This window comes from Geodermatophilus sp. SYSU D01036 (genome assembly GCF_054050435.1).
On the sequence record NZ_JBJGZJ010000035.1, the window covers coordinates 1 to 40738 of the forward strand.

The following is a 40738-nucleotide window of genomic DNA, read 5'->3' on the forward strand; positions in this document are numbered from 1 at the left end:
GGTTGGGGTGGGGCGCCGCCCGCCCGACGCCGCGGACGCCGCCCACGGCGCCGCCCGCCCCCCCCCCCCCCCCCCCCCCCCCCCCCCCCCCCCGCCCCCCCCCCCCCCCCCCCCCCCCCGCTGCTCCGTCGTCCCCTGCGGGGCACCTCAGCGCCGGGAGTAGTCCCGGAACCCGCGGCCGGTCTTGCGGCCCAGGTAGCCGGCGGTGACCAGGTGCTCGAGCAGCGGCGCGGGCGCGAACCCGGGCTCGCGGAACTCGACGTACAGCTCCCGCTCGATGGCCAGCGAGACGTCGAGACCGACGACGTCGAGCAGCTCGAACGGGCCCATCGGGTAGCCGCAGCCGACCTTCATGGCGGCGTCGATGTCGTCGGCGGTCGCGTAGTGCGCCTCGAGCATCTTCACCGCGTCGTTCAGGTACGGGAACAGCAGCGCGTTGACGATGAACCCGGCCCGGTCGGTGCAGGACACCGCGTGCTTGCCCAGCTGCGCGCACACCGCGTGCGCGGTGGCCGCGACGTCGGGGGCGGTGGCGATGGTGCTGACCACCTCGACCAGCCTCATCACCGGCGCGGGGTTGAAGAAGTGCAGGCCGACGACGTCGGCGGGCCGCTCGCTGGCCTTGGCGCACTCGATGACCGGCAGGCTCGACGTCGTCGTGGCCAGCACCGCGCCGGGCTTGCAGATCTCGCCGAGGTTGGCGAACAGCGCCTGCTTGGTGGCCAGGTGCTCGACGACGGCCTCGATGACCAGGTCGACGTCGGCGAGGTCGTCCAGCGACGCCGTGCCGGTGACCCGGGCGAGGACCTCGTCCCGGCCCGCCTCGTCGAGCCGCCCGCGGGCGACCTGCTTGTCCAGCGACTTCCGCAGCGCGGTGTGCACGGCCTCGACCTTGTCGAGGGTGCGGGCGACGAAGACGACCTCGTAGCCGCCCTTGGCGACGACCTCGATGATGCCGGTGGCCATCGTCCCGGAGCCGACGACGCCGACCTTCGACACCGGGCGGGCGCCCTCCGCGGCGTGCCCGGCGCCGGGGGTGAGCGCGTCCGGCACGACCTCGGCGGAGTCGCGCTGGGCGTAGGTGTAGAAGCCGCGGCCGGACTTCCGGCCCAGCAGGCCCGCGGTCATCATCTGCTTGATGATCGGGCTGGGCGCGTGCAGCCGGTTCCGCGACTGCTTGTACATCGTGTCGAGGATCTCGTAGGCGGTGTCGATGCCGATGAGGTCCATGAGCGCCAGCGGGCCCATCGGGAGGCCGCAGCCCAGCCGCATGGCGGCGTCGATGTCCTCGCGGCTGGCGTAGCGGTTCTCGTACATGGAGACCGCGTGGTTGAGGTAGCCGAACAGCAGCGCGTTGGCGATGAAGCCGGCCTTGTCGCCGATCGTCACGTCGACCTTGCCCAGCCGCTCGGCCAGGGCCTCGACGTCCTCGATCACCGAGGGCTCGGTGACGACGGTGCGCACGACCTCGACCAGCTTCATGACCGGCGCCGGGTTGAAGAAGTGCATCCCGATGACCTTGCTCGGCCGGCCGGTGGCCACCGACAGCTCGGTCACCGACAGGCTCGAGGTGTTGGTCGCGAGGATGGTGTCCGGCGGGCAGATCTTGTCCAGCTTGGCGAACAGCTCGGTCTTGAGCTCCATCCGCTCGGGGACGGCCTCGATGACCAGCTCGGCGGCGGAGAGGTCCTCCAGCGAGGTGGTGAACCGGATCCGCCCGAGGATCGCCTCGCGCTCGGCGTCGTCGAGCTTGCCGCGCGCGACCGCCTTGCCGGTGGACTGCTCGACGTGCCCGCGACCCCGGCTCAGCGCGTCCTCGCTGATCTCCACGGCGGTCACGGACAGGCCCGCACGGGCCAGCACCTCGGCGATGCCCGCACCCATGGTGCCCAGGCCCACCACGCCGACCTCGGTCAGTTCTCTGGCCACGCTGCCATCTCCTCCCGTGCGTTGACCGGGGCAGTCTCCCACCCGGACGGCCCGCGTCTGCTACCGGCCGGTAGGTCCCTCCCGGGCCCCGTCCAGGGTCCCGCCCCGAGCCCGCGAAGGGTGGGGAGGACGGGGTCCTCCCGCGCTGGGTGGCGGCCTCAGAACAGCCGCTGGGTGGGGTCGTCGGTGCCCTTGAGGACGGCGTAGTCGACGGTCACGCACTCGATGCCGCGGTCGCCGGCGAGCACCCGCGCCTGCGGCTTGATCTCCTGCGCGGCGAACACGCCCTTGACCGGGGCCAGCAGCGGGTCGCGGTTGAGCAGCTCGAGGTAGCGGGTCAGCTGCTCGACGCCGTCGATCTCCCCGCGCCGCTTGACCTCGACGGCGACGGTGCGGCCGTCGGCGTCGCGGCAGAGCAGGTCGACCGGGCCGATCGCCGTCGGGTACTCGCGGCGGACCAGCGACCAGCCCTGCCCGAAGGTCTCCACGTGCAGCGCGAGCAGCCGCTGCAGCTCGGCCTCGACGCCGTCCTTCTGCAGGCCGGGGTCCACGCCCAGCTCGTGCGCGGAGTCGTGCTCGACCGACTCGATGGTGATGACCAGCTGCTCACCGGCCTTGTTGGTGACCGTCCAGGTGCCGGACCCGTCGACCAGCTCGTCCCTCAGGGAGCACGGCGGGCTCATCCAGTTCAGCGGCTTGTAGGCGCGGTCGTCGGCGTGCACCGACACCGAGCCGTCGGCCTTGACCAGCAGCAGCCGCGGGGCCATGGGCAGGTGGGCGGTCAGCCGCCCGATGTAGTCGACCGAGCAGCGGGCGATGACCAGACGCACGGGGGCCGACGGTACCGGTCCGGTCACGACGGGAACCGCCGAGCCGGGTCGCGCGTCCGCAGGACCGTGACGACGACGTCGACGGTGCGCGCGGCCGCCCTGCTGGCCGGCGCGCTGGCACTGGCCGGGTGCGCGCAGGACGGGGCCGACGCCGCGGCGCCGTCGCCCGGCCCCCTCCCCGCGGGCCCCGTGCTGCAGGTCGAGCACACCGGCGGCTTCGTGCCCCCGGAGGACCTGGTCACCCGGCTGCCCCTGGTCACCGTCTACGGCGACGGCCGGGTGTTCACCGAGGGCCCGCAGATCGAGATCTGGCCCTCGCCCGCGCTGCCGAACGTGCAGGTGACCGAAGTCGACGAGGCCACCGTCCGCGACCTGCTCGACCACGCCGTCGACGCCGGCGTGGCGGAGGACGCCGACCTCGGCGAGCCGCCGGTGGCCGACGCGCCCACCACCCGCATCACCCTGACCACCGACGAGGGCACCGCGGTCCGCGAGGTCTACGCGCTGGCCGAGACCCCCGACGGGTCGCTGACCCCGGAGCAGGCGGAGGCCCGCGGCCGGCTGCAGGACCTCGTCGACGAGCTCACCGGCCTGGCCGGCACGGGCCCGGCGGAGTCCTACGTGCCGCAGACGGTCGCCGCGGCGGTCCAGCCGCACACCGGCGGCGACCCGGAGTTCCCCCAGCCCGACGTCGCCTGGCCGGGTCCCGAGCTGCCCGGCACGCCGCTGGGCGCCGGCCTGACCTGCGTGAGCGCCACCGGGCAGCAGGCCGCCGACGTGCTCGCGGCCGCCGCCCCGGCGAACGTGCTCACGCCGTGGGTCACCGCCGACGGCGCGCGCTGGTCGATCGCGTTCCGGCCGGTGCTCCCGCACGAGACCGGCTGCGCCGACCTGACCGACTGACCCGGCCTCAGTCGGTCCAGGCGGGCGGGCGCTTCTCCAGGAACGACCGCATGCCCTCCCGGGCGCCGTCGATCTGGCTGGCCGACGCCATCACCTCGACGGCGACGGCGTAGGCGTCCCGCTCCGTCCGGTCGAGCTGGGCGTACATCGTCTGCTTGCCCCAGGCCTTGCTCGCCCGCGAGCCGCGGGTGGCGCGCGCCATCAGCTCGTCGACGGCGGCGTCGAGCTCGCCGTCGGGCACGACCCGGTTGACCAGCCCCCAGTCCAGCGCGGTGCGCGCGTCGATGACGTCGCCGGTGAGCGCGAGCTCCATCGCCCGCTTGCGGCCGACGTTGCGGGCGATCGCCACCATCGGCGTGTGGCAGAACCAGCCACCCTTGCCGCCGGGGGCGGCGAAGCCGGCCGACTCGGCGGCCACCGCGAGGTCGCAGGAGGCGACCAGCTGGCAGCCCGCGGCGGTGGCCAGGGCGTGCACCCGCGCGACGACGACCTGCGGCACGTCCTGCAGCGTCTGCATCAGCTCGGTGCACAGCGCGAGCAGGCTGCGGACCTCGGTCACCGGCCGGTCGACGACGTCCCGGAAGTCGTGCCCGGCGCTGAACACCGGCCCCTCCCCGCCCAGGACGATGCCGGCCGCGTCCGTGCCGCCGGCGTCGGTGACGGCGGCCAGCAGCTGGGTGAGGTGGTCGCGGGACAGCGCGTTGCGCCGCTGCGGGCGGCACATGGTGATGCGGACGACGTCGCCGTCGCGCTCGACGCGGGGAGCTCCCTCGGCGGTCACGTGACCGACCTCACCACGGACGGCCGGTCCGGGGCAACGCGGCTGGGACGCTGGAGGGGTGGACGCCGAGGAGGTCACCGACACCGCGCCCCGCGCCGCCGGGTGGACGCTGCTCACCCAGGGTTGGCGGGACGTCGCGTTCCTGCACTGGGCGGTCGACCCGGACGTCGTCGCGCCGCTGCTGCCGCCGGGCACCCGGCCGGACACCACCCCGGACGGGCGCAGCTGGGTGGGGCTGGTGCCCTTCCGGATGCGCCGCATCGGCGTCCTCGGCTCGCCCGGCCTGCCCTGGGTCGGCTCGTTCCTCGAGACCAACGTGCGGCTGTACTCCGTGGACGGCGAGGGCCGCCGCGGCGTCGTCTTCGCGTCCCTCGACGCCGACCGGCTGCTCCCGGTCCTGGTCGCCCGCGCCGCGGGGCTGCCCTACCTGTGGTCGCGGATGCGCCTGACCCGCGACGGCGACCTGCTGACCTACACCTGCCGGCGGCGCTGGCCCGGGCCGCGCGGCGCCGGCGGCCGGGCCGAGGTGCGGGTGGGCCCGCGGCTGGAGCGGCCCGGTCCGCTGGAGCGCTTCCTGACCGGCCGCTGGGGGCTGCACCAGACGAGCCGGGACCGCACGCGCTACTGGCCCAACGAGCACCCGGCCTGGCCGCTGCACCGCGCCGAGCTCCTGACCTGGGACGGCGACCTGCTCGCCGCGGCCGGGCTGCCCGGCGTCGGCGGCCCGCCGGACAGCGTGCTGTTCTCCCCCGGCGTCGACGTCCGCTTCGGCCCCCGCGTCTGACGCACGGAGCCGTTCCGCAACCCCCTGGGCAAGACGGCGCCCAGCAGCGACACTGCCGGGGTGGGAGCACCGCAGCCCGTGGCGACGGCCGACCCGACGACCGACGACGCCGGCGAGGACTGGGTGCACCGCCTGCTCGACCTCGCGCGCGCCCGGCTCGGGATGGACGTCGCCTGGCTGTCGGTGTTCACCCAGGACCGCCAGGAGATCGCCTCGGCCACCGGCGAGCTCGGCGCCATGCACGTCTCCGAGGGCATGTCGATGCCGCTCGAGGAGTCCTTCTGCGTGCGGGTGCTGTCCGGCCAGCTGCCGCCGGTGGTCACCGGCGCCGACCGCAACCCGGTCACCCGCGAGCTCGCGGTCACCCGGCAGTTGGGGATCGGCTCCTACGTCGGCGCCCCGGTGCGCGGCGACGACCGGCGCCCGCTCGGGATGCTGTGCTGCATCAGCCGGGACGCCGGGGAGCAGCTGGACGGCTCGTCGGTGCGGACGGTGGAGATGCTCGCCGAGCTGATCGGCGAGCGGCTGACCGCCGAGGAGGCCGCCGAGGCCGAGCTGGCCGCCCGGCGCGCGCGGGTCTGCGACGTCCTGGAGCGGCGCGCGGTGGAGGTGCACGTCCAGCCGGTCGTCGACATGCACAGCGGCACCGTCGTCGCGCACGAGGCGCTGTCCCGCTTCCCCGGCTGCGAGGGCGGCCCGGCGACGCTGTTCGCCGACGCCGCCCTCGTCGGCCTGGGCGCGGACCTGGAGCTGCTGGCCGTGCACGCCGCGCTGGAGGCCGGGGACCGGCTGCCGCGGGGCCTGCGTCTGGCGGTCAACCTCTCTCCCGAGGCGCTGCTGTCCCCCGAGGTCGGCCAGACGCTCCTCGACGGCGTCCGGCGGACGGCGCTGACCGTGGAGATCACCGAGCACAGCCCCATCGCGGACTACGGGCCGGTCCTGGGTGCGCTGGCGCCGCTGCGGGCGGCCGGGATCCGGCTCAGCATCGACGATGCCGGCGCCGGCTACGCCAGCCTGCGGCACATCCTGCGGCTGCGGCCGGACACCATCAAGCTCGACATCGCGCTGGTCAGCGGGGTCGACGTCGACCCGGCCCGGCAGGCGATGACCGCGGCGATGGTGGCCTTCGCGGCCGACACCGGCGCCACGCTGGTGGCCGAGGGCATCGAGACCACCGGCGAGCGCGACGTCCTGCTCGCCCGCGGCGTCCGCTACGGCCAGGGCCACCTGTTCGGCCGGCCGGCGCCGATCCCCTGAGCGGCGCCGGCCGGGCCTCACACGGAGGCGGGCACCTTCTCGTCGAGGCCGTTCGCCTCGCGGATCACGTCGACGACCTGGCCCATGATGTCGGTGAGCCCGAAGTCCTTGGGCGTGAACACCCGGGCCACCCCCTGCTCGCGCAGCCGGCGGGCGTCGCTGTCGGGGATGATCCCGCCGACGACGACCGGGACGTCGTCCAGGCCCGCCTCCCGCAGGCCCCGCAGTACCGCCGGGACCACCTGCAGGTGCGAGCCGGACAGCACCGACAGCCCGACGACGTGCACGTCCTCCTCGATCGCGGCCGACACGATCTGCGCGGGCGTGAGCCGGATGCCCTGGTAGACCACCTCGAACCCGGCGTCGCGGGCGCGGACGGCGATCTGCTCGGCGCCGTTGGAGTGCCCGTCGAGGCCGGGCTTGCCGACCAGGAACCGCAGCCGGCCGCCCAGCTCCTCGCCGGTCGCGCGCACCCGCTCGCGGACCTGCGCCAGCGACTCGTCGGCCTCGCCGCCGCCGGTTGCCGCGGCCACGCCGGTGGGGGCGCGGTACTCGCCGAACACCTCGCGCAGCACGCCGGCCCACTCCCCCGTCGTCACGCCCGCGCGGGCGCACCGCAGGGTGGCCTCCATGAGGTTGACGTCGCCGGCGGCGGCCTCGCGCAGCGCGGCCAGCGCGGCCTCCACCGGCGCCGGGTCGCGCTCGGCCCGCCACCGCCGGACGGCCTCCTTCGCGGCCGCCTCCACGGCCGGGTCGACGACCATGATCGCGGCGTCGAGGTCCGCCGTCAGCGGGTTGGGCTCGGTGCTGTCGAACCGGTTCACGCCGACGACGACGTCGTCCCCGCTCTCCATCCGGCGCCGCCGCTCGGCCAGCGAGGCGACCAGCTGCCCCTTCATGTAGCCGGACTCGACGGCGGCCACCGCCCCGCCCATCTCCTGCACCCGGGCGATCTCGGCGCGGGCGCCCTCGACGAGCTCGGCGACCTTGCGCTCCACCACGACCGACCCGGTGAACAGGTCGTCGTACTCGAGCAGGTCGGTCTCGTAGGCGAGCACCTGCTGCAGCCGCAGCGACCACTGCTGGTCCCACGGCCGGGGCAGGCCGAGCGCCTCGTTCCACGCCGGCAGCTGCACCGCGCGGGCGCGGGCGTCCTTGGACAGCGTGACGGCGAGCATCTCGAGCACGATCCGCTGCACGTTGTTCTCCGGCTGCGCCTCGGTGAGGCCCAGGGAGTTGACCTGCACGCCGTACCGGAAGCGGCGGTGCTTGGGGTCCTGCACGCCGTAGCGCTCCCGGGTCAGCTCGTCCCAGAGCTGGGTGAAGGCGCGCATCTTGCACATCTCCTCGACGAAGCGGACGCCCGCGTTGACGAAGAAGGAGATGCGCGCGACCACCTCGCCGAAGCGCTCCTGCGGCACCTGGCCGGAGTCGCGCACCGAGTCCAGGACGGCGATCGCGGTGCTCATCGCGTAGGCGATCTCCTGCACCGGCGTCGCCCCGGCCTCCTGCAGGTGGTAGCTGCAGATGTTGATCGGGTTCCACTTCGGCATCGCCGTCACGGTGTAGGCGACCATGTCGGTGATCAGCCGCATCGAGGGCCCGGGCGGGAACACGTAGGTCCCGCGCGACAGGTACTCCTTGATGATGTCGTTCTGCGTCGTCCCGGCGAGCTTCGCGACGTCGTGCCCGTGCTCCTCGGCGACCGCCTGGTAGAGCGCGAGCAGCCACATGGCGGTGGCGTTGATCGTCATCGACGTGTTCATCTCGTCGAGCGGGATGCCGTCGAACAGCGCCCGCATGTCGCCGAGGTGCGTGACCGGGACGCCGACCTTGCCGACCTCACCGACGGCGAGCTCGTCGTCCGGGTCGTAGCCGGTCTGCGTCGGCAGGTCGAAGGCGACCGACAGGCCGGTCTGCCCCTTCGCCAGGTTCCGGCGGTAGAGCGCGTTGGACTCGGCCGGCGAGGAGTGGCCGGCGTAGGTGCGCATGACCCAGGGACGGTCGCGCTCCTTCGGCGATGAAGGGAACGGCATGCCAGCGGAGTGTAAGGGGGTTACCGGTGAGTAGCAGCACCGGTCCGGGAGCCCCGCGGTGGCACACTCGATCGCGTGCGACCGGGCCGGTCAGGACCCGGACGCCGCCCGCGAGGGGAGGCGCCGTGCTGCAGCCGGGCAGTCTGAGCTACATCGCCGGACCGGTCATCGCGATCGTCGTCATGGTGCTGCTCGCCCTCTTCATGCGGTGGGCCTTCGGCGGGAGCTCCACCGGGGGCATGCGCCGGGGCCGTCCCTCGCCCACCGACGACGGCCTGCTCACCCGGGTCGCCACGCTCTCCCGCCGCGAGTCGGCGCTGGCGCTGCGCGCGGTGCTCTCGGACGCGGGGATCCGCTCGACGGTCCGCTTCCCCGAGGCGCACCGCGCCGACGTGCTGGTCTTCCCCGAGGACGCCGACCGCGCCCGCGCGCTGGCGTCCTCCTTCCCCGCGGCCTAGAGGTCGCTGGGGCGCTCGACCCGCTCGATCCGCACGCCCAGGCCGCGCAGCTGCTCGACGAAGTCCGGGTAGCCGCGGTCGACGTGGTGCACGTCCTGCACCTCGGTGACGCCGTCGGACAGCAGGCCGGCCAGCACCAGCCCGGCGCCGGCGCGGATGTCGGTGGCCAGCACGGGCGCCGACGACAGCCGCTCCCGCCCGCGGACGACCGCGTGGTGACCGTCGATGCGCACGTCGGCACCGAGGCGCACCAGCTCGTTGACGAACATGAACCGGCCCTCGAACACGTTCTCGGTGATCAGCGCCGTGCCGGTGGACACCGCGGCCAGCGCGACCGCCATCGGCTGCAGGTCGGTGGGGAACCCGGGGAACGGCAGGGTGACGACGTCGACCCCGCGGGGCCGCTCGTCCATGGCGACCCGGACGCCGTTCTCGACGACCTCCACGGTGGCCCCGGCGCTCACGAGCTTGTCCAGCGGGACGGCGAGGTGGTCGGGGACGGCCCGCTCGACGACGACGTCACCGCGGGTCATCACCGCGCCGATCGCCCACGTCCCGGCGACGATCCGGTCCGGCACCGTCGAGTAGGTCACCGGCGACAGCGCGTCGACGCCCTCGACGGTGAGTGTGGAGGTGCCCGCGCCCTCGATGCGGGCGCCCATGGCGGTGAGCATCGAGCAGATGTCGACGATCTCCGGCTCGCGGGCCGCGTTGTCGATGACCGTCGTCCCCTCGGCCAGGACCGCGGCCATGAGCAGGTTCTCCGTGGCGCCCACCGACGGGAAGTCCAGCCAGATCGACGTGCCCACCAGCCGCGGCGCGGAGGCGACGAGGAAGCCGTGCTCGCTGTGGATCGAGGCGCCGAGCCGCTCCAGGCCGGAGATGTGCATGTCCAGACCGCGGGAGCCGATCGCGTCACCGCCGGGCAGCGCCACCCGGGCGCTGCCGCAGCGCGCGACCAGCGGGCCGAGCACGCTGATCGAGGCGCGCATCCTGCGGACCAGGTCGTAGTCGGTCTCGGTGGCGGGGTCCTCCGGCACGTCGACGACGACCCGGCCGCCGCCCCCGGGCTGCCCCGAGCGCTCGTAGCTGACGCCGCAGCCCAGACGCCGCAGCACCTCGCTCATGATCGCGACGTCGAGGATGTCGGGGACCTCGTCGATCGTCGTCCGCCCGGAGGCCAGGAGCGCGGCCGCCATGAGCTTGAGGGCACTGTTCTTCGCCCCCGTGACCCGTACCTGGCCCCTGAGGGCGGTGCCGCCGGTCACCTCGAAGCACTGCACCCGACCACCCTACGGCGGGTGCCCGGGCGGCTCCGGGCAGCGTCCCAGGCCGGCGGGCGCGCCCGCGGCAACGCCTAGGCTGGGCGACCATGACCGTCCGGCTGACCCGCATCTACACGAAGACCGGTGACGCCGGGCAGACGCACCTGGGCGACATGAGCCGGGTGGCCAAGACCGACCCGCGGCTGGTCGCCTACGCCGACGTCGACGAGGCCAACAGCGTGCTCGGCGTGGCCCTGGCGCTGGGTGCGCCGTCGCCGGAGCTGGCCGGGCTCGTGCGCAGCGTGCAGAACGACCTGTTCGACGTCGGCGCCGACCTGTCCACGCCCGTGGTGCCCGACCCCGCGCACCCGCCGCTGCGGGTGACCGCCGCCTACACCGAGCGGCTCGAGGCCGCCTGCGACGAGCACAACGAGGCGCTACCGAGGCTCACGAGCTTCGTGCTGCCCGGCGGCACGCCGCTGGCGGCGCTGCTGCACCAGGCGCGGGTGGTCGTCCGGCGGGCCGAGCGCAGCGTGTGGGCGCTGCTGGCGGCCGACGGCGAGCGCACCAACCCGGAGACCGCCCGCTACCTCAACCGGCTCTCGGACCTGCTGTTCATCCTCGCCCGCGAGGCCAACCCCGACGGCGACGTGCTGTGGGCGCCCGGCGCGCACAGCGGCGTCCACGCCCAGCGGGCCGCACGGGGCTGACGCCGGCCCTCAGTGCACGGGCGGGGCCGACTCCACCCAGGAGAGGAACCCCGTCACCGTGGAGGGGTCCATGGCCAGCTCCTTGCGGCCGCTGCCGGTGACGCAGGTCAGGACGACCGCGTCGTCGGGCAGGGCGACGTCGTCCCGGCCCGGCGGCCGCCGGCCCTCCACCTGCACCTCGGTGCGGCACAGCCGCTGCTGCGGGCGGACCGACAGCGACAGCGCGCGGTACCAGAGCAGCGCCTCTCCCCCGTACCAGGCGACGCCCACCGACCACCGGGAGCTGCCGGCGGGGCGCAGCCACATCGTCACCGCACCGAGGCCGGAGAGCAGCAGCCGGCGGCGGATGAGGAAGGCGACCACCAGGACGACGACCAGCACCCCGGCGAGGACGAGCAGGGCGGTGGTCACCGTCGGCTGGGGCGGGCGCGGTCCGGTCGGGTCAGTCGGCCTGTCCGGCGGCCCGCAGGCGGGACTGGGCGCGGCGGGCGGCGGCGAGGGCCTCGGGGTCGTCGCCGGCGGACTCGGCGCGGCGCAGCGCCTCGCGGGCCCGCTCGACGTCGATCTCCGAGGAGATCTCCGCGGTCTCGGCGAGGATGGACACGCCCTTCGGCGTCACCGACAGGAAGCCGCCGTGCGCGGCGACGACCATGTCGGGGCCCTCGGTGGTCCGGACGGTGACCACGCCACCGGGGGCGAGCTCGCCGAGCAGCGGGGCGTGGCCGGGCAGGACGCCGATCTCGCCCTCGGTGGTGCGGGCGATGACCATGCTCGCCTCACCGGACCAGATGGTCCGCTCGACGGCCACCAACTCGACCTGCAGGGTCGCCACGACACTCCTCCGGGTCCACCGACGGGCGGTGCTGGGACGCCGGCCGGGAAGCGGGCACGGCGACGGTCGCCGCCCACTCTAGCCGCGGGACCCTGGGCACCCGGCGCGGGCCGTCCGGTGGTCACCCGGCCGGGCGGCGGACCCGGTCGGGGTCTAGGCGGCGCGGCGGTAGAGCAGGGTCCAGCGACCGACGCGGACCCACGGGTGGCGCACCGTCGAGGCGGGCGCCCACTCCTCGGTGTCGTAGGCGATGTCGTGCACGTGCGGTACGGACGTCGACGGCCAGGTCCACCCTGGATCGGCGGTCCCGGCCGGCAGGCGGGTCACCGTGCCGTCGGTGCTGGTCGCGTCCAGCCACTCCATGGTCTTCTCCCACACGACGCGTCCGGTCCCTCCGGGCGCCACCCTCTCCGATCGGCAGCAAGGCTCCCGCTCTTGAGGTGCGCCCGGAAGGCACCTGCCCACGACGCCGGGTACGTCAACCACCTCGCGCGCCACGCCCTGGCCCGTCCCGACCGTCCGTGAGCGGTCCCTCACGTGAGGCGTACCCCCGGACGCACGACGGCCGGGTGTCCCCGCAGGGACACCCGGCCGTGACGTGGTGTGGCCCGGTCCGGAGGCTCACCCCGAGCGTGCGAGGGGTGAGGAGGACGGGGTCCTTCCTCAGCCGCGCTTGAGCTTCTCCGCGTTGCGCTCGAGGTCCTCGAGCCCACCGCACATGAAGAAGGCCTGCTCGGGCACGTGGTCGTAGTTGCCCTCGGTGAGCGCCTTGAAGGCCTCGAGGGTCTCCGACAGCGGCACGAACGAGCCGGGCTGACCGGTGAAGGCCTCCGCCACGAACATGTTCTGCGAGAGGAACCGCTCGATCCGCCGTGCGCGCTGCACGGTGACCTTGTCCTCCTCGGAGAGCTCGTCGATGCCGAGGATCGCGATGATGTCCTGCAGCTCCTGGTAGCGCTGGAGGATCTGCTTCACCGTCTGCGCGACCTGGTAGTGCTCCTGCCCGACGTACTGCGGGTCGAGGATCCGGCTGGTGGAGTCCAGCGGGTCGACGGCCGGGTAGATGCCCTTCTCCGAGATCGGCCGGGAGAGCACCGTCGTCGCGTCGAGGTGGGCGAAGGTGGTGTGCGGCGCCGGGTCGGTGATGTCGTCGGCGGGCACGTAGATCGCCTGCAGCGAGGTGATCGAGTGACCCCGCGTCGAGGTGATCCGCTCCTGCAGCTCGCCCATCTCGTCGGCGAGGGTCGGCTGGTAACCCACGGCGGAGGGCATGCGGCCCAGCAGCGTGGACACCTCGGACCCGGCCTGGGTGAACCGGAAGATGTTGTCGATGAAGAGCAGCACGTCCTGGTTCTGCTCGTCGCGGAAGTACTCCGCCATCGTCAGCGCCGACAGCGCCACCCGCAGCCGGGTGCCCGGCGGCTCGTCCATCTGGCCGAAGACCAGCGCGGTGGACTCGATGACGCCGGACTCGGTCATCTCGGTGATCAGGTCGTTGCCCTCGCGGGTGCGCTCGCCGACGCCGGCGAACACCGACACGCCACCGAACTCCTGGGCGACCCGGCGGATCATCTCCTGGATCAGCACGGTCTTGCCCACGCCGGCACCGCCGAACAGGCCGATCTTCCCGCCGGCCACGTACGGGGTGAGCAGGTCGATGACCTTGATGCCGGTCTCGAGCAGCTCGGTGCGGCCCTCGAGCTGGTCGAACCGCGGCGCGTGCCGGTGGATCGACCAGCGCGGCAGGTCCTGGCCGTAGCCGGGCTTGTCGAGGCACTCACCGAGGGCGTTGAACACGTGCCCGGTGACCTCGTTGCCCACCGGGACGCTGATCGAGCCTCCGGTGTCCCGGACCTCGGCGCCACGGACCAGACCGTCGGTCGGGGCCATGGAGATGGTGCGGACCACGTTGTCGCCCAGGTGCTGGGCGACCTCGAGGGTCAGCGTCTTGCCCAGGTCGGCGAGGGTCACGTCGACGTGCAGGGCGTTGAACAGGTCGGGCATCGCGTCGCGCGGGAACTCGACGTCGACGACCGGCCCGGTGACCCGGACGACGCGGCCGGTCGTCTGGGTGGTCGGACGGTCCTCGGTGACGGTCATGAGGGGGGCTCCTCGGTCAGGTGGATCGGAGATCCTGCGGCCCCCGCCTCGGGCGGGGACCGGGGTGGTCAGTCGTCGGCGTTGGCTGCGACCAGCGCGTCGGCGCCACCGACGATCTCGCTGATCTCCTGGGTGATCTCGGCCTGGCGCGCCTGGTTGGCCTGGCGGGAGAGGTTCTTCGCCAGCTCCTCGGCGTTGTCCGAGGCCGACTTCATCGCCCGCCGCCGCGACGCCGACTCGGAGGCCGCGGCCTCGAGCAGCGCCGCGTAGATGCGGGTGGTGACGTACTTCGGCAGCAGCGCGTCGAGCAGCGCGTCGGCCGAGGGCTCGAACTCGTACGAGGTGGGGACGCCGGAGTCGCCGGTGCGGCCGGCCTCGCGGTCCTCCCGCTCGAAGTCGAACTCCTCCACCTCCTCGACCTCCAGCGGGGCCAGCCGCTTGGCGACCGGGACCTGGGCGAGCAGCGACCGGAACTCGGTGTAGACGATGTGCAGCTCGTCCACGCCGGCCACGCCGTCCGGACCCGGGCCGCCGTCGGCGTCGTCGGCGCCGGCGGTGAACGCGTCGATGAGGACGCGCCCGACCTCCTGGGCGTCGGGATAGGCCGGCTGCTCGGAGAACCCGGTGAAGGTCTGCACCACCGGCCGGTTGCGGAAGGAGTAGTAGGTCTCCCCCTTGCGGCCGATGACGTAGACCTGCGGCTCCTTGCCCTCCTGCCGCAGCAGCGACAGCAGCTCCTCGGTCCGCCGCAGCACGTTCACGTTGTACGAGCCGGCGAACCCGCGGTCGGAGGTGACCACCAGGACCGCGGCCCGCCGGGTCGCCTGCCGCTCGGTGAGCAGCGGGTGCTCGAGCGAGGCCGACGACGCCAGCGCGGACAGCACCCGCGTGATCTCCCGGGCGTACGGCTTGGACGCCTCCACCCGGGCCTGGGCGCGCACGATGCGGGCGCCGGCGATCAGCTCCTGGGCCGAGAAGATCTTCTTCGTCGACTGGGTGGAGCGGATGCGCCGCCGCAGCGCGCGAAGGGAACCGGCCACCGGTCAGGCCTTCTTGACCTGGACGCGCTCCTGGCCACGCTCGGACGCGTCCATGGCCTCGGCCTCGGGCTCGTTGACCAGCGAGGTGCCGTCGGAGGTCGTGAACTGCTGGTAGAAGCTCTCGACGGCGCGCTCGAGGCTGCTCACCGCGTCGTCGCCGAGGGCCCGCGAGGTGCGGATCTCGTCGAAGACGCCGCTCTCGCTGCGGCCGATGTAGTCGAGGAACTCCGACTCGAACCGGCGGACGTCGGACACCGGCACGCGGTCGAGCTTGCCGGTGGTGCCCAGCCACAGCGAGACGACCTCGCGCTCGACCGGGTACGGCTGGTACTGGCCCTGCTTGAGCAGCTCCACCAGGCGCTGGCCGCGGTCGAGGGTGGCCCGGCTGGAGGCGTCCAGGTCCGAGGCGAACGAGGCGAAGGCCTCGAGCTCGCGGTACTGGGCGAGGTCCAGGCGCAGGCGACCGGCGACCGACTTCATCGCCTTGATCTGCGCCGAGCCGCCGACGCGGGACACCGAGATGCCGACGTTGATGGCCGGGCGGACACCGGAGTTGAACAGACCGGTCTCGAGGAAGATCTGCCCGTCGGTGATCGAGATGACGTTGGTCGGGATGTAGGCCGACACGTCGTTGCCCTTGGTCTCGATGAGCGGGAGACCCGTCATCGACCCGGCGCCCAGGTCGTCGGAGAGCTTGGCGCAGCGCTCCAGCAGCCGGGAGTGGAGGTAGAAGACGTCGCCCGGGTAGGCCTCGCGGCCCGGCGGGCGGCGCAGCAGCAGCGAGACGGCGCGGTAGGCCTCGGCCTGCTTGGACAGGTCGTCGAAGACGATCAGGACGTGCTTGCCCTCGTACATCCAGTGCTGGCCGATGGCCGAGCCGGTGTAGGGGGCGATGTACTTGAAGCCGGCGGCCTCCGACGCGGGAGCGGCGACGATGGTCGTGTACTCCATCGCGCCGGCCTCCTCGAGGGCCGTGCGGATCGCCGCGATCGTCGAGCCCTTCTGACCGACGGCGACGTAGATGCAGCGCACCTGCTGCTTCGGGTCGCCGGTGGCCCAGGCCTGCTTCTGGTTGATGATCGTGTCGAGCACGATCGCCGTCTTGCCGGTCTGGCGGTCGCCGATGACCAGCTGGCGCTGGCCGCGGCCGATCGGGGTCATGGCGTCGATGGCCTTGATCCCGGTCTGCAGCGGCTCGTGCACCGACTTGCGCTGCACGACGGTGGGGGCCTGCAGCTCCAGCGCGCGGCGGCCGGTGGTGGCGATCTCGCCGCCGCCGTCGATCGGGTTGCCGAGCGGGTCGACGACGCGGCCGAGGTAGCCGTCACCGACCGGCACCGACAGGACCTCGCCGGTGCGGCGGACCTGCTGGCCCTCCTCGATGCCGGCGAAGTCACCGAGGATGACGACGCCGACCTCGCGGACGTCGAGGTTCAGCGCGAGGCCGCGGACGCCGCTCTCGAACTCGAGCAGCTCGTTGGTCATGACCGAGGGCAGGCCCTCGACCCGGGCGATGCCGTCGCCGGCCTCGGTGACGATCCCGACCTCTTCCCGGGACACGTCCGGGGAGTACTCGGTGACGTAGTTCTGGATGGCACTGCGGATCTCGTCTGCGGAGATCGTCAGCTCGGCCATGGCGCGCGTCCTCTTCCCTGCTGGGTCGTGCTGTCTGTGGTCTGGGGTGGGGCGGGTCAGCCGGCGAGCCGGCGGCCGGCGGACTCGAGCCGGTTGGCGATGCTGCCGTCGATGACCTCGTCACCGACGCGCACGACCAGGCCGCCGAGCACCTCGGGGTCGACCGTCACCTGCAGGCCGATCGTCCGCCCGTAGATCCGGCCGAGCACGTCGCGCAGCCGCTGCTCCTGCGTCACGGTCAGCGGCACCGCCGTCGTCACGTGGGCGACCGAGCGGCCGCGCCGGGCGGAGGCCGCCACGGACAGCCGCTCGACCCGGGTCTCCGCGTTCCCCACGTGCCGGGCGGTCAGCGAGTTCCGCAGCAGCTGCTCGGTGACCGGGCTGACCCGGCCCGACAGGAGCCGGTCGAGCAGCGCCGCGCGCCCCTCGGCCGGTGCCGAGTCGTCGGAGAGGATGCGGGACAACTCGGGGTCGCCGCCGACGATCCGGCCGAAGCGGAACAGCTCGTCCTCGACGCCCTCGAGCTCGCCGCGCGCCTCGGCGGCGTCCAGCGAGGCCTCGGTGGCGAGGGTCTCGGTGGCCTCGACCAGGTCCAGCGGCCGCGACCACCGCTGGCGGGCGGCGGTCTCGACCAGGTCGACGGCGGCCTCGGAGACCCGCCCGCCGAGGATCCGGCGGGCCAGTCCGGCCCGGTCGGCCGGCTTGGCCGACGGGTCGGACAGGGCCCGCCGCAGCGCCACGGTGCCGTCGAGCAGCCGCGCGACGGCGAACAGCTCGTCGGCCAGGGCCAGCAGGCCCGGGCCGGCGGCACCGGCCGTCGTCGCGGCGAGGCGCTCGCGGCTGACCGCGAGCGCCGCCCGGCTGGAGGCGTCCATCAGCGGTCGCCGCCGGGGACGAACACGGTGCTGCCGGCACGGCCGTTGCCCGCCGCCCCGCCGGCCATGCCGTCGAGCTGGTCGAGGAACCGGTCGACGGTGCCGCGGCGCCGCGCCTCGTCCTCCAGGGACTCCCCGACCACGCGGCCGGCGAGGTCGACGGCCAGCGTGCCGATCTGGCCGCGCAGCTCGTTGACGACCGACTGGCGGTTGGCGGCCAGCTGCTCCTCGCCGCGGGCGACGATGCGCGCCGACTCCTCCTGCGCCTGGGCGCGCAGCTCCTCGAGGATCTGCTGACCCTCGGCCCGGGCCTGGTCCCGGATCTGCGCGGCCTCGGTGCGCGCCTCGGCCAGCTGGGCGCGGTACTGCTCCAGCGCGGCCTTGGCCTCGGCCTGCATGGCCTCCGCCCGCTCGATGCCGCCCTCGATGGCCTCGCGGCGGGCCCGGAAGACCTGCTCGAAGCGCGGGGCGATGAACCGGAAGAAGACCAGCATGACGATCGCGAACGCGATCAGCCCGATGATGATCTCGCCCAGCGGCGGGATCAGCGGGTTGTGGGCTTCCTCCGCTGCGAGGATGTTCATGGTCTCAGTGTCCCTGTCTCAGTCGGTGCCGGCCCGCGGGGCGCGGATCAGGTGCCGAAGACGAAGGGGACGACGAAGCCGATGAGCGCGAGCGCCTCGGAGAGCGCGAACCCGAGGAACGCGTAGGTACGGGTCAGGCCGGCCGACTCGGGCTGGCGCGCGGTGGCCTGGATGTAGGCCGCCCACACGATGCCGACGCCGATGCCCGGGCCGATGGCGGCGAGGCCGTAGCCCACGGAGCCGATGCTGCCGGACAGCTCAGCCAGAAGATCCATGACGGGGTGTTCCTCCTGTGTCGTCGCCCGGTGTCTCCGGGCGGCTTGCGGGGGTCTTGGGGGTGGTGCGGTCCGGGAGGTGCCTGCTCAGCCGGTCAGTGCTCGGCCTCGATCGAGCCGTTGAGGTAGGTCCCCATCAGCACGGTGAAGACGTAGGCCTGCAGGAAGATGACCAGCAGCTCGAAGAAGGTCATGACGATCGCCATCAGCGCCGAGACCGGGCCGAAGACGACCGAGAAGTTGTCCCGGCTGAACAGGTAGACCGCGCCGAGGGAGAACACCACCAGCAGCATGTGGCCGGCGAACATGTTCGCGAAGAGCCGGACCGCGAGGGTGAACGGCCGGACGATGAAGTTCTGCAGGATCTCGATCGGCGTGACCAGGATGTACATCGGCTTGGGCACGCCGGGCAGGAACAGGATGTCCTTGAAGTAGCGGCCGGCGCCCTGCTCGCGGATGCCGATGTAGATGTAGAGCACCCAGCAGATGGCGGCGAGCACCAGCGGGAACGCGAACTTCGACATCGGGGAGATCTGCGCGAACGGCAGGATCGACATGAAGTTGTTCGCGAGGATGAAGAAGAACAGCGACGCGAGGAACGGCGCGAAGGGGATCCCCCTGGGGCCGACGACGTCGCGGGCGATCCCGTCCCGGACGAGCGAGTAGCCGCTCTCGCCGACGAACTGCATCTTGCCCGGCACGATCTGCGGCTTGCGGACCGTGAGGACCATGAAGACGAGCATCGCCAGCGTGGCGAACCACAGGCCGAGCGTGATGCGCGTGATCTCGAAGTCGATGCCGAAGAGCGAGAACTCGGCGAGCGGCTCCGGGTAGAACTCGCCCAGGCCGGGGGCCTGGAAGCCGTCTCCGGACCCGCCGCCCTCGGCGGCGAGCACGTCCACGAGCGCGAGGGCGCTGGAGGTCACCGTTGTCCCTTCTGCGTCCTGGGCCGGCTCCGTCGTCCGCCCGGGGTGTTGCCCTGCTCGGGTGCACCAAGGTCTGGTGGCAGCCCGCCGAACCGTTTGACGACCAGGTAGATGGCCGCCGAGATGCCGAGGAGGATCCCGACCGGCAGGAACACCCGCGTGTCCAACCACCGGTCGAGCAACCACCCGGCTCCGCCCCACACGGCCATCCCGGAGATCATGGTCCCGATGACGGCCCAGCCGGTCTCGGCACCGCTGCCCCGAGGGGCTGGTCGCGCAGGTCGGGGCCGGGGCTCCCCACGGGTGGGGTCGTCCTCGGCCATCGCCCGGACACTATCAGCCGCGTGTCGGGGCGCCTCCCGGTGCCGGGGGGACCGTCGCCTGACCGGGTGGCGCGGGCGGCGTCACGTAGTAGAGCGGGCGGGTCCACACCCACCGGAGCTGCACCCCGCTCCACAGCAGGGCCCCCACGACCACCGCCCACGCCAGCGTGCGCCGGTCGAGCCAGCCGTCCTCGGGCAGCGCGGTGAGGATCCCGAACAGCACGACGGCCTTGACGAAGAAGGTGCCCAGCGCCGCCGGCAGCGTGAAGGTGTCGTTGATCCGCCCGGCCCAGGCGATGACCACGCCGGAGACGACGAAGAACGCCGTCACCACCAGGGCGCCGACCAGGACCCCGACGGCGTCGGGCCAGCCGAGCACCAGGCCGACGACCAGGGCCGCGGCGACGGCGACCGAGACGGTGACCAGCGTGCCGACCTTGAGGAACGACAGGTCCCACGGGACCTGCGCGACCGGGCGGGGCGCGCTCACCGGAGCCCCTGGCCGGCCCCGGCCGCGCGCGGCGCGGTCGGGGTGGTGGTCGCCGCGGCCGGGCCGGCGGCCGGCACCGGGGGCCCTGCCGGCGGCGCGGGCTCGGGGGACCGGCGCCCGGCGCGGTGCGCCCGCGCGGTCGGGTGGGCGGCGCGGCTGCGGCGGCGCTGCTCGGCGATCTCGGTGGCCCGGGCCTCCCGGGCGGCACGCCGGGCGTGCGGGGCGAGGACGACGACGACTCCCACGACGAGCAGCACCCCGATCACGACGAGCAGCTCGACCGTCCCGCCGGTGACCGAGAGGGCCACCGCGCCGAAGGACAGGAGAGCCGCCCAGAAGTACATGGTCAGCACCGCCCGGCGGTGCGAGTGCCCGATGGACAGCAGCCGGTGGTGCAGGTGCATCTTGTCGGGCGAGAACGGCGACTGCCCGCGCCGGGTCCGGCGGACCACCGCCAGGAGCAGGTCGACGAACGGGATGAAGAGCACCGCGATCGGCACCAGCAGCGGCAGGGCCAGCGGCAGCAGGCTGGCCGCGGAGTCGAAGGACTGGGCGTCGACCCGGCCGGTGGCGCTCACCGCGGCGGCCGAGAGCATCAGGCCCACGAGCATCGACCCGGAGTCGCCCATGAAGATGCGCGCCGGGCTGAAGTTGTGCGGCAGGAAGCCCAGGCAGGCCCCGGCGAGCACCGCCGTCACCAGGGCCGGGGCGCTGGCGACCTCGTCGTAGCCGACCCGGCTGAGGTTGTAGCTGTAGGCGAAGAAGGCCAGCGCCGCGATGGCCGAGACGCCCGCGGCCAGCCCGTCGAGGCCGTCGATGAAGTTGAGCGCGTTGACCGTGAGGACGGTCAGCAGGATGGTCAGCGGCACGCCGACGTCCGGGCCGAAGGAGATGGTCCCGATGTCGGCGACCGGCAGGAACAGGAACGCCAGCTGGACGCCGAGCAGCACCATGACGCCGGCGGCGGCGATCTGGCCGGTGAGCTTGGTGAGCGCGTCGAGCCCGAACTTGTCGTCGAGGACGCCGAGCAGGCAGATCAGCCCGCCGGCGACGAGGACGGCGGCGGTCTGCGAGTCGTCGAAGGTGCGCTGCAGCGCGGGCAGCCGGGTGGCCACCAGCACCGCCGCCGCGACGCCGAGGTACATGGCCACGCCCCCGCCGCGGGGGGTGGGGATGACGTGCACGTCGCGCTCGCGCGGGGCGGCCATCATCCGCAGCCGCACCGCCGCGATCCGCACCACCGGCGTGGCCAGGAAGGTGACCAGGCCCGCGGTCAGCAGGACGACGGCGTACTCGCGCACGGCTCAGCCCCCGTGCGGACCGCGCGCGGTCCCGGCCGGGCGCGCGGCGGGCGTGCTCATCGCGACGGTGCTCCCGGGGGCGAGACGGCGGGCGGACGGGACGGGCGGTACCCCCACGGTATCCCCCCGTCACCGGACGGAGCGGGATCCGCAGCCGCCGGTGACCGGGCCCTAGTCCGTGACCTCGGGCACGACCTCGCGCAGCCGCTCGACCGGCACCGCGCCCACCCGCAGGACGCGCGGCACCGGGCCGGTGCAGTCGACGATCGTGCTGGCCGCCGAGCCCGCGCGCGGGCCGCCGTCGAGGACGACCGCGGCGTGCTCGCCGAGCTGCGCGTCCGCCTCCTGCGCGCTCGTGGCGGCGGGCCGGCCGGAGCGGTTGGCGCTGGACACGGCGAGCGGGCCGGTGCGGCGCAGCAGGTCGCGGGCGACGTCGTCGTCGGGGAGGCGGACGGCGACCGTCCCCTCGGCGTCGCCGAGGTCCCAGGCCAGCGACGGGGCGTGCTCGACGACGAGGGTCAGCCCGCCCGGCCAGAAGGCCTCGGCCAGCCGCTGCGCCACCCGGGGCACGCTCATCGTCAGCCCGGCCATCGTCGACGCCTCCCCGATGAGCACGGGGACCGGCATGGCGCGGCCGCGGTTCTTCGCCGCCAGCAGACCGGAGACCGCGGCGGGTGAGAAGGCGTCGGCGCCGACGCCGTAGACGGTGTCGGTGGGCAGCAGGACGAGCTCGCCCCGGGCGATCGCGGCGGCGGCGGCGTCGAGACCCGCGGCGCGCTGCTCGGGGTCGGTGCAGTCGTAGAGGTCGGCCACGGGCGGTCAGTCTCCCCCAGCCCGGACCGCGGTCGTGAACCGCGGCCGCCCGGCGAGGTCGGGGTGGTCCGTGACGGACGTGAAGTCGCCGGTGCCGCGCACCAGCGCGGGCAGCGTGCTCCCCTGCTGGTCGGCGTGCTCGATGCCGAGCCCGCCGCCGGGGCGCAGCAGCCGGGCCGCCGTCGTCAGCAGCCCGCGGACGACGTCGAGGCCGTCCGGGCCGCCCCACAGCGCGAGCGGCGGGTCGTGGTCGGCGACCTCGCGCGGCACCCGCGCGCCGTCGGGGACGTAGGGCGGGTTGGACACGACGAGGTCGACGGTGCCGTCGAGGTCGCGCAGCAGGCCCGGGTCGGTCATGTCACCGGCGAGCACGGGAACCGGCCGGTCCCCCGCCGCGGCACGCAGGCCGGCGTTGTGGCGGGTCCACTCGATCGCCTGCGGGTCGCGCTCGACCGCGGTGACCCGCGCGCCGGGGTGCTCGTGCGCGATGGACAGCGCGATCGCGCCGGACCCGCTGCCCAGGTCGACGACGACCGGCTCGTCGACGCCCGCGAGCCGCGTCAGCGCCCACTCGACGAGCTGCTCGGTCTCGGGCCGGGGCACGAACACGCCGGGGCCGACGGCGAGCTCGAGGTGGCGGAACGGCGCCCGGCCGGTGAGGTGCTGCAGCGGGACCCGGGCGGCGCGCTGGTCGAGCAGCGCGGTGAAGCGGGCGGCGGCGTCGTCGTCGACGTCGTCGCGGGTGAGCAGCGCCGTCCGGGAGGCGCCGAGGACGTGGGCGAGCAGCAGCTCGGCGTCCACGCGGGGCGACTCGACGCCGGCCTCGGCCAGGCGGCGGGCGGCGCCGGCGAGCAGCGTGCGGGTGTTCAGGAGCCGGCCGCCATGAGCTCGGCGGTGTGCGCGCGGGTGAGCGCGTCGATGACCGGGTCGAGCTCGCCGTCGAGGACCTGGTCGAGGTTGTGCGCCTTGAAGCCGACCCGGTGGTCGGAGATGCGGCTCTCCGGGAAGTTGTAGGTGCGCACCCGCTCGCTGCGGTCGACCGTGCGGACCTGGCTGCGGCGCTGGTCGCTGGCGGTGGCCGCGGCCTCCTCGCGGGCGGCGGCCAGCAGCCGGGAGCGCAGCACGCGCAGCGCCGACTCGCGGTTCTGCAGCTGGCTCTTCTCGTTCTGGGAGCTGACCACGATGCCGGTGGGCAGGTGGGTGATCCGCACGGCGGAGTCGGTGGTGTTCACGCTCTGCCCGCCGGGGCCGGACGAGCGGAAGACGTCGATGCGCAGGTCGTTCGGGTCGACGGTGACGTCGACCTCCTCGGCCTCGGGCAGCACGAGCACGCCGACGGCGGAGGTGTGGATGCGGCCCTGCGACTCGGTGACCGGCACCCGCTGCACCCGGTGGACGCCGCCCTCGAACTTCAGCCGCGACCAGATGCCCTCGTCGGTGCGGGACTTCACCGCGATCGAGACGTCCTTGTAGCCGCCGAGCTCGGCGGGGACGGCGTCGAGGACCTCGGTGGCCCAGCCGCGGCGCTCGGCGTAGCGCAGGTACATGCGCAGCAGGTCCCCGGCGAACAGCGCGGACTCCGCGCCGCCCTCCCCCGCCTTGATCTCGAGGATGACGTCCTTGTCGTCGTCGGGGTCCTTGGGCAGCAGCAGCTCGCGCAGCCGGTCGGTGAGCTCGTCGATGCGCGTCTCGAGGCCGCGGGCCTCCTCGGCGAACGAGGCATCCTCGGCGGCCAGCTCGCGGGCGGCGTCGAGGTCGTCGCGGGCGGCGTCGAGCGCGCGGGCGGTCTCCACGACGGGTGCCAGCTGGGCGTAGCGGCGGCCCAGGCGCCGGGCGCGGCCGGCGTCGGCGTGCACCGCGGGGTCGGCGAGCTCGGTCTCCAGTGCGGCGTGCTCCTCGAGCAGCCCGCGCAGCCGGTCGGGCGCGGCGTCGGTCGGGCTGCTCATCGGGGTGCCTCTCGTACGGGGTGGAGCGGGGGCGGACACGACGACGGCGCCCGTCCCACGGAGGTGGGACGGGCGCCGTCGGGGGTGCTACTTGCCGGCGGTGGCGCCGCGCTTGCCGAACCGCTTCTCGAAGCGGGCCACGCGGCCACCGGTGTCGAGGATCCGCTGCTTGCCCGTGTAGAAGGGGTGGCAGGCGGAGCAGGTCTCGACGGTCAGCGTGCCGCCGGGGGCGGTGCTGCGGGTGGTGAAGGTGTTCCCACACCCACAGGTCACCGTGGTGGTGTGGTAGTCGGGGTGGATACCGGACTTCATGATGCGGGCCTCTTCCGGGGACGTCTCGGTGCTGTTGTCGTGAACGCCGGCGGCCGGCCGGTCATTCCGGCCGCGCAGCGGGGCTCGGCCGACCAGTATCCCCGATCGGCCGAGCGCGGCGGCGGGCGGTGCGTCAGTCGCGCTCGGGGCCGAGCGTCGTCTTCTGGATCTGCATGAGGAACTCGACGTTGTTGCGCGTCTTGCGCAGCTTGTCGAGCAGCAGCTCCAGCGCCTGCTGCGGCTCGAGCGCGGAGAGCACCCGGCGCAGCTTGATGACGATGGCCAGCTCGTCGGGCGAGAGGAGGATCTCCTCCTTGCGGGTGCCCGACGCGTTGACGTCGACGGCCGGGAAGACCCGCTTGTCCGCCAGGCGGCGGTCGAGCTTGATCTCCGCGTTACCCGTGCCCTTGAACTCCTCGAAGATGACCGTGTCCATCGTCGAGCCGGTCTCGACCAGCGCCGACGCGAGGATGGTCAGCGAGCCGCCGTTCTCGATGTTGCGGGCGGCCCCGAGGAAGCGCTTGGGCGGGTAGAGCGCCGTCGAGTCGACACCGCCGGACAGGATCCGCCCGCTGGCCGGGGCGGCCAGGTTGTAGGCGCGGCCCAGGCGGGTGATCGAGTCCAGCAGGACGACGACGTCGTGGCCCATCTCGACCAGGCGCTTGGCGCGCTCGATCGACAGCTCCGCGACGGTCGTGTGGTCCGACGGCGGCCGGTCGAAGGTCGAGGCGATGACCTCGCCCTTCACCGAGCGCTGCATGTCGGTGACCTCCTCGGGCCGCTCGTCGACGAGGACGACCATGAGGTGGCACTCGGGGTTGTTCGTGGTGATCGCGTTGGCGATCGCCTGCAGCACCATCGTCTTGCCGGCCTTGGGCGGCGACACGATGAGCGCGCGCTGCCCCTTGCCGATCGGCATGACCAGGTCGATGACCCGGGTGGTCAGCTGGTGCGGGTCGGTCTCCAGGCGCAGCCGCTCCTGCGGGTAGAGCGGGGTCAGCTTGGTGAACTCCGGCCGGTTGCGGGCCTGCTCGGGGTCCAGGCCGTTGACCGAGTCGAGGCGGACCAGCGCGTTGTACTTGTCCTTGCGCTCGCCCTCGCGCGGCTGGCGGACGGCGCCGGTGATCGCGTCACCGCGGCGCAGGCCGTGCCGGCGCACCTGGGACAACGACACGTACACGTCGTTGGGGCCGGTCAGGTAGCCCGAGGTCCGGACGAACGCGTAGTTGTCCAGGACGTCGAGGATGCCGGCGACCGGCAGCAGGACGTCGTCCTCGCTGACCGTCGGCTCGCTGGGCTGGTCGAAGCGGTCCCGGCCGTTGCGGCGGTTGCGGTCCCGGTAGCGGCGCCCGCGGCGGCCGCGGCCGCCCTCGAAGTCGTCGTCGTCCTCGTCGTTGCGGTTGTCGGCGCGGTCGTTCCGGTCGGCGCGGTCGTTCGGCCGGGCGTTGCGGTCGGCGCGCTCGCCGCGGTCGGGGCCGCGCCCGTCCCGCTGCCCGTCCCGCTGACCGTCGCGGTTGCCGTCGCGCTGCCCGTCGCGCTGCCCGTCGCGCTGCCCGTCGCGGTTGCCGCGCTCGGCGCGGTCGCCGTCGCGGGAGTCGCGGCCGTCCCGGTTGCGGTTGCGGTCCCGGTTGCGGGCCGGGCGGTCGCCCTCGGCACGGTCGCCGTCGCCGCGGTCGCCGTCGGTGCGGTCACCGGCGGTGCGGTCACCGGCGGGACGCTCGCCCTCGGTCCGCTCCGCGGGCGGGGCGGCCGGCGTGGCGGCGGCGGGGGCCTCGACGGCCGGGGCCTCGGCAGCGGGGGCCGCGGCGGCGGGCGCGTCCGAGGTGGGGGTGCCGGCCGGGCGGCTGGCGGCACGCCGGCGACGCGGGGCGCCCTCGGCGGGGGCGTCGGCGGCAGGGGCGGTCACCGGACCGCTGTTGGCGCCCCCGGTGACGGGGGCCTCGACCGGCGTGGCGGTGGCGGCGACGGCGTCGGCGCCCCGGGAGGCCGGGACGTCGGGGGCCGCGTCGGCCGGGGCGCCGGGCGCCGGGACGCTGCCCGGCGTCGCGCCGCCGACCTGGCGGGCGGAGATGGCGGCGACGAGGTCGCCCTTGCGCATGCGGCCCGTGCCGGGGATGCCCAGCTCCGCCGCGAGCCGCTGCAGCTCGGGGAGCAGCATGCCGGCCAGCCCGCTGCCGCGGCGGCGGGAGCGGGCCGCCGCGCCGGAGGCCGCAGGTGCCTCGCCCGCAGCGCCCTCGGGGGCGCCGGTGGTGGCGAGGTCGGTGGTTTCGCTCACGTACAGGTCCTTCCCTGCGGTGACCTGCGCCTACCAGCGCAGGAGGTGACCCGGCGCCGCCCCGTCCATCTGTTCCGGACAGGGGGGACGGCGGATCCAGTGGGTGCGGAGCGGGGATCAGCGTCGACAGGAAGGTCGTCTGCAACGTTCCGCGCGAGGCTCGCCCGAGGGGCGGCTACGCAGCAAGCCTAGGACTCACCCCACGGACGGGACAACACCGCTGACCAGCGGAGTGTTCCTCGTTACGAAGACGATACCCCAGGCGTCACTCGCACCACGCGCGCGCCGCCGTGGTCCACCTCCAGGGGGTACACCCGCCACCCGTCCGGGGTGATCCCGCTCACCTCGCGCACCGCCGTCGCGTCCCCGGGGTGCCGCCGCGCGAGCACGAGGACGCTGGGCCCGGCCCCGGACACGACGGCGGCGTGACCGGCCGCGCGCAGCCGGTCGACCAGCGCGATCGTGTCCGGCATCGCGGCCGCGCGCTGCCGCTGGTGCAGCCGGTCGTCGGTGGCCTCGAGCAGCATCGTGGGCTCCGCGGTCAGCGCGTGCACCAGGAGCGCGGCGCGGGCGGCGTTGAACGCGGCGTCGGCGTGCGGCACCAGGTCCGGCAGCAGCGTGCGCGCGGTGTGCGTCGACAGGGTCGCCTCCGGCACCAGCACCACCGGCACGACCTCCTCGCTCACCGGCAGCCGGTCGGCCCGCGCGCCCCCGGGCGTCGTCCACGACAGCGTCGCGCCGCCGAGCAGGCACGCGGCGACGTTGTCCGGGTGCCCCTCGAGCTCGTCGGCCAGCCGCAGCACCGCGTCGTCGTCCCGGACGTCGACGTCGGGGCACAGCTCGAACGCGCCGACCACACCGGCGACGACGGCCGCGGCCGACGAACCCATCCCCCGGCCCTGCGGGATGGCGTTCTCCGCGCGCACGCACAGGCCCGGTGGGGTCCAGCCCAGCCGCTCGCACGCGGCGCGGAAGGCCCGCACGACCAGGTGCCGCTCGTCGGTGGGCAGCTCCCCCGCCCCGACGCCGGACACCTCGACGGCGAGCCCGGAGTCGGCGACGGCGAAGTCGACGACGTCGTGCAGCGTCAGCGCGAGGCCGGCGCAGTCGAACGCGGGACCGAGGTTGGCGCTGGTCGCGGGCACGCGGACCCGCACGGAGGAGCGAGCGGCCACCTAGAGACCCAGCTGCGCGGCGGCCGCGGCGGCGTCGACCGGCACGGTGACCGGGGCGGGCGCCCCGGAGATCGCCCACTCCGGGTCCTTGAGCCCGTTGCCGGTGACGGTGCACACGACGCGCTGCCCCGGCTCCAGCTCCCCGGCCGCGGCCACCTTGAGCAGCCCGGCGACCGAGGCGGCCGAGGCGGGCTCGACGAAGACCGCCTCGCTGCGGGCGAGCAGCCGGTAGGCGGCGAGGATCTCGCGGTCAGTGACGGCGTCGATGCGGCCGCCGGACTCGTCGCGGGCGGCCAGCGCCTTGGTCCACGACGCCGGGTTGCCGATGCGGATCGCCGTCGCGATGGTGCTCGGGTTCTCGACGACCCGGCCGGTGACGATCGGTGCGGCGCCGGCGGCCTGGAAGCCGAACATGCGCGGCCGCCGGGTGGCCGGGCCGTCGGCCTCGTACTCGCGGTAGCCCTGCCAGTAGGCGGTGATGTTGCCGGCGTTGCCGACCGGCAGGCAGTGCACGTCGGGGGCGTCGCCGAGGACGTCGACGATCTCGAACGAGGCGGTCTTCTGCCCCTCGATCCGGTACTGGTTGACGCTGTTGACCAGGCTGACCGGGTAGTCGATCGCCAGCTTGCTGGCCAGCGCGAGGCAGTCGTCGAAGTTGCCCTCGACCTGCAGGAGCTTGGCGCCGTGCACCAGCGCCTGGGCGAGCTTGCCGAGCGCGATCTTCCCCTGCGGCACGAGGACGGCGCAGACCATCCCGGCGCGCGCGGCGTAGGCCGCGGCGCTGGCGCTGGTGTTGCCGGTGGACGCGCAGATGACCGCCCGCGAGCCCTCCTCGAGGGCCTTGGTGATGGCCATGGTCATGCCGCGGTCCTTGAACGACCCGGTCGGGTTCGCGCCCTCGACCTTGAGGAACACCTCGCAGCCGGTGCGCCGGGACAGCTCGACGGCGGGCACCAGCGGGGTCGCGCCCTCGTGGAGGGTGACCACCGGCGTGGTGGCGCTGACCGGCAGCCGCGACCGGTAGGCCTCGATCAGCCCGGGCCAGACCGGCGAGACGGAACCGTGCAGCGTCCCCGTCATGACAGACCCTCCACCCTCAGCACGCTGGTGACCCCGCGGACCGCGGGGACCTCCCGGAGCGCGGCGATCGTCGCCGACAGCGCCGCGTCGGGGGCGCTGTGCGTGACGATGACCAGCGTGGCGGCGTCGCCGTGCCCGTCCTGGCGGACGGTGGCGATGCTCACCCCGTGCTCGGCGAAGGCGGTCGCGACGGTCGCCAGCACCCCGGGGACGTCGGCCACGTCGAGGCTGACGTGGTACCGGGTGGGCGTCTCGGCGATCGGCCGGGCCGGCAGCTCGGCGTAGGCGGTGGGCCCGGCCCCGGCGGCGCCGGCCACCCGGTTGCGGGCGACGGCGACCAGGTCGCCGAGCACGGCGCTCGCGGTGGGCTCGCCGCCGGCGCCCTGCCCGTAGAACATCAGCTGCCCCGCGGCCTCGGCCTCGACGAAGACGGCGTTGAACGCCCCGCCGACGGCGGCCAGCGGGTGCGACGTCGGGATCATCGCCGGGTGGACGCGGACGGCGACCGACTCGCCCTCCCCGTCCCCGTTGGCCGGCACCCGCTCGCAGATGGCCAGCAGCTTCACCGTGCAGCCGATCTCGGCGGCGCGGGCGACGTCGGTGGCGGTGACCGACGAGATGCCCTCGCGGTGCACGTCGGCGGCGGTGACCGCGGTGTGGAACCCCAGCGACGCGAGGATCGCCGCCTTCGCGGCGGCGTCGAAGCCGTCGACGTCGGCGGTCGGGTCGGCCTCGGCGTAGCCGAGCTCGGTGGCCTCGGCCAGCGCCTCGGCGAAGCCGTGCCCGGTCTCGGCCATCCGGGACAGGATGTAGTTGGTCGTGCCGTTGACGATGCCGACCACACGCCGGATCTGGTCGCCGGCCAGCGACTCGCGCAGCGGGCGCAGCAGCGGGATCGCCCCGGCCACCGCGGCCTCGTAGTAGAGGTCGACGCCGGCCTTGGCGGCGGCGGCGTGCAGCGCGACGCCGTCCTCGGCCAGCAGCGCCTTGTTCGCGCTGACCACCGACTTGCCGGCCTCGATCGCCGCCTGGATGAGCGTGCGCGCCGGCTCGATCCCGCCGATGACCTCGACGACCAGGTCGACGTCGTCGCGGGTGACCAGGCCGAGCGCGTCCGTGGTGAGCAGGTCGGCGGGCACGTCGGGGTGCCGGTCGGGCCGGCGGACGGCGACCCCGGCGACCTGCACCGGGCGCCCGACCCGGGCGGTGAGGTCGGCGGCCTGCTCGTCGACCAGGCGCAGCACCGCGCTGCCGACGGTGCCGCAGCCGAGCAGGGCGACCTTGAGCGGTTTCACGAGCGGGCTCCCACCGGGTGCTCGGGCGCGGGCTGGTCGATCGCCGGGGACGGGGCGGGCGTCGCGGCCAGCACGGCGTCGAGGGCGAACACGTCGGACAGTGTCTGACGCCGCACGATCTCGGTGGCGGCGCCGTCCCGCACGGCCAGCACCGGCGGCTTGAGCAGGTAGTTGTAGTTGCTGGCCATCGACCAGCAGTACGCGCCGGTGGCGGCGACGGCGAGCAGGTCGCCGGGCTGCACGTCCGAGGGCAGCCACAGGTCGCGGACCAGCACGTCGCCGCTCTCGCAGTGCTTGCCGACGACGCGGCACAGCGCCGGCGGCGCGTCGGAGGTGCGGTTGGCCAGCACGCAGGTGTAGCTCGCGTCGTAGAGCGCGGTGCGGATGTTGTCGCTCATCCCCCCGTCGACGGAGACGTAGTTGCGCACCTGCGGCCCGCCGTGGCCGCCGCCCAGCCGGACCGGCTTGATCGTGCCGATCTCGTACAGCGTGACGGTGCCGGGCCCGGCGATCGCGCGGCCGGGCTCGACGGCCAGCCGCGGCACCGGCAGGTCCAGCGCGGCGCACTCGGCGGCGACGACGGTGCGCAGCCGGCGGGCGACGTCGGCGGGGGTGACCGGGTCGTCGTCGGACAGGTAGGCGATGCCGAACCCGCCGCCGAGGTTGAGCTCCTCCAGCACCTCACCGGTGGCCTGGTGCACCTGCCCCATGAGCCCGACGACGCGGTGCGCGGCGGCCTCGAACCCCGCGGTGTCGAAGATCTGCGAGCCGATGTGGCTGTGCAGCCCGGACAGGTGCAGCGCGGGCTCGCGGATGACCCGCACGGCGGCGGTCAGCGCGTCGCCGGTGGCCAGCGAGAAGCCGAACTTCTGGTCCTCGTGGGCGGTGGCGATGAACTCGTGGGTGTGCGCCTCGATGCCGACCGTGGTGCGCACCAGCACCGGCACCGGGTGGCCGCCGGCGGCGACCCGCGCCTCGGCCATGGGCACCAGCCGGTCGATCTCGTCGAAGGAGTCGAGCACGACGTGGCCGATGCCGGAGTCCACGGCCAGCTGCAGCTCGACCAGCGACTTGTTGTTGCCGTGCAGCGCGATCCGCTCGGCGGGGAAGCCGGCGGCCAGCGCGACGGCGAGCTCGTTGCCGCTGCAGGCGTCCAGGTGCAGGCCGTCGTCGGCGATCCAGCGGGCCACCTGGCCGCAGAGGAACGCCTTGGAGGCGTAGTGCACGTCGGCGCCGTCGAAGGCGGCGGCGAAGTCGGCGGCGCGGCCGCGGAAGTCCTCCTCGTCGAGGACGAACAGCGGGGTGCCGTGGGTGCGGGCGAGCTCGGTGACCGGCCTGCCGCCCAGGTGCAGCTCGCCGTCGACCCGGCGGGCCGTGCGCGGCCAGACCTGCGGGTCGAGCTCGCCGAGGTCGGCCGGGGGCATCCCGGCCGAGGGCTCCGGGGCGAAGGCGCCGTGGAGCGGCCCCGCCGGGTGGGCCCTCACATCCGCTCCGGCGCGGAGACGCCGAGCACGCCCAGGCCGTTGCGCAGCACCACCGCGGTGGCCGCGCACAGCCACAGCCGCGCGGTGGTCAACGGCGTCGCCTCCTCGTCGCCGCGGGGCAGGACCCGGCAGGCGTCGTAGAAGCGGTGGTAGGTGCCGGCCAGCTCCTCGAGGTAGCGGGCCACCCGGTGCGGGGCGCGCAGCTCGGCGGCCGAGGACACCACCCGCGGGAACTCGCCGATCGCCCGGAGCAGGTCGTTCTCCCGCTCGTGGGCGAGCAGCCCCGTGTCGACGCCGTCCGCCTCCCCCAGCGCGAGGCCGAGGTCGGCGGCGTTGCGCAGCACCGAGGAGATCCGGGCGTGCGCGTACTGGACGTAGAAGACCGGATTGTCGCTGGTTCGCCGGCTCCACAGCTCGACGTCGATGTCGATCGTCTGGTCCACCGAGGCGCGGGCCAGGGCGTACCGGGCGGCGTCGACGCCGATCGCGTCGGTGAGGTCGGAGAGCAGCACGATCGTGCCGGCCCGCTTGCTCATCCGGACCGGCTCGCCGTCGCGCAGCAGGTTGACCAGCTGCCCGATGAGGATCTCGAGATGGGTGTCCGGGTCGTCGCCGGTGGCGGCCACCAGCGCCTTGTACCGGCCGACGTAGCCGGAGTGGTCGGCGCCGAGCATGATCACGACCCGGTCGAAGCCGCGGGCCCGCTTGTCCAGGTAGTAGGCGCAGTCGGAGGCGAAGTAGGTCGTCTCGCCGTCGGCCTTGACCAGCACGCGGTCCTTGTCGTCGCCGAAGTCGGTGGTGCGCAGCCACACCGCGCCGTCGGACTCGTAGACGTGCCCCTGCTCCCGCAGCCGGGCCAGGGCCTTGTCCACCGCGCCGGTGTCGTACAGCGACTTCTCGGAGAACCAGACGTCGAAGTCGACGCCGAAGCCCTCCATCGACCGGCGGATCTCGTCGAGCATCAGCGCGACGCCGCGGTCCCGGAAGGTCTGCCGCTGCGCGTCGTCGTCGCGGTCGAGCACGTCGGGCACCTCGGCGACGACGGCGGCGGCGATGTCGGCGATGTAGGCGCCGCCGTAGCCGTCCTCGGGCACCGGCTCGCCCTTGGCGGCGGCCTGCAGGCTGCGGGCGAAGCGGTCGATCTGCGCGCCGGCGTCGTTGATGTAGTACTCGCGGGTCACGTCGGCGCCGCTGGCCTGCAGCAGCCGGCCGATCGCGTCGCCGACGGCGGCCCACCGGCTGCCGCCGATGTGCACCGGGCCGGTGGGGTTGGCGGAGACGAACTCGAGGTTCAGCCGCTGCCCGGCCAGCGTGGCGGTCCGGCCGTAGGCCTCCCCCGCGGTGACCGCCTGCACGGCGATCCGCCCCAGCGCGCCCTGCGCGAGGGTGACGTTGAGGAAGCCGGGACCGGCGACGTCGACCCGCTCCACGGCCGGCTGCGCGCGCAGCTCCTCGGCCAGCAGGTCGGCGACGGCGCGCGGCGGCATGCCGGCGGGCTTGGCCAGGCGCAGGGCGACGTTGGTCGCGTAGTCGCCGTGCTCGGGGTTCTTGGGGCGCTCGACGAGGACGTCGTCGGGGACGGCGACGGCGAGCGTGCCGCGCTCGACGACCGCCGCGACCGCGGTCCGGACGAGGTCGCGCAGCTGCTCGGGTGTCACCGCGTCATCGTAGGCAGCGGCCGCGACCCGGTTCCCCGCCGCACCTGCGTTGCCAGGGTGCGCCCAGGTGCGCGACCTAGACTCGCGTGCGGAGGCAGGCGCGAGCCCTGCCGCGCCGGAGCGCCCATCGTGCGCCACGACCGGCGGACGCACCACTCGACGATCACTGAGGAGAGCACGTGGCGAAGGACCGCAAGCCCGAGGCCGGCCGCGCCGGAGGCGGGTCGAGCCGGTCCGGGTCCGGCGCACGTCCGGTGTCGACGGCGAAGCCGGGCAGCGGGGCGTCGGCCCGCCCGCCCGCCGGCCGCCCCGGGGGCCGCGGCCGCACCCGCCCGCCGACGCAGGTGGTGACGCACCAGCGGCCGTGGGGCCTGATCGCCGCCGCCGTCGCCGTCGTGGTGTTCGCCGCCGCGGCCATCACCTACGCCGTCGTCCAGGTGCGGCAGTCCGACGCCGCGAAGATCGACGCCCTCGACGAGATCTCCGGCATCCAGAGCTTCGACTACGCCGCCGGCCAGGAGCACGTCACCACCCCGGTGGAGTACGAGCAGACGCCGCCGGTCGGCGGGCCGCACGACGGCGAGTGGGCCGACTGCACCGGCACCGTCTACGACGTCGACATCCGGCACGAGAACGCCGTCCACTCGATGGAGCACGGCGCCGTGTGGATCGCGTACGACCCGGACGCGGTCACCGGCGACGACGTCGAGAAGCTCTCCGAGCTGGTCGACGGCGTCTCCGGCCGGCTGCTGTCGCCCTACGCCGGCCTGGACTCCGCGGTCAGCCTGCAGTCCTGGAACCACCAGCTGAAGGTCGACTCCGTCGACGACCCGCGGATCGAGCAGTTCGCCGACTTCCTCACCTTCAACTCCGAGGTCGAGGGCGCCTACCCCGAGGTCGGCGCCAGCTGCGAGAACCCGACCTTCATCAGCGACCCGCTCGTCGTCGGCGACGCGAGCCGCGGCGCGGGCGCGACCACCGACGCGCCGACCACGCCGACCATGGGTGCCGACGGCTCCACCGAGTCCCCGACGGAGTGACCGCGCCATGACCGCCACCGCCACCCGCCCCGGGCAGGAGACCCCCGCGCCGGCCCCCCGCCCGCGCGGCCGCGGCCTGCGGGCCGCGCTCCTGGCCGTCATCGCCGTCGCGCTGGTCGCGCTCGGCGGCGGGCTGGCGGTGGGGCTCGGCATCGGGCAGGAGGCGACGCCGACGGCGGACTCCGTCGACGCCGGCTTCTCGCGGGACATGGCGGTGCACCACCGGCAGGGCGTGGAGATGGCCAACCTGGCCCCCGAGCGCAGCACCGACCCCGAGATCCGGCAGATCGCCTTCGACATCTCCAGCACCCAGACCAACCAGGCCGGGCAGATGGAGGGCTGGCTCGCGCTGTGGGGTCTCCCCCGCTCCGGCGGTGAGCACATGGCGTGGATGGGCGGCGAGCACGCCGGCCACGACATGTCCCCGATGTCCGGTTCCGGTGGCGCGCTGATGCCCGGCATGGCCACCGAGGACGAACTCGCCGCCCTGCGGTCGCTGTCAGGGACGGCGTTCGACGTCCAGTTCCTGCGGCTGATGATCCGCCACCACCAGGGCGGCTTCGACATGGCGCAGTACGCCGCGGAGAACGCCACCGAGCCGGCCGTGCGGAGGCTGGCCCGCTCGATCGCCGAGACGCAGACCGCCGAGGTGACGACGATGGTCGGCATGCTGACCGCGCGGGGCGGGACGCCGCTGCCGGCGCCCTGACCCGCCGCCGGGACGGGCGGGGAGGGCTGGTAACTTCTCTCCTGCCCCGAGCCCCCGTAGCTCAGGGGATAGAGCACCGCCCTCCGGAGGCGGGTGCGCAGGTTCGAATCCTGCCGGGGGCACCCCCTGCTGAATGGCCCGGACGGTCACCCGTCCGGGCCGTTCTCGTCTTCCGCCCGCGGCGGTCCGCCCGCGGCGGCGATGAGTTCCGCGCACCGGGGTGGTCGTCCGCGTGTGGTCACGGACGAGACGCTCATCAGGATCGGCCGGGCGGTGCAGCTGTCCCACCGGGGCGAGCGGGAGGCCGCCCGCGCCGTGTTCGCTGCGACCTGGGACGAGATCGGCGGCGAGCACGGGGACCCCCTGCACGTCTGCACGCTCGCCCACGCGATGGCCGACGTCCAGGACGACGTGCGCCAGGAGCTGGTCTGGGACCAGCGGGCACTGGCGGCCGCCGGCCTGCTGACCGACGACCGGCTGGCGCAGGCGGGGGTGACGCTGCCGGTGGCCGGCCTGTACCCGTCGCTGCACCTGAACCTGAGCGAGTGCCACCGCAGGCTGGGCGACGTCGACCGCGCCCGCGAGCACCTCCGCGCGGCGCAGGCCGCGATCGGCGCGCTCGGCGACGACCCCTACGGGCGGACGATCCGGGAGGGGCTGCGGCAGATCGCGGACCGGCTGCGCTGACCGCGGACCGCTCGCGGTCAGCGCGGGCGGAACGGGCGGTAGCCGCCCCCGTGGTGGATCGGCGCGAGGCCGGGCTGCGGGCCGTCGCCGTCCGCCGCCGCACCCTCGGCCCCCACGCCGAGCAGGGTGCGGGTGACCTGCTGGGTGGAGTCGAGCAGGTCGTCGAGGGCGCGGTCGAGGTGCTCCGCGGTGACCGCGACGACCGGGTCCTGGTCGTGCAGCGCCTCGAGCACGGCGCGGCGCAGCAGCTCCTTGAGGAACGACGCCGTCACGCCCTCGCTGCGGTCGACCGCGCGCGTCACGTCGTCGTCGGTGAGCCGCAGCGGCACCGCCCGGCCGTACAGGAGCAGCAGCCGCCGGCGGGCCGCGGCGTCGGGGAGGTCGACCTGCACGGCCACGTCGACGCGGCCCGGCCGGGCGGCCAGCGCCGGCTCCAGCAGGTCGGCCCGGTTCGTGGTGAGGACGAACAGCAGGTCGGCGTCGGGCGCCGCGCCGTCCATCGCGTCGAGCAGGTCGAACAGCACGGGACTGCCGCCGGGTCCGAAGGAGCGGTCGGCGGCCACGAGGTCGACGTCCTCGAGCACCACCACGGCCGGCTGCAGCTCGCGGGCGAGCTCGGTGACCGAGCCGACGACGCCGAGCGAGCGCCCGGTCAGCAGCAGCCGGGTGTAGTCGCCCATGCGGCCGAGCAGGTAGCGCACGGTGTGCGTCTTGCCGGTGCCCGGCGGGCCGTAGAGCAGCAGCCCCCGCTTGAGGTGCTGGCCGGCGGCGCGCAGGCCGGCACGGTGCCCGGCCACCCCGAGCGCGTGCCGCTCGACGCGGTCGAGGACCGCCGCGGGCAGCACGACGTCGTCGCGGGTGAGGTCCGGCGGGTCGAGGAAGGTGAGCGCGACCTGGCCCGTCGGCGTCGGGGTCACCTCCACCAGCCGGCCCCGGTAGACGTTGAGCTCGCGGCGCAGCCGGTCGAGCTCGGCCAGGACGGCCTGCGCCCGCCGCACCGGCAGGCCGGCCACCTCGACGCTCATCGTCGGCCGGTGCTCCCCCGCCTCCTGCACCAGCAGGACGTAGCGGCCGTCGTCGTCGGTGACGAGCAGCAGCGCCAGGCGCAGGCAGGCGAGCGTCGAGCCCGGCCCGTTCGGGAGGTCGACCACCGCGGGCGCGCTCAGCCGCACCGGGGGCAGCGCCTCCCCCGTCATCAGCTGCTGCAGGTCGATGCCGACGTAGTGGGGCGGGAGGACGACACCGCGCACCTCCACGGAGCGCCCGGGCGCGGCGCTCCACGCGTCGATCGCGGTCTGCAGGTTGACGTGCTCGAAGGCCGGCAGCTCCCGGGCGACGACCGACTGGCCGAGGCCGGCGGGGCCGAGCGTCCCCTGCACCAGCGCGACGACCTCGTTGCCCGCCGCGTGCCCCGACAGCTGCAGCCAGTCGAGCAGGGACCGCAGCCCCGCGGCGAACTCCCTGGCCTCGTCCTCCGACGCTCCCGACACCGCGACCCCGCTCCCCTCGACCGGCACGTGGCGGCGGAGCGTAGCGATCCCCGACCCGGCGTGTCGCCGGGGAACCGGGGGGCCGGCCCCGCCGCTCAGGCGGTCTTCGCCGGGCGGTCGAAGCGCCAGCCCTGCTCGCGCAGCAGCGGGATCAGCCGGTCGACGGCGTCGACGGTCTGGCTGCGGTCGCCGCCGCCGTCGTGCATGAGGACGACGGCGCCCGGGGTCACCCCGTCCACGACGCGGCGGACCAGCTCGTCGGTGCCCGGCGGCGCCCAGTCACCGATGGCCAGCGCCCAGCCCAGCGGCTGCATGCCCATCTCCGCCGCGACCTCCGGCGTCTGCCCCCAGCTGCCGTAGGGCGCGCGGAAGAACGGGATGTGCGCGCCGGGCACCGCCTCGCGGATGACCGCGGAGGTGGCCTCGAGGTCGGCGCGGATCTGCTCGGGGGTCCAGGACGACATGTCGTCGTGGTGCATCGTGTGGTTGCACAGCGTGTGGCCGTCGCGGGCGATGGCCCGCGCGATCTCCGGGTGCTCGCGCACGTGGTCGCCCCACAGGCAGAACGTCGCCTTCACGTGGTGCTCGCGCAGGACGGCGAGCAGGTCCAGCGTGTCGTCCGGGTCCGGCCCGTCGTCGAAGGTCAGGGCGACCGACCGGTCGTCGTGCCGGGTCGTCGTCACGACCTCGGCGGTGGGCTGCCCGGCCTGCGCCGGCGGCGCGGCGGCCAGGAGGAGGCCGACCGTGAGGGCGGGGACGGCGAGGCGGGCCAGGCGGGCGGAACGGCGCACGGGGGCTCCTGTCGACGATCGGCGGGGCGGCTCACTCCCGGGAACTTCCGGAACGAGCGTGGCCGAGCGTGGCACCGGTCACAGCAGAGAGCAAGCCCAGGCGCGCACTGCGTCACATCGCCCGAGGTCGCGACGGCGAGTCGCGGCGCATCGGGTCAGCGGGGCGGGGCGGTGCTGTCGCGCACGACGAGCCGGGTGGCCAGCTCGACCTTCGGCCCCTCCAGCCGCTCGCCGTTGACCAGCCGCAGCACGGTGCGGACGGCCAGCTCCCCCATCTGCCCGAGGGGCTGGTGCACCGTGGTCAGCGGCGGCGAGGACCACGCGGCCTGGGGCAGGTCGTCGAAGCCGACGACGCTCACGTCGTCGGGGACCCGCAGGCCGCGGCGGCGCACCGCCTCGTAGACGCCGAGCGCCATCTGGTCGCTGGCGGCGAAGACGGCGGTCGGCGGGTCGGCCAGCTCCAGCAGCTGCGCGGCGGCCCGCGCGCCGGAGGCGTAGTCGAACTCGCCGGGGACGACGAGCTGCGGATCCGCCGCCAGGCCGGCGTCGTCCAGCGCGGCCCGGTACCCGTCCAGCCGCGCGCGGGTGCACCACAGCCCCGGCCGCCCGGCGACGTGGGCGATCCGCCGGTGGCCGAGCGCGGTGAGGTGCTCGGTGGCGGCGACGCCGCCGGCCCAGTTGGTGGCGCCGATCGTGGGGACGTCGAGGTCGGGCAGCCCGGCCGGGTCGACGACGACCGCCGGAAGGTGCAGCCCGCGCAGTTCGGTGTGCAGGTCCGGGTCGAGCGCGGTGGTGACCAGGATGACGCCGTCGCTGGCGCGCGCCCGGACGTTGTCCAGCCACAGCCGGGCCGAGCTGCGCTGCCGGTGCACGGCCGAGACGACGGTGCCGACCCCGGCGGCGTGCGCGGCCTGCTCGACGCCGCGGATGACCTCCAGCGCCCACGGGCTGTCCAGGTCGTCGAAGACCAGGTCGACCAGGCCCGCCCGCTCCTCCCGGTGCGGCCCGCGGCGCTGGTAGCCGTGCTCGCGCAGCAGCCGCTCCACCCGCTCCCGCGTGTGCGGCGCGACGTCGGACCGGTGGTTGAGCACCCGGGAGACGGTGGGCACGGACACGCCGGCCTTCGCGGCGATCTCGGAGATCGTCACGGCTTGGCGCTGGGTGTCCGTCACGTCCCCTCCTCCGGGCCGGCGGCCAGCCTACGGCGCTCGGCTGGGCCGCACCGGCACTCCAGGCGCCCTACCCCCCTTGCGGATGACCGGTCGTCTTCCGGTAACTTCCGGAAGTGACGCGGGCCACAGGGCCGTGCCCGCGCACCGGACGTCCTTGGAGGGACACCGTGAAGCGAGTTCTCCGACTGGCCGCTGCCACCTGCGCCGCCTCTGCCCTGCTGTCCACCGGCGCCCAGGCCTGGGCCGCGCCGGCGGGCGGGGGCACCGCCACCGCCCCCGGCTACGACAAGCAGGACAGCCTGCGCCGCCTTGCGCCGCCGGACCTGGTCATCGGCAGCGCCGTCGCCGGCGGCGGGCACCACGAGACGATGCCCTACCCCGACCCGTTCCCGAACGACGCGCAGTACCGCGAGGTCCTCGCCGAGGAGTTCAGCTCGCTGTCGCCCGAGAACCAGATGAAGTGGGAGTTCCTGCGCCCGCAGCAGGACGCGTGGAACTTCGGGCCGGCCGACGCGATCGTCGCCTTCGCCCGCGAGAACCACCAGGTGGTGCGCGGCCACACGCTGCTGTGGCACAGCCAGAACCCCGCGTGGCTGGAGCAGGGCGACTTCTCGCCCGAGGAGCTGCGCGAGATCCTGCGCGAGCACATCCAGACGGTGGTCGGCCGCTACGCCGGGCAGATCCAGCAGTGGGACGTGGCGAACGAGATCTTCGACGGGGCCGGGAACCTCCGGACCGAGGAGAACATCTGGATCCGCGAGCTCGGCCCGGGGATCATCGCGGACGCCTTCCGCTGGGCCCATGAGGCCGACCCGCACGCCAAGCTGTTCTTCAACGACTACGGCGTCGAGAGCGTCAACGCGAAGAGCAACGCCTACTACACGCTCATCCAGCAGCTGCAGGCCCAGGGCGTGCCGGTCGACGGCTTCTCCGTGCAGGGGCACCTGAGCACCCGGTACGGCTTCCCCGGCGACCTGCAGCGGAACCTGCAGCGCTTCGACGACCTGGGCCTTGAGACCGCGGTGACCGAGCTCGACGTCCGGATGGACCTGCCGGCCAGCGGTGAGCCCACCGCCGCGCAGCTGGAGAAGCAGGCCGACTACTACGGCCGCACGCTGGAGGCCTGCCTGGCCGTCGAGGACTGCAACTCCTTCACCCTCTGGGGCTTCACCGACAAGTACTCCTGGGTGCCGGTGTTCTTCCCCAGCGAGGGCGAGGCGACCGTGATGGACGAGCAGTTCAACCCCAAGCCCGCCTACGAGCGTCTCCAGGAGCTGCTGGCCGAGGCCCGGCCCGGCCGGCAGGTCACCGAGCGCTGACCCCTCCGCCCCGGTGGTCGGCCGCCCGCCGTCCCCCGGGGGCCTCCCGCCGCGCCGGCCCGCCCCCCCCCCCCCCCCGGCCCGGCGGGCGCCCGTCCCGGCGACCGTGCGTGGCAAGGAGCACAACCGGGTTCGGACCAACCCCGCCCGGCCCGTTC

General features: G+C 74.4%; 40 protein-coding genes and 1 tRNA gene. 10 read left to right on the plus strand and 31 right to left on the minus strand.

From position 1 onward, the window contains the following. Positions 1–147: 147 nt before the first annotated feature. On the minus strand, positions 148–1929 hold the full coding sequence (locus ACI8AR_RS22025; RefSeq protein ID WP_457052896.1) for a 3-hydroxyacyl-CoA dehydrogenase family protein: 1782 nt from the start codon (positions 1927–1929) through the stop codon (positions 148–150). Between the two features lie 158 nt (positions 1930–2087). Further along, on the minus strand, positions 2088–2759 hold the full coding sequence (gene nucS, locus ACI8AR_RS22030; RefSeq protein WP_457052897.1) for an endonuclease NucS: 672 nt from the start codon (positions 2757–2759) through the stop codon (positions 2088–2090). Between the two features lie 66 nt (positions 2760–2825). Here nucS and ACI8AR_RS22035 point away from each other — a divergent pair, with 66 nt between their 5' ends. Further along, positions 2826–3662 (plus strand): hypothetical protein, encoded by an 837-nt coding sequence (locus ACI8AR_RS22035; RefSeq protein ID WP_457052898.1) that lies wholly within the window; start codon positions 2826–2828, stop codon positions 3660–3662. Between the two features lie 7 nt (positions 3663–3669). Here the strand turns inward: ACI8AR_RS22035 and ACI8AR_RS22040 are convergent, their stop codons facing one another. Beyond that, on the minus strand, positions 3670–4443 hold the full coding sequence (locus tag ACI8AR_RS22040; RefSeq protein ID WP_457052899.1) for an enoyl-CoA hydratase-related protein: 774 nt from the start codon (positions 4441–4443) through the stop codon (positions 3670–3672). Positions 4444–4501: 58 nt separating this feature from the next. Between ACI8AR_RS22040 and ACI8AR_RS22045 the strand changes: the two genes are divergently transcribed. Together ACI8AR_RS22045 and ACI8AR_RS22050 are read left to right on the plus strand one after the other, a co-directional pair. Then, positions 4502–5227 (plus strand): YqjF family protein, encoded by a 726-nt coding sequence (locus tag ACI8AR_RS22045; protein ID WP_457052900.1) that lies wholly within the window; start codon positions 4502–4504, stop codon positions 5225–5227. Positions 5228–5287: 60 nt separating this feature from the next. Next, positions 5288–6484 carry a sensor domain-containing phosphodiesterase gene (locus tag ACI8AR_RS22050; RefSeq protein WP_457052901.1) on the plus strand — a complete coding sequence of 399 codons (1197 nt, stop codon included), beginning with the start codon at positions 5288–5290 and terminating at the stop codon, positions 6482–6484. Between the two features lie 17 nt (positions 6485–6501). Here the strand turns inward: ACI8AR_RS22050 and ACI8AR_RS22055 are convergent, their stop codons facing one another. Continuing rightward, entirely contained in the window at positions 6502–8520 is a 2019-nt protein-coding gene (locus tag ACI8AR_RS22055) for a protein meaA (protein WP_457052902.1), read from the minus strand. Positions 8521–8645: 125 nt separating this feature from the next. On the opposite strand from ACI8AR_RS22055, the gene ACI8AR_RS22060 reads away from it, so the two are divergent. Beyond that, positions 8646–8978 carry a hypothetical protein gene (locus tag ACI8AR_RS22060; protein ID WP_457052903.1) on the plus strand — a complete coding sequence of 111 codons (333 nt, stop codon included), beginning with the start codon at positions 8646–8648 and terminating at the stop codon, positions 8976–8978. Here the strand turns inward: ACI8AR_RS22060 and murA are convergent. Then, positions 8975–10261: a UDP-N-acetylglucosamine 1-carboxyvinyltransferase gene (gene murA / locus ACI8AR_RS22065; RefSeq protein ID WP_457052904.1), complete on the minus strand. Its 1287-nt coding sequence runs from the start codon at positions 10259–10261 to the stop codon at positions 8975–8977. The two genes, ACI8AR_RS22060 and murA, sit on opposite strands and share 4 nt — an antisense overlap. 89 nt (positions 10262–10350) lie before the next feature. On the opposite strand from murA, the gene ACI8AR_RS22070 reads away from it, so the two are divergent. Then, on the plus strand, positions 10351–10953 hold the full coding sequence (locus ACI8AR_RS22070; RefSeq protein WP_457052905.1) for a cob(I)yrinic acid a,c-diamide adenosyltransferase: 603 nt from the start codon (positions 10351–10353) through the stop codon (positions 10951–10953). 9 nt (positions 10954–10962) lie between these two features. Here the strand turns inward: ACI8AR_RS22070 and ACI8AR_RS22075 are convergent, their stop codons facing one another. From ACI8AR_RS22075 to argS, 23 genes are all read right to left on the minus strand, one after another. Beyond that, the gene (locus tag ACI8AR_RS22075; protein WP_456929342.1) at positions 10963–11364 is read right to left on the minus strand and encodes a DUF2550 domain-containing protein; all 402 of its coding nucleotides are present in this window, start codon (positions 11362–11364) and stop codon (positions 10963–10965) included. Positions 11365–11395: 31 nt separating this feature from the next. Then, complete coding sequence (locus tag ACI8AR_RS22080) at positions 11396–11785, minus strand: F0F1 ATP synthase subunit epsilon (RefSeq protein WP_387992473.1); 390 nt, start codon at positions 11783–11785, stop codon at positions 11396–11398. Positions 11786–11938: 153 nt separating this feature from the next. Beyond that, entirely contained in the window at positions 11939–12163 is a 225-nt protein-coding gene (locus tag ACI8AR_RS22085; RefSeq protein WP_456929341.1) for a hypothetical protein, read from the minus strand. A gap of 285 nt (positions 12164–12448) precedes the next feature. Continuing rightward, on the minus strand, positions 12449–13885 hold the full coding sequence (gene atpD, locus ACI8AR_RS22090) for a F0F1 ATP synthase subunit beta (protein WP_456929340.1): 1437 nt from the start codon (positions 13883–13885) through the stop codon (positions 12449–12451). A gap of 68 nt (positions 13886–13953) precedes the next feature. Continuing rightward, entirely contained in the window at positions 13954–14925 is a 972-nt protein-coding gene (locus ACI8AR_RS22095; RefSeq protein ID WP_457052906.1) for a F0F1 ATP synthase subunit gamma, read from the minus strand. Between the two features lie 3 nt (positions 14926–14928). Next, a complete protein-coding gene (gene atpA, locus ACI8AR_RS22100) occupies positions 14929–16560 on the minus strand; it encodes a F0F1 ATP synthase subunit alpha (protein WP_457052907.1) in 1632 nt (543 codons plus the stop codon). A gap of 56 nt (positions 16561–16616) precedes the next feature. Further along, positions 16617–17435 carry a F0F1 ATP synthase subunit delta gene (locus ACI8AR_RS22105; protein ID WP_456937647.1) on the minus strand — a complete coding sequence of 273 codons (819 nt, stop codon included), beginning with the start codon at positions 17433–17435 and terminating at the stop codon, positions 16617–16619. Further along, positions 17435–18019: a F0F1 ATP synthase subunit B gene (locus tag ACI8AR_RS22110; RefSeq protein WP_456929336.1), complete on the minus strand. Its 585-nt coding sequence runs from the start codon at positions 18017–18019 to the stop codon at positions 17435–17437. The genes ACI8AR_RS22105 and ACI8AR_RS22110 overlap by 1 nt, the downstream gene beginning before the upstream one ends. A gap of 47 nt (positions 18020–18066) precedes the next feature. Further along, positions 18067–18294 (minus strand): ATP synthase F0 subunit C, encoded by a 228-nt coding sequence (atpE, locus tag ACI8AR_RS22115; protein ID WP_387992453.1) that lies wholly within the window; start codon positions 18292–18294, stop codon positions 18067–18069. Positions 18295–18389: 95 nt separating this feature from the next. Then, positions 18390–19220, minus strand: a complete 831-nt coding sequence (gene atpB / locus ACI8AR_RS22120) for a F0F1 ATP synthase subunit A (protein ID WP_457052908.1) — start codon at positions 19218–19220, stop codon at positions 18390–18392. Continuing rightward, complete coding sequence (locus tag ACI8AR_RS22125; RefSeq protein ID WP_457052909.1) at positions 19217–19543, minus strand: AtpZ/AtpI family protein; 327 nt, start codon at positions 19541–19543, stop codon at positions 19217–19219. Before ACI8AR_RS22125 ends, atpB begins: the two co-directional genes overlap by 4 nt. Positions 19544–19556: 13 nt before the next feature. Then, positions 19557–20033, minus strand: coding sequence for a hypothetical protein (locus tag ACI8AR_RS22130; RefSeq protein WP_457052910.1), 477 nt, complete (start codon positions 20031–20033; stop codon positions 19557–19559). Further along, entirely contained in the window at positions 20030–21334 is a 1305-nt protein-coding gene (locus ACI8AR_RS22135) for a glycosyltransferase family 4 protein (protein ID WP_457052911.1), read from the minus strand. The genes ACI8AR_RS22130 and ACI8AR_RS22135 overlap by 4 nt, the downstream gene beginning before the upstream one ends. A 171-nt stretch (positions 21335–21505) precedes the next feature. Further along, the gene (locus ACI8AR_RS22140; RefSeq protein ID WP_457052912.1) at positions 21506–22147 is read right to left on the minus strand and encodes an L-threonylcarbamoyladenylate synthase; all 642 of its coding nucleotides are present in this window, start codon (positions 22145–22147) and stop codon (positions 21506–21508) included. A gap of 6 nt (positions 22148–22153) precedes the next feature. Next, positions 22154–23017 carry a peptide chain release factor N(5)-glutamine methyltransferase gene (gene prmC / locus ACI8AR_RS22145; RefSeq protein WP_457052926.1) on the minus strand — a complete coding sequence of 288 codons (864 nt, stop codon included), beginning with the start codon at positions 23015–23017 and terminating at the stop codon, positions 22154–22156. Next, complete coding sequence (gene prfA, locus ACI8AR_RS22150) at positions 23014–24093, minus strand: peptide chain release factor 1 (RefSeq protein WP_457052913.1); 1080 nt, start codon at positions 24091–24093, stop codon at positions 23014–23016. Before prfA ends, prmC begins: the two co-directional genes overlap by 4 nt. An 87-nt stretch (positions 24094–24180) precedes the next feature. Continuing rightward, positions 24181–24405 (minus strand): 50S ribosomal protein L31, encoded by a 225-nt coding sequence (gene rpmE / locus ACI8AR_RS22155; RefSeq protein WP_387992433.1) that lies wholly within the window; start codon positions 24403–24405, stop codon positions 24181–24183. A 133-nt stretch (positions 24406–24538) separates the two neighbouring features. Beyond that, positions 24539–26680, minus strand: a complete 2142-nt coding sequence (gene rho, locus ACI8AR_RS22160) for a transcription termination factor Rho (protein ID WP_457052914.1) — start codon at positions 26678–26680, stop codon at positions 24539–24541. A 242-nt stretch (positions 26681–26922) separates the two neighbouring features. Beyond that, positions 26923–27825, minus strand: a complete 903-nt coding sequence (thrB, locus tag ACI8AR_RS22165; RefSeq protein WP_457052915.1) for a homoserine kinase — start codon at positions 27823–27825, stop codon at positions 26923–26925. Between the two features lie 30 nt (positions 27826–27855). Further along, entirely contained in the window at positions 27856–28935 is a 1080-nt protein-coding gene (gene thrC / locus ACI8AR_RS22170) for a threonine synthase (RefSeq protein ID WP_457052916.1), read from the minus strand. Next, the gene (locus tag ACI8AR_RS22175) at positions 28932–30230 is read right to left on the minus strand and encodes a homoserine dehydrogenase (protein ID WP_456937655.1); all 1299 of its coding nucleotides are present in this window, start codon (positions 30228–30230) and stop codon (positions 28932–28934) included. Before ACI8AR_RS22175 ends, thrC begins: the two co-directional genes overlap by 4 nt. Beyond that, entirely contained in the window at positions 30227–31714 is a 1488-nt protein-coding gene (lysA, locus tag ACI8AR_RS22180; protein ID WP_457052917.1) for a diaminopimelate decarboxylase, read from the minus strand. Before lysA ends, ACI8AR_RS22175 begins: the two co-directional genes overlap by 4 nt. After that, complete coding sequence (gene argS / locus ACI8AR_RS22185) at positions 31711–33372, minus strand: arginine--tRNA ligase (RefSeq protein WP_457052918.1); 1662 nt, start codon at positions 33370–33372, stop codon at positions 31711–31713. The genes lysA and argS overlap by 4 nt, the downstream gene beginning before the upstream one ends. A 179-nt stretch (positions 33373–33551) precedes the next feature. Here argS and ACI8AR_RS22190 point away from each other — a divergent pair, with 179 nt between their 5' ends. From ACI8AR_RS22190 to ACI8AR_RS22205, 4 genes are all read left to right on the plus strand, one after another. Further along, positions 33552–34412: a DUF3105 domain-containing protein gene (locus ACI8AR_RS22190; RefSeq protein ID WP_457052919.1), complete on the plus strand. Its 861-nt coding sequence runs from the start codon at positions 33552–33554 to the stop codon at positions 34410–34412. A gap of 7 nt (positions 34413–34419) precedes the next feature. After that, positions 34420–35121: a DUF305 domain-containing protein gene (locus ACI8AR_RS22195; RefSeq protein WP_457052920.1), complete on the plus strand. Its 702-nt coding sequence runs from the start codon at positions 34420–34422 to the stop codon at positions 35119–35121. A 50-nt stretch (positions 35122–35171) separates the two neighbouring features. Continuing rightward, positions 35172–35243 (plus strand) — tRNA-Arg (locus ACI8AR_RS22200). 112 nt (positions 35244–35355) lie between these two features. Then, complete coding sequence (locus tag ACI8AR_RS22205; RefSeq protein ID WP_457052921.1) at positions 35356–35808, plus strand: hypothetical protein; 453 nt, start codon at positions 35356–35358, stop codon at positions 35806–35808. 17 nt (positions 35809–35825) lie between these two features. On the opposite strand, the gene ACI8AR_RS22210 is transcribed toward ACI8AR_RS22205, so the two are convergent. The 3 genes from ACI8AR_RS22210 to ACI8AR_RS22220 all read right to left on the minus strand — a co-directional run bounded on the left by ACI8AR_RS22210 (position 35826) and on the right by ACI8AR_RS22220 (position 39261). Next, entirely contained in the window at positions 35826–37325 is a 1500-nt protein-coding gene (locus ACI8AR_RS22210; RefSeq protein ID WP_457052922.1) for an AAA family ATPase, read from the minus strand. Between the two features lie 68 nt (positions 37326–37393). After that, positions 37394–38089: a polysaccharide deacetylase family protein gene (locus ACI8AR_RS22215; RefSeq protein WP_457052923.1), complete on the minus strand. Its 696-nt coding sequence runs from the start codon at positions 38087–38089 to the stop codon at positions 37394–37396. Between the two features lie 155 nt (positions 38090–38244). Continuing rightward, entirely contained in the window at positions 38245–39261 is a 1017-nt protein-coding gene (locus tag ACI8AR_RS22220; protein WP_457052924.1) for a LacI family DNA-binding transcriptional regulator, read from the minus strand. A gap of 167 nt (positions 39262–39428) precedes the next feature. Here ACI8AR_RS22220 and ACI8AR_RS22225 point away from each other — a divergent pair, with 167 nt between their 5' ends. Further along, positions 39429–40580 (plus strand): endo-1,4-beta-xylanase, encoded by a 1152-nt coding sequence (locus ACI8AR_RS22225; RefSeq protein ID WP_457052925.1) that lies wholly within the window; start codon positions 39429–39431, stop codon positions 40578–40580. Positions 40581–40738: the final 158 nt, after the last annotated feature.

Excerpts from the sequence above, each read along its gene's own strand:
- ACI8AR_RS22125 (WP_457052909.1), bottom strand. The coding sequence starts at position 19,543 with ATGGCCGAGGACGACCCCACCCGTGGGGAGCCCCGGCCCCGACCTGCG.
- atpA (WP_457052907.1), bottom strand. The coding sequence starts at position 16,560 with ATGGCCGAGCTGACGATCTCCGCAGACGAGATCCGCAGTGCCATCCAG.
- atpE (WP_387992453.1), bottom strand. The coding sequence starts at position 18,294 with ATGGATCTTCTGGCTGAGCTGTCCGGCAGCATCGGCTCCGTGGGCTAC.
- rpmE (WP_387992433.1), bottom strand. The coding sequence starts at position 24,405 with ATGAAGTCCGGTATCCACCCCGACTACCACACCACCACGGTGACCTGT.
- prfA (WP_457052913.1), bottom strand. The coding sequence starts at position 24,093 with ATGAGCAGCCCGACCGACGCCGCGCCCGACCGGCTGCGCGGGCTGCTC.
- ACI8AR_RS22110 (WP_456929336.1), bottom strand. The coding sequence starts at position 18,019 with ATGAACATCCTCGCAGCGGAGGAAGCCCACAACCCGCTGATCCCGCCG.
- thrC (WP_457052916.1), bottom strand. The coding sequence starts at position 28,935 with ATGACGGGGACGCTGCACGGTTCCGTCTCGCCGGTCTGGCCCGGGCTG.
- ACI8AR_RS22070 (WP_457052905.1), top strand. The coding sequence starts at position 10,351 with ATGACCGTCCGGCTGACCCGCATCTACACGAAGACCGGTGACGCCGGG.
- ACI8AR_RS22105 (WP_456937647.1), bottom strand. The coding sequence starts at position 17,435 with ATGGACGCCTCCAGCCGGGCGGCGCTCGCGGTCAGCCGCGAGCGCCTC.
- atpD (WP_456929340.1), bottom strand. The coding sequence starts at position 13,885 with ATGACCGTCACCGAGGACCGTCCGACCACCCAGACGACCGGCCGCGTC.
- ACI8AR_RS22195 (WP_457052920.1), top strand. The coding sequence starts at position 34,420 with ATGACCGCCACCGCCACCCGCCCCGGGCAGGAGACCCCCGCGCCGGCC.
- ACI8AR_RS22055 (WP_457052902.1), bottom strand. The coding sequence starts at position 8,520 with ATGCCGTTCCCTTCATCGCCGAAGGAGCGCGACCGTCCCTGGGTCATG.